Origin of the sequence: Psychrobacter cibarius (assembly GCF_904845955.1) — a bacterium.
GTDB lineage: Bacteria > Pseudomonadota > Gammaproteobacteria > Pseudomonadales > Moraxellaceae > Psychrobacter > Psychrobacter cibarius_B.
Genome location: NZ_CAJGYX010000005.1, coordinates 1 through 57671 on the forward strand (window position 1 = coordinate 1; position 57671 = coordinate 57671).

48 protein-coding genes, 1 tRNA gene, 1 pseudogene and 1 other annotated feature (1 of these 51 running past the window's edge) are annotated in these 57671 nt (G+C 43.5%); of the genes and pseudogenes, 29 read left to right on the forward strand and 21 right to left on the reverse strand.

The window, feature by feature from the left end; translation table 11 throughout:
* Positions 1-36: 36 nt before the first annotated feature.
* Positions 37-109 (reverse strand) — tRNA-Arg (locus JMV76_RS10355).
* A 134-nt stretch (positions 110-243) separates the two neighbouring features.
* Positions 244-1458 carry an IS256 family transposase gene (locus JMV76_RS10360; RefSeq protein WP_201502620.1) on the reverse strand — a complete coding sequence of 405 codons (1215 nt, stop codon included), beginning with the start codon at positions 1456-1458 and terminating at the stop codon, positions 244-246.
* 496 nt (positions 1459-1954) lie between these two features.
* On the opposite strand from JMV76_RS10360, the gene JMV76_RS10365 reads away from it, so the two are divergent.
* The 3 genes from JMV76_RS10365 (at position 1955) to JMV76_RS10375 (ending at position 6347) form a co-directional block, all read left to right on the forward strand.
* The gene (locus tag JMV76_RS10365) at positions 1955-2545 is read left to right on the forward strand and encodes a hypothetical protein (RefSeq protein WP_201502621.1); all 591 of its coding nucleotides are present in this window, start codon (positions 1955-1957) and stop codon (positions 2543-2545) included.
* 477 nt (positions 2546-3022) lie between these two features.
* Complete coding sequence (locus tag JMV76_RS10370) at positions 3023-5326, forward strand: TonB-dependent receptor (RefSeq protein ID WP_201502622.1); 2304 nt, start codon at positions 3023-3025, stop codon at positions 5324-5326.
* A gap of 88 nt (positions 5327-5414) precedes the next feature.
* Positions 5415-6347, forward strand: coding sequence for a sulfite exporter TauE/SafE family protein (locus JMV76_RS10375; protein ID WP_201502623.1), 933 nt, complete (start codon positions 5415-5417; stop codon positions 6345-6347).
* Between the two features lie 75 nt (positions 6348-6422).
* Here the strand turns inward: JMV76_RS10375 and JMV76_RS10380 are convergent, their stop codons facing one another.
* Together JMV76_RS10380 and JMV76_RS10385 are read right to left on the reverse strand one after the other, a co-directional pair.
* Positions 6423-7361 carry a response regulator gene (locus tag JMV76_RS10380; protein WP_201502624.1) on the reverse strand — a complete coding sequence of 313 codons (939 nt, stop codon included), beginning with the start codon at positions 7359-7361 and terminating at the stop codon, positions 6423-6425.
* Positions 7362-7394: 33 nt separating this feature from the next.
* Entirely contained in the window at positions 7395-9563 is a 2169-nt protein-coding gene (locus tag JMV76_RS10385; protein WP_227690306.1) for a PAS domain-containing sensor histidine kinase, read from the reverse strand.
* 17 nt (positions 9564-9580) lie between these two features.
* Here JMV76_RS10385 and JMV76_RS10390 point away from each other — a divergent pair.
* Positions 9581-10799, forward strand: a protein-coding gene (locus JMV76_RS10390) for an IS3 family transposase (protein WP_201502625.1) whose coding sequence is annotated in 2 segments (ribosomal slippage) — positions 9581-9861 and positions 9860-10799 — 1221 coding nt in all. Because the reading frame shifts where the segments join, the coding sequence is not laid out codon by codon here.
* Positions 9855-9971: a sequence feature (AL1L pseudoknot), on the forward strand. It overlaps the preceding gene by 117 nt.
* 10 nt (positions 10800-10809) lie before the next feature.
* Here the strand turns inward: JMV76_RS10390 and JMV76_RS10395 are convergent.
* A complete protein-coding gene (locus JMV76_RS10395; RefSeq protein ID WP_201502626.1) occupies positions 10810-11064 on the reverse strand; it encodes a hypothetical protein in 255 nt (84 codons plus the stop codon).
* Between the two features lie 631 nt (positions 11065-11695).
* Between JMV76_RS10395 and JMV76_RS10400 the strand changes: the two genes are divergently transcribed.
* Positions 11696-12085 carry a hypothetical protein gene (locus JMV76_RS10400; RefSeq protein ID WP_201502627.1) on the forward strand — a complete coding sequence of 130 codons (390 nt, stop codon included), beginning with the start codon at positions 11696-11698 and terminating at the stop codon, positions 12083-12085.
* A gap of 292 nt (positions 12086-12377) precedes the next feature.
* Positions 12378-14312, forward strand: a complete 1935-nt coding sequence (locus tag JMV76_RS10405; protein WP_201502628.1) for an oleate hydratase — start codon at positions 12378-12380, stop codon at positions 14310-14312.
* A gap of 141 nt (positions 14313-14453) precedes the next feature.
* Here JMV76_RS10405 and JMV76_RS10410 read toward each other — a convergent pair whose 3' ends face one another.
* Entirely contained in the window at positions 14454-15350 is an 897-nt protein-coding gene (locus tag JMV76_RS10410) for a LysR family transcriptional regulator (RefSeq protein WP_201502629.1), read from the reverse strand.
* Positions 15351-15528: 178 nt separating this feature from the next.
* On the opposite strand from JMV76_RS10410, the gene JMV76_RS10415 reads away from it, so the two are divergent.
* The gene (locus JMV76_RS10415) at positions 15529-16656 is read left to right on the forward strand and encodes an alkene reductase (RefSeq protein ID WP_265090298.1); all 1128 of its coding nucleotides are present in this window, start codon (positions 15529-15531) and stop codon (positions 16654-16656) included.
* Between the two features lie 78 nt (positions 16657-16734).
* Here the strand turns inward: JMV76_RS10415 and JMV76_RS10420 are convergent, their stop codons facing one another.
* Positions 16735-17136, reverse strand: coding sequence for a DUF1971 domain-containing protein (locus JMV76_RS10420; protein WP_193008691.1), 402 nt, complete (start codon positions 17134-17136; stop codon positions 16735-16737).
* Positions 17137-17461: 325 nt separating this feature from the next.
* On the opposite strand from JMV76_RS10420, the gene JMV76_RS10425 reads away from it, so the two are divergent.
* Positions 17462-18940: an MFS transporter gene (locus JMV76_RS10425; protein ID WP_060491594.1), complete on the forward strand. Its 1479-nt coding sequence runs from the start codon at positions 17462-17464 to the stop codon at positions 18938-18940.
* A 211-nt stretch (positions 18941-19151) separates the two neighbouring features.
* Here JMV76_RS10425 and JMV76_RS10430 read toward each other — a convergent pair whose 3' ends face one another.
* Together JMV76_RS10430 and JMV76_RS10435 are read right to left on the reverse strand one after the other, a co-directional pair.
* Complete coding sequence (locus JMV76_RS10430; RefSeq protein WP_201502631.1) at positions 19152-19811, reverse strand: response regulator; 660 nt, start codon at positions 19809-19811, stop codon at positions 19152-19154.
* A 74-nt stretch (positions 19812-19885) separates the two neighbouring features.
* Complete coding sequence (locus JMV76_RS10435) at positions 19886-21919, reverse strand: histidine kinase (protein ID WP_227690308.1); 2034 nt, start codon at positions 21917-21919, stop codon at positions 19886-19888.
* A 401-nt stretch (positions 21920-22320) separates the two neighbouring features.
* Here JMV76_RS10435 and JMV76_RS10440 point away from each other — a divergent pair, with 401 nt between their 5' ends.
* The 14 genes from JMV76_RS10440 to modA all read left to right on the forward strand — a co-directional run bounded on the left by JMV76_RS10440 (position 22321) and on the right by modA (position 38916).
* Positions 22321-23700, forward strand: coding sequence for a NarK family nitrate/nitrite MFS transporter (locus tag JMV76_RS10440; protein WP_201502633.1), 1380 nt, complete (start codon positions 22321-22323; stop codon positions 23698-23700).
* A 348-nt stretch (positions 23701-24048) separates the two neighbouring features.
* On the forward strand, positions 24049-27807 hold the full coding sequence (locus tag JMV76_RS10445; RefSeq protein WP_201502634.1) for a nitrate reductase subunit alpha: 3759 nt from the start codon (positions 24049-24051) through the stop codon (positions 27805-27807).
* Positions 27808-27899: 92 nt separating this feature from the next.
* Positions 27900-29438, forward strand: coding sequence for a nitrate reductase subunit beta (gene narH, locus JMV76_RS10450; RefSeq protein WP_201502635.1), 1539 nt, complete (start codon positions 27900-27902; stop codon positions 29436-29438).
* Between the two features lie 58 nt (positions 29439-29496).
* Positions 29497-30306 (forward strand): nitrate reductase molybdenum cofactor assembly chaperone, encoded by an 810-nt coding sequence (gene narJ, locus JMV76_RS10455; RefSeq protein WP_227690332.1) that lies wholly within the window; start codon positions 29497-29499, stop codon positions 30304-30306.
* A gap of 14 nt (positions 30307-30320) precedes the next feature.
* Positions 30321-31046 (forward strand): respiratory nitrate reductase subunit gamma, encoded by a 726-nt coding sequence (narI, locus tag JMV76_RS10460; RefSeq protein ID WP_201502637.1) that lies wholly within the window; start codon positions 30321-30323, stop codon positions 31044-31046.
* 298 nt (positions 31047-31344) lie between these two features.
* Positions 31345-32244, forward strand: a complete 900-nt coding sequence (locus tag JMV76_RS10465) for a peptidylprolyl isomerase (protein WP_374190059.1) — start codon at positions 31345-31347, stop codon at positions 32242-32244.
* Positions 32245-32388: 144 nt separating this feature from the next.
* Positions 32389-33684 carry a molybdopterin molybdotransferase MoeA gene (locus JMV76_RS10470; RefSeq protein WP_201502639.1) on the forward strand — a complete coding sequence of 432 codons (1296 nt, stop codon included), beginning with the start codon at positions 32389-32391 and terminating at the stop codon, positions 33682-33684.
* Positions 33685-34017: 333 nt separating this feature from the next.
* Positions 34018-35121 carry a GTP 3',8-cyclase MoaA gene (moaA, locus tag JMV76_RS10475; protein WP_201502640.1) on the forward strand — a complete coding sequence of 368 codons (1104 nt, stop codon included), beginning with the start codon at positions 34018-34020 and terminating at the stop codon, positions 35119-35121.
* 57 nt (positions 35122-35178) lie between these two features.
* Positions 35179-35709, forward strand: coding sequence for a molybdenum cofactor biosynthesis protein B (moaB, locus tag JMV76_RS10480; protein ID WP_201502641.1), 531 nt, complete (start codon positions 35179-35181; stop codon positions 35707-35709).
* A 3-nt stretch (positions 35710-35712) separates the two neighbouring features.
* The gene (gene mobA, locus JMV76_RS10485; RefSeq protein WP_201502642.1) at positions 35713-36483 is read left to right on the forward strand and encodes a molybdenum cofactor guanylyltransferase; all 771 of its coding nucleotides are present in this window, start codon (positions 35713-35715) and stop codon (positions 36481-36483) included.
* Between the two features lie 75 nt (positions 36484-36558).
* Positions 36559-37077, forward strand: coding sequence for a cyclic pyranopterin monophosphate synthase MoaC (gene moaC / locus JMV76_RS10490; protein ID WP_201502643.1), 519 nt, complete (start codon positions 36559-36561; stop codon positions 37075-37077).
* A 60-nt stretch (positions 37078-37137) separates the two neighbouring features.
* On the forward strand, positions 37138-37428 hold the full coding sequence (locus JMV76_RS10495) for a MoaD/ThiS family protein (protein WP_045455098.1): 291 nt from the start codon (positions 37138-37140) through the stop codon (positions 37426-37428).
* 56 nt (positions 37429-37484) lie between these two features.
* The gene (locus tag JMV76_RS10500; RefSeq protein WP_109589626.1) at positions 37485-37976 is read left to right on the forward strand and encodes a molybdenum cofactor biosynthesis protein MoaE; all 492 of its coding nucleotides are present in this window, start codon (positions 37485-37487) and stop codon (positions 37974-37976) included.
* Positions 37977-38070: 94 nt separating this feature from the next.
* Positions 38071-38916: a molybdate ABC transporter substrate-binding protein gene (gene modA, locus JMV76_RS10505; protein WP_201502644.1), complete on the forward strand. Its 846-nt coding sequence runs from the start codon at positions 38071-38073 to the stop codon at positions 38914-38916.
* Between the two features lie 23 nt (positions 38917-38939).
* On the opposite strand, the gene JMV76_RS10510 is transcribed toward modA, so the two are convergent.
* On the reverse strand, positions 38940-39419 hold the full coding sequence (locus JMV76_RS10510) for a hemerythrin domain-containing protein (protein WP_201502645.1): 480 nt from the start codon (positions 39417-39419) through the stop codon (positions 38940-38942).
* A 54-nt stretch (positions 39420-39473) separates the two neighbouring features.
* On the opposite strand from JMV76_RS10510, the gene JMV76_RS10515 reads away from it, so the two are divergent.
* The 7 genes from JMV76_RS10515 (at position 39474) to JMV76_RS10545 (ending at position 46105) form a co-directional block, all read left to right on the forward strand.
* Positions 39474-39911, forward strand: a complete 438-nt coding sequence (locus tag JMV76_RS10515) for a CopD family protein (protein ID WP_201502646.1) — start codon at positions 39474-39476, stop codon at positions 39909-39911.
* A 131-nt stretch (positions 39912-40042) separates the two neighbouring features.
* Positions 40043-41755, forward strand: a complete 1713-nt coding sequence (locus JMV76_RS10520) for a phosphoethanolamine transferase (RefSeq protein WP_201502647.1) — start codon at positions 40043-40045, stop codon at positions 41753-41755.
* 40 nt (positions 41756-41795) lie between these two features.
* Entirely contained in the window at positions 41796-42482 is a 687-nt protein-coding gene (locus JMV76_RS10525; protein WP_201502648.1) for a response regulator transcription factor, read from the forward strand.
* 72 nt (positions 42483-42554) lie between these two features.
* Entirely contained in the window at positions 42555-43901 is a 1347-nt protein-coding gene (locus JMV76_RS10530; protein ID WP_201502649.1) for a sensor histidine kinase, read from the forward strand.
* Positions 43902-44042: 141 nt separating this feature from the next.
* A complete protein-coding gene (locus JMV76_RS10535) occupies positions 44043-44516 on the forward strand; it encodes a diacylglycerol kinase (RefSeq protein WP_201502650.1) in 474 nt (157 codons plus the stop codon).
* A gap of 41 nt (positions 44517-44557) precedes the next feature.
* Complete coding sequence (locus tag JMV76_RS10540) at positions 44558-45304, forward strand: PAP2 family lipid A phosphatase (RefSeq protein ID WP_374190058.1); 747 nt, start codon at positions 44558-44560, stop codon at positions 45302-45304.
* 174 nt (positions 45305-45478) lie between these two features.
* Positions 45479-46105, forward strand: a complete 627-nt coding sequence (locus tag JMV76_RS10545) for a YceI family protein (protein WP_201502651.1) — start codon at positions 45479-45481, stop codon at positions 46103-46105.
* Between the two features lie 91 nt (positions 46106-46196).
* On the opposite strand, the gene JMV76_RS10550 is transcribed toward JMV76_RS10545, so the two are convergent.
* The 11 genes and pseudogenes from JMV76_RS10550 to betA all read right to left on the reverse strand — a co-directional run.
* Positions 46197-46610 (reverse strand): PaaI family thioesterase, encoded by a 414-nt coding sequence (locus tag JMV76_RS10550; protein WP_201502652.1) that lies wholly within the window; start codon positions 46608-46610, stop codon positions 46197-46199.
* A gap of 29 nt (positions 46611-46639) precedes the next feature.
* Positions 46640-47182, reverse strand: coding sequence for a DUF3124 domain-containing protein (locus JMV76_RS10555; protein WP_201502653.1), 543 nt, complete (start codon positions 47180-47182; stop codon positions 46640-46642).
* 43 nt (positions 47183-47225) lie between these two features.
* A complete protein-coding gene (locus tag JMV76_RS10560; RefSeq protein ID WP_201502654.1) occupies positions 47226-47927 on the reverse strand; it encodes a potassium channel family protein in 702 nt (233 codons plus the stop codon).
* Positions 47928-47983: 56 nt separating this feature from the next.
* Positions 47984-49744, reverse strand: a complete 1761-nt coding sequence (locus JMV76_RS10565) for a TrkH family potassium uptake protein (RefSeq protein ID WP_201502655.1) — start codon at positions 49742-49744, stop codon at positions 47984-47986.
* A 381-nt stretch (positions 49745-50125) separates the two neighbouring features.
* The gene (locus JMV76_RS10570) at positions 50126-51067 is read right to left on the reverse strand and encodes a DMT family transporter (protein ID WP_201502656.1); all 942 of its coding nucleotides are present in this window, start codon (positions 51065-51067) and stop codon (positions 50126-50128) included.
* Positions 51060-52256, reverse strand: a complete 1197-nt coding sequence (locus JMV76_RS10575) for a flavin monoamine oxidase family protein (protein WP_201502657.1) — start codon at positions 52254-52256, stop codon at positions 51060-51062. The genes JMV76_RS10570 and JMV76_RS10575 overlap by 8 nt, the downstream gene beginning before the upstream one ends.
* Positions 52257-52298: 42 nt before the next feature.
* Complete coding sequence (locus tag JMV76_RS10580) at positions 52299-52721, reverse strand: tetratricopeptide repeat protein (RefSeq protein WP_201502658.1); 423 nt, start codon at positions 52719-52721, stop codon at positions 52299-52301.
* A 200-nt stretch (positions 52722-52921) separates the two neighbouring features.
* Entirely contained in the window at positions 52922-53407 is a 486-nt protein-coding gene (locus JMV76_RS10585; protein ID WP_227690314.1) for a hypothetical protein, read from the reverse strand.
* Between the two features lie 163 nt (positions 53408-53570).
* On the reverse strand, positions 53571-54062 hold the full coding sequence (locus JMV76_RS10590; protein ID WP_045447188.1) for a M48 metallopeptidase family protein: 492 nt from the start codon (positions 54060-54062) through the stop codon (positions 53571-53573).
* 191 nt (positions 54063-54253) lie between these two features.
* Positions 54254-56299: a choline BCCT transporter BetT gene (betT, locus tag JMV76_RS10595; RefSeq protein ID WP_055125110.1), complete on the reverse strand. Its 2046-nt coding sequence runs from the start codon at positions 56297-56299 to the stop codon at positions 54254-54256.
* A 257-nt stretch (positions 56300-56556) separates the two neighbouring features.
* Positions 56557-57671: pseudogene (gene betA / locus JMV76_RS10600) on the reverse strand (choline dehydrogenase) (it continues 585 nt past the right edge of the window).

Below are 57671 nucleotides of genomic sequence, written 5' to 3' on the forward strand. Positions count from 1 at the left end.
TGAGGTCTTTTGATTACTTTTGACAATGTTTGATAGTGCGCCTACAGGGACTCGAACCCCGATCGATCGCTTAGGAGGCAACTGCTCTATCCTGTTGAGCTATAGGCGCATTTTGGAATAACATTGTAGGAAAAATCGCTCATAAAAGCAATCAACAAAATATAAAGATTTTATCATTACTTGCCATTACTCAAGGCGTCAGCGACATTCACGAGACCATCCCAAATTCTGTGTAACTGCCATTTAGATTAAATGCTTACTAATACGATCATCAAACATAATCATAAAGCGATTTAAAGCAGACGTCCAGTTACGAATGGGCATAGACCACTTTTTGGATGCCTGCTGAGTTGCTAAATAGACCACTTTAAATGCAGCCTGATCAGAGGGGAACACCTTACGCTTATTCACCGCCGTCCGAATCACACTGTTTAGCGACTCTATCGCATTGGTGGTATAAACCGCTTTTCTGATGTCTTTAGGGTAGCCAAAGAACACCGTTAAGCCCTCCCAGTTATTGCGCCAAGACTTAACCACGTGCGGGTATTTCTCGCCCCACACCTCATCAAAGTGCTCAAGATTGGCCTCTGCCATCTCAAGCGTATCAGCGCCATAGATGGCCTTTAAATCAGCCGCTACGGCCTTCTTATCCGTCCATGGTACAAACTTCATGGAGTAACGCACCATATGCACGATACACAGCTGAACCTGAGCGTTGGGATAAACGGTGTTGATAGCATCGGGGAAGCCCTTTAAGCCGTCGACACAAGCGATTAAGATGTCTTGTACTCCGCGGTCTTGTAGCTCAGTGAGAACGCCCAGCCAGAACTTAGCGCCCTCATTCTCTGATAACCACATACCAAGCAGCTCTTTTTTACCGTTAAGAGCAACACCTAGCGCTAGATAGATAGCCTTGTTGATGATCTGCTTGTCTTGACGTATCTTCACGACGATGCAGTCCAAATAGACGATAGGATAGATGCTGCTCAGTGGCCTGTTCTGCCATGCGGTGATGTCATCTAAGAGGTTATCCGTGACTCTTGAGACAAGAGAGCTTGATATATCAACGTCGTAGATGTCTTTGATGGTTTCGACAATTTCAGTGGTGGTTTGACCCTTGGCATAAAACATGATTATTTTATCATCAAGGCCACTGATACGGGTTTGATGCTTACGCACTAACGCAGGTTCAAAGTCACCATCACGGTCTCTTGGGGTGGAGATCTCAAGCGCGCCGCTATCACTGCGGACGGTCTTTCTAGTATGTCCGTTGCGCTTGTTTGGCTTATCCGCCTCTTCATGCTTGGGGTAGCCAAGATGGTCTTCCATCTCAGCTTCAAGGGCAGTGTCGATAAACGACTGCATGAGCTGCTTCTGGAAGTCTTTGATATCATCAAAGCTTTTCATGCTACCAGCCATTTGCTCGGCCAGTTTTTTAATGTCAGATTGAGTAGTCATTGCTTATTCTCCGGTTAGTGGATTATAAGCAGTTACACAGTTTTTAGGAAAGGCTCTCGCTAGCACCATCAACATTGGTCACGTAAAACAAAAAATCACACTCCGCATTACATTAGCCTATCTTTTCCGCTGGGTTTTATTAGCTCTTTCCCATTTGCTTGGTTATCGTCTAGCTACTTCAGTCATATAGTCTTCTCAGTACAAGATGAATATACGTACATCAAAGTATAATATGACAAATTAAAGTACGGCAAATAGCAGGCTGAGCAAACATGACGACGCTGTGACCGATTTCTCTAGAATGCCCGATATATCTCTATACAAGACTTGTAAAGAGCATACCCCTTGTCTTAGAATGGCATTGTTAATGATAATGTCTATTTTGTTATGTATTCTTTCTAAAATGCTTTAAACTGACGTTTCAAGTTAGCACACCTCCTTACTTATAAATGTTACCTATGCATCATCAGCATGCTGGTAATACGATGACCCTATCATGTCTACTAAGCGCCGTAAGCTTGTTTTACGATATTCATCACCGGTAACGATGTGGTTCGGCATGTTGGTCGCATGTTTTGCTTGGATCATGCACATCACGCTGTTGCTCACACCTCTATGGGATGATAATGCCCACTTAGGTCATGGTATCTGTGCAGAGCTTGCACCGATTGTATCGGCAGCTAAGCAGTATGAGCAAATACAGACTGATATTGCGCAAACGAATCACAACATACCCATTGATAGTGCCGCCCGTCATTTACTTCATCATAATGCATCCTTATCTTTAGCATCGCCTGCGACCGTTGAGCCAGTCATAACGGTGGACGCCGCACCTTCGCAGGAAGCTTTATATAGCAAAGATAAGGTTGAAAGCTCTGAATCTAACCCTGATACCGTAAAATACACTGGCTGTGACCTTTGCACTGCCATGTCTGCGGCACTATTGCCAGTCGCTTTTACACATACTGACTCGGCTTTGATTGAGCTGTCTACTGTCTCAGTTACGTTTTTGTATCGCTCACATACCTACTCTCCTAGTAATTTTTTACGACCCCTCGCACGCGCTCCTCCAGTCACACTCACATAACTATCTACATAATTATCCACATTTATAGTCCAATATTTTTAGGGCGTGTCCTCATTTTAAAAATGGTGATAAACATGAGATAAATTGCCGTCAAACAAGGAAAGTAGCGCAAATAATATCGAGATATTAATAAGCTATTTGATGATGTTTGGCAAAATTTAGCCATTTTTAGCCCATTTCGAAAGTAATCGATTGAATTGAGGACACGCCCTAGAGCATTAGTGACAATGCTCTCAATCAACGCGCTCATTTGACGCTCTGATTGAGGCACTTGTATGCGTTTGCCTAAAACATTGCGCTCAAAACTGTGCTCATAATATTGTGCTCATAATGCTATCTATTTATATCGGAAAATATTCAGTAAGTGCCTAGTCTAAGTCCATAAGTGGCTTAGCTTACCTTGGCTGACATTGCCTCTTGGTAAAAACTGAATAACCGATTTCATAAAATATTTTTGCGAATTTCTAGGAAAAAAAGATGTCATCTTCATCAATGAATGCTGTACCTATTTTAAAACTAAGTGTTTTAGCCTTGTCTTTATTGCATATCAGTAGCGCTTATGCGGATTCCACAACCGTAAAGGCGCACCTGCCTACTACTGATGATGAGCCACATATTCAATTGCCAGAAATCGTCGTTTATGCGACAGCAGCGGATAAGCGCTCTAGTACCAATGCACTTGGAACAGCCGCCACCCTTGATCAAAAATTTATTAGCAGCAAACAAGTGGCAAGCAGTGATACGGCCACTATACTGACAAAAATACCCGGTCTAAATGTCCAAAGTGCCGGTGGCATCTCAAACTTGCCCGTGATAAGAGGCTTGGCGGACAATCGTCTGCGTATCTTAGTGGATGGCGTTGACTCAATCGCCTCCTGTCCAAACAGTATGAACTCACCCCTGTCTTATATTGCGCCAAGCGCTATAGACAAGACCACCGTCTATGCAGGTGTGACGCCTGTGAGTGTCGGTGGTAATAGCATTGGCGGTACTATCGTTGTCGAAACAGCAGAGCCTATGTTTTCAACGGATAGCGACATATTAACCTCAGGTGAAATCGGCACATTTTATCGTAGTAATGGTGACGCTTATGGTGCCAATGTATCTACCACAGCAGCAAACGAGCAGCTTAGCCTCACCTATAAAGGCAGCTTTGCGCAGGCGGATAATTATAAAGCTGGTGGTGATTTTAAATCTTATACAGAGACAGGGAACGCTGGTAAAACCTTAGCGAAAGACGAAGTTGGTTCAACCGCCTATGAAAGCAAAAATCAGTCAGTAGATGTGGCTTATAAGAACGGCAATCATCTGCTACAAGGCACTTATCTGTGGCAAAACGTCCCAAAAGAGTTATATCCAAATCAGCGGATGGACATGCTCGACAATCAGCTTGACCGCATTAATTTGCGCTACAAAAGCGAGTTAAATTGGGGGCAGCTAGAAGCACAGGCCTATCATGAAGATGTCGATCACTATATGAACTTTGGGGAAGACAAACAGTTCGTGTACGGTAATGCCAAAGGTATGCCGATGTACACCAGTAGCGAGACCATCGGTGCCAATCTTAAAGGTATTATTGATTTAACCATCCAAGGCACGCTCAATATAGGTGCTGAATATCAAGACTACACGCTCGATGACACGTGGGCGGCATCTGGCGACGGTATGATGTCGCCAAATGACTTTCAAAATATAAACAATGGTCAACGTCAGCGCATCAGTATCTATGGCGAATGGGAAAAAGACATCTCGCCTGACTGGAGCACCCAGCTTGGCGCTCGCTATGAAAACGTACGTACCAGTGCTGATGAAGTACATGGCTATCAAATCGATGGTCAAAACAATATGACCAATCAGCTGCGAGATAGCGCTAACTTTAATGCCAGTGACCGCCGAACCACTGATAATAACGTTGATATTACTGCACTCGCACGCTACGACATTGATTCACAAAAAAATCTAGCCTTAGGTCTGTCGCACAAAGAACGCACGCCAAGCTTATATGAACGCTATACCTGGTCCACTTGGAAAATGGCGGCCATCATGAATAATACCGTTGGTGACGGCAATGGCTATTTTGGTGATCCTAATCTACGCCCAGAAAAATCCAACACCCTATCTGCCACCTTAGACTGGCGCGGTACTGATGATAGCTGGGGCGTCAAAGCCACTCCTTACTATTCAAAAATTGATGACTATGTCGATGCCGTACAGTGGAACCCCATGGCAAACACAGCAGCTAGCACTCAAACAGCGAATCAATATAATGTGCTGCGCTATACCAACCAAGATGCTGAGATATATGGCATAGATATCTCAGCCAATCGGCAGCTGGCAGCAAATGCTTGGGGGTACTGGAATATGGTAGGCTCCTTAAGCTATACCAAAGGGAAAAATAAAGACAGCGGCTCAGACTTATATAACATCATGCCATTCAATGGCAGTGTTGCCCTGAATCGGGAAAATAACGGTTGGACAAACCAAATCGAAGTGGTGGGCATCGCGGCTAAAAATGATATCTCAATCCCTCGTAACGAAATTAAAACGGCGGGTTATGGTCTCTTAAATCTCAGTACAGGCTATCAGTTTAAAGAGGTAGCGATTGAGGCTGGTATCGATAACGTATTCGATAAAAACTATGCCCTACCTCTAGGGGGCGCATACATGGGTCAAGGCAAAACCATGTCGATGAATGGCGAAATAGGTAGCGGTTCTAACTGGGGTACTGCCGTCCCTGGCGCGGGTCGATCATTGTATGTGGGTGTCAACTATAAGTTTTAGGTGTCATTAAGATAGGTCATTAACTGACTAACATAACGATTAAACCTTCAACGGATTTTATTTATCTTATATTTTAGGAAGCATCTTCATGACTATGGCACTATTAATTGCAGCATTCTTAATGGGATTTTTTGGTTCGCCGCATTGCTTAGGTATGTGTGGCGGTATCGTCACCGCATTCGGACTATCGATAAAAGAAACCAGTCCAGCAAAAAAACGCGGCCTCATTGCGACTTACCATTTGGGGCGCTTACTCAGTTATGCCCTATTGGGCTTAATTGCTGGAGTGATTGGCACTACGGTATTGACCCCTTTAATGGTTGGCAATAGCACACCTCGCATTCTACTAGGGTTGGTTTTGGTATTTGTAGGATTAACCATGCTAGGGTTGCCTTTTTTGAACAAGCTTGAACGTCTTGGTATGCATTTTTGGCAAGCTTTATCACCTTTGCGGCAGAAAGTCTTCCCCTTAAACACCTTTCCTCGAGCATTGACGGCAGGTTTATTATGGGGGTTTTTACCCTGTGGTCTCGTTTATGGCGCATTACTTATTGCGGTCGTCGGTCATGACCCGCTCACAGGTGCCGTATTAATGTTTGTCTTTGGTCTAGGAACCGTACCCATGCTCGTCGCCACGCACGGAACGGTCAACTGGATGCGCAATCAAATCGGGCGTTTGCGCCTAAGACAAGTGAATGGCGCAATCATGATGCTATCTGGCTTAGCCGTCATAGCGGTGCCGATGGTCATGGCCAATATGCATGGTGGACACGGGCAAATGAACCATGAGCAAATGAACCATGAGCAAATGAATCACGAGCAAATGAATCACGAGCAAATGAATCACGAGCAAATGAATCACGAGCAAATGAATCACGAGCAAATGAATCACGAGCAAATGAATCACGAGCAAATGAACCATGAGCAAATGAACCATGAGCAAATGAACCATGAGCAAATGAACCATGAGCAAATGAACCATGAGCAAATGAACCATGAGCAAATGAACCATGAGCAATAAAAACGTCTCTCATGTACATAGGAGGCAATGATATTTTAAACTATGGATAGGGCATTCTTAGCGTGCCCTATTTTTTTATCTACTAATGCGCCAACCTCTGAATTTAGCAAAAAAACCTTTTAGTCTTTCAGAAAAGTTAAAAGCCTCTGACTCCGGCACTTCTTCAACATGATGACGAGCTGCCAGTATCGGCTGCTGCACCAATCTTTCGTGATGATCAAAAGCCCGATCAAGACTGATACTCATGATAGAGAAGTTAGTCGGACGTGGTAGACAGCGATACACCTGACCCTTGTTAATTAAATCAATGACCATATGAGCGTCTTTGAACTCAGTCAGCATCAGAACCATCAGATCTGGCTGGATATTTTTTAAGGCATAAACGATGGGCGTAATATTTTCTTTATTGAGAGTCGAATCTGTAATCGTGACACCAAAGCGTTTTTTTTGTAATAACTTTGCGGCCTCTTCAAGGTTACTCGCCCAGCTCACGGTATAAGCGCTCTTAAAATGACTTTTTATTTGTTGATAGACGCTCTCATCATCGTCTAGTACCAATATATTGCGATTGCTAACCGTGCCACTATTAACACGGTTTTGAGTTGCATCATTTTCCATAATATTTTTTGTGATTTCTTGCGTTTGCTGAGCAATTTCTGTGGCTTTATTAACGATTTTTTTAAGTTCATCATTTTGCCATGGCTTAGTGATATAGCGATAAATTTCGCCCTCATTCACAGAATCCATTACGGCATTCAGATCCGCATAACCAGTTAACAAGATACGAATAGTATTTGGTGAAGCTGCTTTGATGTCACTCAATACTTCCGTACCTTGCTTATCTGGCATGCGTTGGTCGCTGATGACCACTTGTACCTCATTCTGGCTGACATATTCCATTAGCTCAGTGGCATCGGTAGTAATAAATACGTCATGTGACTGGCGAAAATGCATTTTTAAGCTGCGCAATATACGCGGCTCATCATCAATAAAAGCGATTTTTGGTTTTTGCATGACGCTCTCTTTAAATAAGTGGTTGGAAGTCTCTCAACTTTCAAATAAGGCTTGCGAAGGTTTCTTTTCATGAACGATAGACTGTATCGGTAGCATGAGGGTAAACGTCGTGCCCGCGCCAACGACTGAGCTAACCTCAATGCGTCCACTATGTTGTTCGATGATTTGTGCCGTAATAGCCAATCCTAACCCTGTGCCATCGCCTGCTTTTTTGGTGGTAAAAAATGGCTCAAAGATATGCGTTAAAATAGGCTCTGCGATACCGACACCATTATCTATAATACGTACAACGATATATTGCTGCGCCTCATCGACAGACGAGCTGACTAGCAGTGTTCCTTTATGATCTGGCGGCATGGCTTGCGCGGCATTATTAAATAAGTTTAGTAATACTTGGTTAATTTGTGAAGGATTACACTGAATCGGCGGCAGCTCCGCTAGATTGGTATTGATGTCTAAGGTTTTTAAATTATTGCGAGCCATAATCAATGAGGTATTGATGCAATCATTGATATCGACATCTTTTACTTTGGATTCGTCCAGTCGAGAAAAGTCGCGCAAGCTGACGACCAGTTCAGCAATTTGGTCGACGCCATAAAGTCCATCTTTGATTAAATCTGCCAAATCTTCACTGACTTCATCTTCTTTAATCTCTTCACAGCATTGTAAAGTCTCTTCTATCAGTATCTTGACTTGCTCTTGATTGATAGTTGGCGCTTTTAACGCCTGCAATAATTGATCGGTATGCTGTAGCAATTCATCAAAACGCACGAGATTATCACCGACCAGCTCCATATTACTACGCACATAGCCTAGCGGTGTGTTGACCTCATGAGCGACACCTGCCACCATTTGGCCCAGTGTGGCCATTTTTTCAGAGCGCACTAGATGCACTTGTGAGGCTTTTAATTCATCCATAGCTTGCTGCAAGTCTTGAGTACGAGCAGCGACTTGTTTTTCTAAATGAACATTGATTTCGGCGAGCGCGCCTTCATTTTCGACGACGCGGTCAATCAATTGATTGGTTTGCTCGCTGATGATTTGAATCTCACTAACATTTGAGTGCGGCAGTTTATGCGCGCTTAATTGTTGATATTTTTTTTGTTCAATCAACGCACCCATATCAGCTACTGCCTGCGCCATATGCTTTAGTGGCCGTGTAAAGTAGCGACGAAACACCCAAGCGGTCAATAACAAAATAGGAATAAAACCCAACAGCATGGCTTGAATCAGTTTATTGGACAGCGCATTTGCGACGCTCATCATGTCATCATTAGGCTTGACGATGACCATTTTCCAATAAGTAAAGGGCATACGAAATACGAAGGCGGTAGCGGGCTGCTGCAATACCAAATCATTAGGCACAGCAATGGTATCGATTAGATGACTGTCGACCAAATTAAACGTTTGGTCGATATTTAACAGTAATAATGCAGAGAGTAATTTGGACTCTTGCTCACTGATTTTATTTAAGTTGGTCGTACTTAAAATACTACGTGCCGCGAGCGTATAACGACTTTCATCTTTGGTAATGGCCTCATTGATAAGCGTCTGATTAATACTATCTAAGCTACTTGCAATAGGGGCAAAGTTAGGATTACTCTTGGCCAATTGATGCGCCGTTACCATTTCACCTTGAGGATTATCCTTAGTTGCTTTTGTGACCATCGACTGATCTGGAAAAGTCAAAAATCGATTGTCCAAGTCCACTAAGAATACATAACCGCCCAGCTTATCTTGCCATTTTTTCATCGCCTCATCGAGATTATCCAAGAGCAGATTAAAACTCACCACCCCATCAAAAGCCTGATTGCGACTGTCATACAATGCCTTGGCGCAAGTCATCATCGGCTGATTGCTTTGCGGATCGACATACGCACGACTCCAGACGCAGTGGTCATGACGTGCGTACATCGCAGGAATGTACCACCACTCTCGATAATAAGGATTCGGCGTTTGGCGCACTTGATTATACTGCTCTAACGGCTGCATGTTGCCTGCGTCATCCCGCGCCCACACAAACGACTGGCGCTCTCGGTTTTGAGCGTACATATTTGGATCAAACCACACGCCGCCGCCCACAATTCGTTGATCGGTTTGTTGCATGAGATTGCCAAAGGTTTCTCTATAAAGACCGTCTTCTTTTGGCAAGCCGCCCGCCATCGCACTTGAACCGCCCCGGGATTGTCGGAGACTCAACATTCTGAGAGAATACGACAATGAAAAGACAAACCTACACTCCTGAGATTAAAGAACGCGCCGTTCGCATGCTCATTGAAGCGGCAGGCGACTACCCCTCTACCTGGTCAGCGATTCAAGCCATCGCCCCTAAGATTGGCTGCACGCCTGAAACCCTGCGCTCATGGCATAAAAAGCACATCGATCAAACCATTCCTGCCTCAGTGCAAGCGCAAAGTGATAAAGAACGCATCAAAGAGCTTGAACGCGAGAATAAAGAACTTAAGCAAGCTAATGAAATCATCAGGAAGGCTGCGGCTTTTTCGCCCAGGCGGAGCTCGACCGCTGACTAAAATCATGATTCACTTCATCGACGACAATAAACACCTTTATGGGGTCGAGCTGATCTGTAGAGTCCTACCGATTGCCCCGTCAACTTATTATCGTGTTCAAGCCTTAAGCGACAACCCACACAAGCGTTCACTGCGCAGTCAGCATGACGCCTATTACATCGGTGAGATTAAACGTATTTGGCGGGACAGCAAGTGCCGTTACGGTGCGCGCAAAGTCTGGCAGCAGATGAAAGCTGACGGGTTAAAGGTTGCTCGGTGTACCGTAGAGCGTTTAATGAAGCAGTATGGTATGCAAGGTGTCTGGCGTGGCAAAAGCAAGATTACCACCAACAGCCGTGACGACCAAAAGCGCGCTGATGACCTAGTCAATCGTAACTTTAATGCACGTCAACCCAATCAGCTTTGGGTAGCTGACTTCACCTATATAAAAACAACTAGCGGCTGGGTATATACCGCTTTTATTATTGACGTGTTTGCCCGTAGTATTGTCGGTTGGAAAGTATCTAATCGCATGAATACCGATATGGTTATGGCTGCGCTAAATCAGGCGATAGCAGATAGGAACCATCCCAAAGATGTGATTCATCACAGCGATCGAGGGGTTCAGTACTTATCCATTCGCTATACTGACAAAATGTGTGACTCTGGTATCATCGCTTCTGTCGGCACGACTGGTGATTCATACGATAATGCACTGGCTGAAACGGTCAATGGACTCTATAAATCTGAGGTAATTGACTATTTAAAGGAGAACTGGACTGGTATCAATGATGTTGAACTGGCAACCCTTGAATGGGTGGATTGGTTTAATAAAATACGACTGCATAGCACGATTGGTTATGTGTCACCCTTTGAGTTTGAAAAGCGGTATTATGATAATTTAATCCTGTCAGGCATGGCTGCCTGACTCAAGTAAATCACTCTCCGATATAGTCGGGGCGGTTCACACTGGTTGCCTTTGCCAGTCCGTCGACATGGCTGATATTCGCCATAATGCTATTAATGGCTTCGTTACCCGTTTCAACCACTGTCTCTGAAGTCATCTCCAGTATACGAGGCTTAGCTTGAGTCTCAATAACCCAATACACCATTAGGATAATTAGTAAAAAAGCCAATGCTAAAATAATCAGCATGCGTGTGGAAATACTACCAAGCCGACCAGCAACACTCATAGATAAACCTTATATTGATGCGTCTACCATCATCAATGAATCACTTAATGAATAAAGACATCAGTGATACGCAACCACCATTTATAGTGGGCTTAAGGATACGATGCCATCATGACAATATAATGACAAAAGTTTTGTTTTCTTATCTGTTGACCAGCACCTTTTAATTAACAAAAATTAGCTTGCCGTTGGTAGATACAACCTTGTACTCATTTAGCGCTGCTCTCTTTTTATCATCAATAACATCATGCAGCTTATTGAGCGCATAGCTGTACTATCAGCCATTGCAAGGCACAAAAAAGCCACTTATTTTTTTAAGTGGCTTCTTCATATTCAAGTCAGTATCTAATTTTTCTATTAATGTCATCAATATCTCTATGATTATAGAGTCTGCCAAGTTTATCTTGTTCTATACTGTGAAATTTTATACATATGTTATATTAATAATACTAATATAGAGGGTGTGTTTGTATTTTATATAATATCGCGGATCACCGTCACTTATCACTGATTGCAATGCTTGTCTGTTGTACACTCAAAGCTTGATATCACTCGCTCATACAGCTATTCAACTAACCCTAAAGAAAGACGCTCACAAAGTCTTTCTCTTTTAAATATTAAAGGAAAAGCGATGCGTCCTTTGTTTTTTAGTACTTTGTGCTTAGCAAGCAGTCTTTCACTAATGGCTTGTAGTAGTCATCAACCAACCACGGCAAAAGAATCAACAGCGGTCATTACCAATACGACAAAAGAGAACGCTGACGAACAGCTAAGCTTGGAGCCATCCAGCACCGAAGAACCGTTATCAGCATTCACCGCTTTTGGTAATACAGAAAAAAGTTGGCGCACAGTAATTGATGGCAACCAACTCAGCATTGAAGCAGATTTCTTGAAACCAACGACCATCGTTGTCTCTCGTTCGACCTATGCCGAAGGTGTGGAATACGTGAGTACCGTTAGCGGCAAGCCTATTATCATGAATATAAATAGCCAGATTTGTACCGATGATAATGGCTATTAAAATGAATTTACGGTGACGTTAACTTATGATAATAAAAGCTATCAAGGTTGCGCCGTTGCTGGAGCGTATGAAACAGCGCCTACATAATTGCATAGAGGTGATTGTGGTTAGCAATCATCATAAATAGCCAGCCATTAGCCAATGGATAACGCATAATTTGGCAAATAAGTACTTATATTACTTTCAACCGATGTCATTATTGTTTAATAAAAATACCCTATAGTCTGTCTATAAACCCTTCATTTTAGTCAAATAACCTTTTATACCTGTCTTACTAAATAAGGATGAACCTATGAAAATTATAAAGACTCAAACCAATAATCCGGTAGACCACGACACATTTATCCATCAGCCTGATGCCAGTAAAACCCGTGTAGCAAACATACCAGGCAAACGCTTACCCTTCCCTGATCAAGTTGGTAATTATCAGCGCAATATTGGGACGCCCACTGACGCTTATCAGGACAGTAAGGTTTATATTGTTGGGGGCGGTATTGCAGGTTTGGCCAGTGCTTATTACTGCATCCGAGATGGCAAAGTATCCGCTGAAAACATTACTATTTTAGAGCATCTTGACGTGGCAGGTGGCTCCTTAGATGGTAGCGGCAATCCTGAGACGGGTTATATGGTGCGCGGCGGTCGTGAAATGGATTTCACTTACGAAAACTTTTGGGATTTATTCCAAGATATCCCTGCTCTTGAAATGCCTGCGCCTTATAGCACCTTGGATGAGTATCGCATAGCAAATGACACCGATCCCAATTACTCTATTGCACGCCTGATCCATAAGCAAGGTGAGATAAAAGACTTCAGTCAGCTGGGATTGAGTAAAGTCAATCAACTCGCTCTGATTCGTTTGCTATTAAAACCCAAGGAAGAGCTAGACGATATCACTATTGAAGAATATTTTGATGACAGCTTTTTGAGCAGCAACTTCTGGACATTTTGGCGAACCATGTTTGCTTTTGAAAACTGGCACAGCTTACTTGAGTTTAAGCTTTATACACATCGCTTTTTACATGCATTGGACGGTCTAAACGACATGTCTGCACTGGTATTCCCAAGATACAACCAATTTGATAGCTTTGTTAAGCCACTACAAAATTATTTAAAAGATAAAGGCGTGCAGTTTCAGTATGACACGCTCGTTACCAATTTAGACATTGAGTTTGAGCATGCTGATAAAGTAACAGGCACCAAAAAGGTCAAAGCCATCATCACGGAGAAAGCGAATGAGCAAACCACCATTCCTATGGGTAGCAATGATTACGTCATCGTGACGACTGGCTCCATGACCGAAGATACCCGCTGTGGTGATGATAATACTGCGCCGACGCTGGACTTCACAAAAGACAGTATGGGGCAATCGTCTGGTTGGAAAGTATGGAATAATCTGGCTAAGCAATCTGCCGTCTTTGGTCACCCAGAAAAATTTAATCAGCATGTGGATAAATCTGCTTGGATGTCGGCGACTTTGACCTGCCAGCCGTCTGCCTTTATTGATAAGCTCAAAACGCTGTCTGTCAACGATCCTTATACGGGTAAAACAGTGACCGGTGGCATCATTACGATTACGGATTCAAACTGGTTGATGAGCTTTACTTGTAACCGTCAACCGCATTTCCCTGATCAGCCAAAAGACACGCTAGTCGTATGGCTATATGCCTTGTTTATGGATAAAGAAGGCAATTATGTCAAAAGACCCATCCCAGAATGTACAGGCAAAGAGATCTTGAGCGAACTCTGTCATCACCTTGGTATCCTCGATGATATAGAGAATATCATGGCCAATACCATCGTCAGAACGGCTTATATGCCCTACATCACCTCGATGTTTATGCCTCGTGCTAAAGGCGATCGTCCTGAGATAGTCCCTGATGGTTGTGTCAATATGGGTCTAGTCGGTCAGTTCGTCGAGACACATAATGATGTGGTATTTACCATGGAGAGCTCTGTTCGTACTGCTCGTGTCGCAGTTTATGAGCTACTAAACGTGCAAAAACAAGTCCCCGATATTAACCCATTACAATACGATATCCGTCAATTACTAAAAGCCGCGAATACACTCAACGATGGTAAAGGTTTCATCGGCGAAGGTCTATTAACTAAGCTTCTTAAGGGTACTTATTACGAGCACATACTGCCAAAAGCCAATCAATCCACCAACGGCAATGACTCAATATTTACTCAGCAATGGGAAGCAATCAAAGGGCTTTGGCATAAGTAGGTCTGGCATCAGTAATGTTAGTTTTGATAAAAGCAGCTTTGATAAAAAGGGCTTTAGTACAACTAATGACGAAAAATAAAAACGATAACGCTCTAGGGCCTGCTCTCATTTTAAAAACGAAGATAGAAATGAGGACATGCTCTAGTCAGACTTGGATAACTGCTGTAACTGCTCAATCCGCCAACGGTGTATACCACTGTGACTGGTACGTGGATGCCATGCTGCTATCACCTTAAATGTGGGTGGCAGGGCTTCCACTTTGAGCTCTTTAACCCGACTGTTTGGCAATAAACGCGAGGGATAAAATGCAATCATATCGGTTGTATAGAGGATATCTGGCACTGCAGAAAAGCTAGGAACGGACATAACAATGTTTCGTTTAAGACCTTTTTCTGCAAACCACTGATCATGAGAACCACGTAAGTTAGCGCGTGAAGGTGACACCACCAGCTGCGAGTGTGCAGCAATTTGCGCCAGTGACAGCGGCTCTGTTGTAAAACTATTATCGCAACCAGTAATGCAAAAATGTTGTTCTTCAAGCAGCGTCACATAAGCCAAGTTATCAGGGATAAATTCTGGGAAAGTAATCAGCAGATCAAGCTCGCCTGCCGCAATAAGCTGATTGATATTGTCTGAGGCAAAATCACGTACGATTAACTTCAAATCAGGCGCGTCGCGGCGTGTTATATGAAACAACTGCGGTAATAATGCCTGCGTCGCATAGTCGGTCGCGCTAATCGTAAATACGCCTTTATAAGTCTGCGGCGAAAACATATCTGGCTCTAACAGTGCTTCTAACTGCTCTAATATACGACTAATGGGTTGCTGCATCGATAGCGCTTTGGGGGTTGCCACCATGCTATTGCCTTGACGAATAAACAAACGATCATCAAACAAATCACGCAGCTTACGTAATTGTTCGCTGATTGCCTGCTGTGTCAGCCCCATTTTGCGCGCGACTTGTGAGAGATTTTTTAGATCAAGCAACGCATGTAGCACTCGCAACTGCTTGATATCAAGTCGGTTAATTCCATTCATAATATGTACCATTTATAATTGTATCTTAAACAACAAAATCCTGTTTCCGATTGTATCCATAAAACTCTATGCTTGCCAACCTTACTTACGCAGTAATAAAGCATCAAAACAAGCTCAATGGTTTAAACAATAACCCAATCTATTTGTTTTAAAAGAGAGTTTTATGGAACCATCTAATATCGATACCAGCCCATTATTTGCATCTGTCACACTTGGACCATATACGTTAAAAAACCGTATTGTCATGCCACCGTTGACACGCTCTCGCAGCACGCAACCGGACAATATTCCTAATGAATTAATGGCAAGCTACTATACACAGCGCGCCTCTGCAGGTTTTATGGTCACTGAAGGCACGCAAATTGAGCCAAGGGGTCAAGGTTATGCGTGGACGCCAGGCATACATTCGCATGCCCAAATCGAAGGCTGGAAAAAGGTCACTGAATCGGTACACGCAGCAGGTGGTATCATTTTCGCTCAGCTTTGGCATGTGGGTCGCGTGTCTCATACCAGCTTACAACCACAAGGCGCTCAGCCAATTGCACCATCAGCTATCACTGCTGACAATGTAAAAGTATTTATCGAAACAGCACCAGGTGCAGGCGCGTTAGCCGATCCTAGTGAGCCACGCGCACTCAGTACTGATGAAGTTAGTGAACTGGTCGCTATGTATGCGGCAGCCGCGCGCAATGCATTGGAGGCAGGTTTTGATGGCGTCGAGCTGCATTGTGCCAATGGCTATTTGGTGAATCAGTTCATCTCTGAGCATAGCAACACACGTGATGATCAATATGGCGGTTCATTGACCAATCGCTTGCGTTTCTTAAAAGAAATCGTGGCTGCCGTCAGTGAGGTGGTTGGCGCTGATCGCTTAGGCGTACGTTTTGCACCGCTGTTTGCTAGCACAGATGAAACTCGCGTGTATTTAGGGCTAGTGGAATCAGATCCACATCATACGTGTATGGAAGCGATTAAAGTACTTGAACAAGCGGGTATCGCTTATTTATCGATTGCAGAAGCTGACTGGGACAATGCCCCTGATTTACCAGAGACTTTTTATCAAGCGGTCAGAGCGGAGTTTTCAGGACGTATTATCTATGCGGGTAAATACACGACGGAAAAATCGGTTCATATGCTAGCTAAAGGTTATGGCGACTTATTTGCTTTTGGTCGTCCCTTTATTGCTAATCCCGATTTACCTGAGCGCATCGCCAATCATTGGCCACTCAACGAGGCAGATCCTATCACGATGTATGGTGGCACCGAAATTGGCTATAATAACTATCCTTACTATCAAAACTCTTAATACAATAAGGCCATTCGTGGCCTTATTTTTTTGCTTATGAATAGGATGTTTTTAATAGCTGATTCATATATATAGCCCTTATGATTCATCCGACTGATCAAATAACTTTTCGATAGGCTTGCTGTGTATCTTTGAGCTATTGAACAGCGACTTATTACCAGTATCCGCTTCTGTCCAAAAATTAATATTGAATTGGGCATCATCACTTAATTCTACGCGGTGCCAATATTGAGGCGGACTGACCGCGAACTGCCCTGCTTTAATAACAATTGTTTTTTCAGGTTCAGTGGCGGCTTCATCAGCAAAGCCGTAAAAGGTAACCGTGCCTTGCATGACACAAATTTGGCCGTATACGCCCTCTGCTGTATTGTGATGAGTCAGCAAGGCTTTTGGGACTTTATCTTTAGTAAAAAAGTGGGTCGAACGCTTTATTTTCCAATGGCTGGGTATGACGGGGTTTGAGGCGACAGTATCACTCATGGTAACTCCTTGGCTAATTTGATGGGTGTATCCCAATCCTTTTTATTAACAGCGTACTTGTGAATAAAATTCTATTAATAAACAAGAAAAGCACGCACAGTAATGGTTATTATTACTATAGCGCATCATATTTTTAAATGTATTGCTATCCTCATATCATCTTAGTTAACCATCAATATATAGGATATTAAAGCCACTTTTTAATCCCCATTAAGTAGTATGTGAAATGACATTCATACTGCTTTCGCCTAATGGTTAGCGAGCTTACTTATTGCTACATTAACTCCATCTAAACTATCCAGTTCGACGGTGGAGAATACTTGTCATGCATGCAAAAGAGCTACTTGAGGTTGAACGCCGTGATATAAGAGCGCTTCACTATACGTGGATTGCTTTTTTTCTGACCTTTTACGTCTGGTTCAATATGGCGCCACTAGCCACTTCTATGCTAGAGGCCGAAAGCTACTTAACTTCTGAACACATCAAATTATTTCTCATTGCCAACGTTGCTTTGACCATTCCAGGGCGAGTGGTAGTCGGCATGGCATTGGATCGCTTCGGTCCGCGTCGCGTGTTTTCCATACTGATGGTCGTCATGGCGATACCGACATGGTTCTTCGCGTTTGGTAATTCCGCGATGCAGCTGTTCGTCGCTCGCCTATTTATGTCTATCGTGGGCGCAGGGTTCGTCGTTGGCATTCACATGACCGCCCTTTGGTTTAAGCCAAAAGACATTGGCTTTGCCGAAGGATTTTATGCCGGCTGGGGTAATTTTGGTTCAGCTGCCGCAGCGATTACCATTCCAACGGTTGCGCTACAGTTCTTTGGTGGTGATGACGGTTGGCGCTGGGCAATTGCATTATCTGGCTTACTGATGGCCGCTTACGGGGTAGCCTACTGGTTTTTAATCACCGATGGTCCTACACAAGATACCCATAAAAAAGCACGTAAGGCGGGTGCTTTAGAGGTATCGAGTTGGAGGGATCTATTATTATATTGCCTATTTATTATTCCTTTATATGGCGTATTAGGTGTATTGGTTTATCGTACCAAAAACATGGGATTCCTGAGCGAAACAGGCGCTTGGGGGTTTTATACTCTCATCGCTGTGGTGGTTATTTATCAAATTTACAAAGCCATCAGTGTCAATGTACCCATGCTCAAAGCGGGTATCCCTGAGGATGACAAATACCCCTTTACCTCTGTTGCCGCCCTAAATGTCACCTACTTTGCTAACTTTGGCGCAGAGCTGGCGGTCGTCTCTATGCTACCGATGTTCTTTGCCGCAACGTGGAAGCTCGACCCTACCGTCGCAGGGTTAGTCGCATCGACCTTTGCTTTTGTTAACTTATGGGCGCGACCACTTGGCGGCTATATCTCTGACAAGGTTGGCAATCGTCGCTTGGTGATGTTGGTATACATGTTCGGTATCGGTATCGGCTTTGGATTGATGGGATTGCTGAATGCAGAGTGGCCATTGTTTATCGCGGTCGTCTTTACGATTCTATGCTCAGTCTTTGTGCAAGGGGCAGAAGGTGCAACTTTTGGTATTATCCCCTCAATTAAGCGACGCTTAACGGGTCAAATTTCTGGTATGGCGGGGGCTTATGGCAACGTGGGCGCTGTGTTCTACCTATTTATATTTACCTTGGTCGAACCAAATCAGTTCTTTTTTATCATTGCGATAGGTGCATTTATTGCTTGGGTACTTTGTTTCTTCTGGTTAAAAGAGCCTGAAGATGCCTTTGGTGACGAATACAAAATGTCCTCGGTCGATCGTCAAATTGCCGCTGAAGAAGGCTAATTTGATTAGCTTATAAAATAAAAAAGCCACCCAGCATCACTGCTCGGTGGCTTTTTTTGACTGATATAGAGAGCTATCTAGACATGTCATAGGGATTATTCAGATGACCCATAATTTTTTATAAAAAGTAAAGCTTTCAAAAAGTAGCGATTTTAAAAAGTAATATTTTAAAAAAACAACTACTTTGATAAATAACCATTTTGACAAACGACTACTTTGATAAATGATTCACAGTCCATACTGCTGCCTCTACCCGTGTACGTAGTCCAGTTTTGTTCAAAATATGCTTAACATGCACTTTTACTGTGGATTCTGCAATATCCAGTTTGTTGGCGATCATTTTATTACTTAAGCCTTCCGCAATCATTTGAATCAATTGCAACTCTCTAGTGGTGAGATTGCCAGCGATATCTTCAATGCTTGGTGTACGTAACGTTTGTGCCAAGATTGAGGCCAAATTGAGACTAATAACCAGCTCACCGCGCAACACTTTTCTAATATCGACGATGATTAACTCAGGCTCCATGTCTTTTAGCAAATAACCATCCACCCCTAATTTCAATGCTTCTTGTACGTCTTCTCCGCTGTCAGAAACTGTAAATAGCAAGGTAGCCACGTCAATATTTCTGGCTTTGATTTCTCTTAAGGTTTCGATACCAGTCAACACTGGCATTTTATGATCTAGAATGACCAGATCAACTGGATTGTTTGCCAAAAAATCCAACGCTTCTTGTCCGTTATTCGCCTCACCAACGACGGTGACATCACTTTCGAGACTGAGCAGTTCTGCGACACCGCGGCGCAGCATAGGATGATCATCAACCAATAATAGACGAGCAGGAGAAGCAGACGTATAAACCTTAGTAGTCATAAAATACTCACAAATTGAAAAATGCTACAAAAAATACAATGCAGTGGTTAAGAGCGTTTACTAGGCCAATTCATTTAGTTTTGCTCAGCCATATAATCCGTAAAGAAACTGGGTACAAACCTGACGATGACACTGGTACCTGCGGGTACATTATTAGATATGATCAAATCACCGCCTAATTTATAGGCACGCTCTTTCATAATCATTAGACCATGATGCTGGGTCTGATTGACAGTCCCTGATATGCCAACGCCGTCATCATTGACCATCATCGCTACATAATTACTTTCATCATCATAAACCAAATCGATAGTGACGCTGTTAGCGTGGGCATGGCGACTGATATTCGACAGCGCCTCCCTTATAATTTGAATGAGATGCACTTGTTCGGTTGCCGTTAGATTCAAGGATAGGATTTGATTGTTGACCTTTATGTCAAACTGCCCTTTTACAGCAAACTCATCAGCCGCCTCATACAAAGCTTCATCAAAATTGCCGCTATCAATCGTCAAGCGAAAAGTCGTCAATAAGTCTCGCAGCTCATGATAAGCAGAGTTCAGACCCATTTTTATTTGACTGATATGCTGCCCAACCTTGATTTGACTTTGCTCATCAAATACCACCAGCCCACTGTCTTTATCAGTAGACAGTTGCAGATGTTTTTCGAGCACGCTGACTTGTATTTTTAGATAAGACAATGACTGTGCTAAAGAGTCATGCAATTCCCTAGCAATGGTCGAGCGCTCTTCAAGTAGAATAAGCTGATGGTCTTGCTGCCTTTGTCTGCGTAGCGATAAGGCGGTGCTGACGAGATTGGTCAGCACAACGATCAATTCATTGTTTTTAGCAATCAAATAACTACTATCTACCTCTACTACCTTGATACGTGTTGAATCTTCCTCGCTTTTTTTCTTATCTTCTGCATAAGCTTTATTGGTCATTAAGACAGATTTTGGTCTGACCTTTAGCTCACCAAACTCTATATCTTGATGAATAATCGGAAACGTTTTGGTATAAACGTCTTCTTTAATAGAGCAGCTGTCACAAGTGAGTTTGGTACATAGCTCCTTCATCCTATCATCGTGCAGGGCTATAGAGTTTTTATTGGTTAGAATATTGCTTTGAATACACAGCGTAAAATCTAAATATGGGAATATACACCCAAAGCCAGTAATCAATTCATCAAGCCGATGTAAGCTCACAGGACTACTGGTCAATTGCTTTGAGAAATCATAAAACAATGATAAGGCTTGGTTGGCTTTTACCAGATGCTGAGTCTTTGTCTGTACCTCACTCTCAAGTGAGCGCTGATACCTCTCAATGGTACTGGCCATACCGTTAAAAGAATTGCCAAGCGCTTCAAATTCTCTATAACCGCTGATAGACACTCTCGTATCATATTTGCCTTCTTTAAACGCCCGATTGGCTTTAATGAGTTGTTGAATAGGCGTTAGCACTGAGTTCTGTAATCTCCGTACGCCTATCAGCATGATAATCATGCTCAGTATCAGTGAGAGTATTTGTAGGTTTTGCTGCCATGTCTGACGCTGCTCATTTCGATCCTGTAACGCGCCAACAAAACGATTAACATCGTCAATATACTTGGTTGAATCACTATAAAAACCTTGCTTGTCTTGTGCCAACAATGCTGGTTTTAAATCACGAAACCATTGTGATTTTATCTGGCTCCATTGATCACTGATGACCTTATCTCTGTTGGCACTGGTCAGTTGATACGCTTGTAATTTGTTGAGACGACTCTCCATGTCTTCAACCAGTATGTCTATTTTTTCAGACTCACTTTTATTGGAGAAATCCAGTCTGTCTTGCTTTTCTACCTGCGGCGTATTGTCACTAGCTAAGCCATCTTGTTTGATATTTAGGCTTGAGCTAAAGGGATGGTTATCCGCAAAGTCAGTCGCGAGCTGAAAGCTAATGCGATACGTTGCCATGCGTATCGAGCCTGCGGTATTAATCGCCTCAGCATCAGACTTTGCTACCCAAGCGAGCGCACCACTGCCTATTGCTGACATCAAAAACAAAGTAGCAATGATCGTAATAGCAATCCAAGTATGAAGGAACAAAGACTGCCGTCGTAGATTAGACATGATTAATAGCGCTCCCATCGAACACTTTCTGCACAAAAGATTTGATATCTTAAAATTGAACGTCGCAAAGGCAAAAAATACACAGCATAAAAAATACTACAGCATACTTATCCGTCCATCGACAAGCAAAACCTTAGTGATAAACCTGCCCGTAATATACCCCTTTTAGTCATCAGTATACCACTATGTATGAATACTCTTCATCGGGATAACACAGTACCGTGAGTTATCATTTTTTGAAAGAGCAAGTAATTCATAGCGCTCATAAGCCAATACGGCGGCTCTTTGTCATCAATATTAACAAGAGTAAGCGCTACGGTTTATTGTAAGTTTAGACAGCCATTTGATGATAAAAAATACTGAATATAACTAGGCATAGCTGATACTAAGTGAGGAATAACATGGGCAATAATTACAACTTCAAAGGTGGTAAGCTCATCACTGACTGGCGACCTGAAGTAGAAGAGTTTTGGGAAGGAGGCGGCAAAAAAGTCGCTCGTAGAAATTTATGGATATCCATTCCATCGTTGCTATTGGCATTTGCAGTATGGATGGTATGGAGTGCCGTCATCGTCCGTCTGCCAGAGATTGGTTTTGATTTTGATGATGGACAGTTGTTTTGGCTCGCAGCGTTACCCGGACTATCAGGGGCAACGCTGCGAATTTTTTATTCTTTTATGGTGCCTATCTTTGGTGGGCGACGTTGGACAGCAATATCTACCTTATCCCTATTAATTCCAGCATTATGGATGGGCTTTGCGGTTCAGAACCCTGATACGCCATTTATGATATTTGCCATCATTGCCCTACTTTGTGGCTTCGGTGGTGGTAACTTTGCCTCCTCCATGTCCAATATCTCGTTCTTCTTTCCAAAAGCAGAACAGGGCACTGCTCTTGGGCTAAACGCGGGTTTGGGTAACCTTGGCGTGTCGGTGATGCAGTTCGTTGTACCGATGATTATATTGGTAGCAGCCTTTGGTAGCTTAGGCGGCGACCCACAAGTCTCTGCAAGCGGTCAGCTGTTTTATCTACAAAATGCAGGCTTTATTTGGGTACCCTTTATTCTGCTATTTTCAGCACTGGCATGGTTTGGCATGAACGATATTGCCACTGCTAAAGCTTCCTTTAAAGACCAATCCGTCATCTTTAAACGCAAACATAACTGGATCATGTGTATCCTATATATGGCAACCTTTGGCTCCTTCATTGGTTTTTCCGCCGCGTTTCCGATGCTGATTAAAAACTCATTTCCTGCCATTGATGCGCTTAAGTTTGCTTTCTTAGGTCCTTTAGTTGGTGCGCTATTTCGCCCCTTAGGTGGCTGGATATCTGATAAAACCAGTGGCGCAAAAGTGACTTGTTGGAATTATATTGTGATGGTATTGGCGGTAGTGGCGGTGATGTATTTCCTCCCTAGCGAGACTCATGAGGGCAGCTTTGTCGGATACTTCATCTCCTTTATGGTGCTGTTTATTACCACGGGTATCGGTAACGGCTCTACCTTTACCATGATTCCCGTTATCTTCAGAACCTTTCATGAACGCCTTGAACCTCAAAAAGCAGGTACAGAGGAGTTGTTTGTCGAGATACGTAAAGAATCAGCAGCAGTGGTTGGCTTCACGTCAGCGATAGCAGCCTATGGCGCATTCTTTGTCCCAAAAATGTTTGGTTCAGGGCTGGGTGTTGATGGTACTTTTATCGCTTTAATTGTCTTTTATATTCTCTGTATAGTGTTGACATGGTGGTATTACAGTCGCCCTAATGCTGAGATTCCTTGCTAAAGCAGCCTTGTATAAATCATCCTCTAAAAACAGATTTTTAAATTAAAAACATCTCTCTTTATAGTGCTACTTGCCAGCGTAAGTAGCACTTTTTTTATTTTTACCAATCCATATTTTGCTTATAAATAAGCCCAACTTATAAATACTTAACGATTTTTTAAGCAAATTTTATCATTTACCGCTACTACTAAGGTGGTAGTGCTCTGCTCATGTTAGCGGATAGCAAGAGGGCGATGGCTTACTTAAAATAATACCATCGAAAAACATTTACAGCTTGGGCAAAGGGTTGTTTTTACCACGCCATTCAGCTTTAGATACCCCATAGGCAATAATACAGAGGATAGCGAAATGAGCCATTTACTCGACCAATTCCGTTTTTTTAAACGTAAAAAGGGCGAATTCTCCGATGGGCATGGTGAGACGCGCGATGAGTCTCGTGACTGGGAGAATGTGTATCGTAGCCGTTGGCAGTATGACAAAGTCGTGCGTTCAACGCATGGGGTCAACTGTACGGGCTCTTGCTCATGGAAAATTTACGTAAAAAACGGCTTGGTCACATGGGAGACGCAGCAAACTGACTATCCTGAAACCCGTCCAGACTTACCGAACCACGAACCGCGTGGCTGTCCTCGTGGCGCAAGTTATAGCTGGTACATGTACTCAGCGAACCGTGTGAAATATCCTAAAGTACGTAAGCCGCTTCTAAAATTATGGCGTGAAGCCAAAGCGCATTATCCTGATCCAGTCGATGCGTGGGGCAGCATTGTCCAAGACCCTATCAAAGCAGAACAGTATAAATCCAAGCGCGGTTTAGGCGGTTTTATTCGCTCAACGTGGGCGGAAGTTAATGAAATCATCGCCGCTAGTAATGTCTATACCGCCAAAACTTTTGGTCCTGACCGTATCGTTGGTTTCTCTCCGATTCCTGCGATGTCGATGGTCAGTTACGCGGCAGGTAGTCGCTATTTATCACTTATCGGCGGTGTTTGCTTGTCCTTCTATGACTGGTATTGTGACCTGCCACCAGCGTCGCCAATGGTTTGGGGCGAGCAGACTGACGTGCCAGAATCAGCCGATTGGTACAACTCTGATTATATTATTGCATGGGGTTCAAACGTTCCGCAAACGCGTACACCAGACGCGCATTTCTTTACCGAAGTCCGTTATAAAGGCACCAAAACCGTCTCTATCACCCCTGACTATGCTGAGGTTTCTAAGTTAACTGACTTATGGCTAAACCCAAAACAAGGTACTGATGCGGCTGTTGCGCAAGCATTCTGTCATGTCATTATCAAAGAGTTTTATCTTAAGCAGCCAAGTGACTATTTCTTAGATTACGCCAAACGCTATACCGATTTACCAGTCCTTGTGATGCTAGAAGGTGCAGAAGGCGCACGCCGTGCTGGTCGCTATCTACGCGCTTCTGACTTAATCGATAATTTAGGTCAAGAAAACAATCCTGAATGGAAAACCATCGGTCTAAATAGTAATGGCAAGCTGGTTTCTCCACTCGGCTCGATTGGTTATCGTTGGGGCGAAAAAGGCAAATGGAACCTTGAGCAAAAAAATGGTACGACAGGCGCAGAAATTGACCTAACATTGACTTTGAAAGACAGTAATGAGACTTGCAAAGTCGGCTTTGATTACTTTGGTCATGTGGATCATCCGCATTTCACCTCAGTACCGGGCGAAGCAATACAGCAAAAAACCGTTCCTTGTAAAACAATTACCCTTGCCGATGGCAGCACCGCTATCGTTGCGACCGTCTTTGATCTAACCGTTGCCAACCTTGGGGTGGATAATGGTGTTGGCGGCGAGCATGTCACTGATGACTATGACGATGCAACCGTACCGGGCACGCCTGCTTGGCAAGAAGTCATCACCGGTTTGAGCCGTGAGCGCGTCATTCAAGTCGCGCGTGAGTTCGCAGAGAATGCCCATAAGACTCATGGTAAATCGATGATTATCATCGGCGCGGGTATGAACCACTGGTATCACCTAGACATGAACTATCGCGGCGTGATTAACATGCTCATGCTATGTGGCTGTATCGGTAAATCTGGCGGCGGCTGGGCACATTATGTTGGTCAAGAAAAACTGCGCCCTCAAACGGGCTGGTTGCCATTGGCCTTTGCGCTTGATTGGCATCGTCCACCGCGTCATATGAACGGCACGAGCTTCTTCTACAATCACAGCTCACAGTGGCGTCATGAGACGATTTCTGCCCATGAGATACTCTCGCCTCTCGTCGATAAAAAGTTTTTCCCTGAGCATATGCTTGATTACAACATTCAAGCAGAACGCGCAGGCTGGTTGCCTTCAGCGCCGCAATTAAACCGCAATCCACTGACCATCGCTGCTAAAGCCAAAGAAAGCGGCAAAGGCGTGGAAGAATATGTGGTCGATTCTCTAGAAGATGGCAGCTTACGCTTTGCTTGTGAATCACCTGATAACCCAGCCAACTTCCCGCGCAACATGTTTATCTGGCGCTCAAACCTATTGGGCTCATCAGGTAAAGGTCACGAATATATGCTGCATTATTTCTTGGGCACCAAAAATGGATTGCTCAATAAAGAAAATGCAGAAGGTCACCTGCAACCAAAAGAAGTCGATTGGGTGGAAAAAGGCCCGACTGGTAAATTAGACTTGGTTGTCACCCTAGATTTCCGTATGTCTTCTACCTGTTTGTATTCTGACATCGTACTACCGACTGCAACGTGGTACGAAAAAGATGACATGAATACTTCAGACATGCATCCATTTATTCCCCCATTAACCGCCGCGACTGACCCTGCGTGGGAATCTAAGACCGATTGGGAAATTTATAAAGGCATTGCCAAGAGCTTCTCTGAAGTATCAAAAGGTCATTTAGGTGTTGAAACTGACGTTGTCACCTTGCCAATGCAACATGACACCCCAGGTGAGTTGGCACAACCATTTGGTGGCACTGACTGGAAAACAGCGGGCGAAAAACCTGTACCGGGTAAAAACTGCCCGATGATTAAAGTGGTTGAGCGTGACTATCCGAGCACTAATAAAAAGTTCACTTCTATGGGTCCTGCCTTAGAAAAACTAGGCATCGGCTCAAAAGGCTTGAACTGGGATATGAAAACCGAAGTCAAACAGCTCGGTGATTTAAATCATAGAGTGACTGATGCCGGTATTTCTGAAGGTCGACCAAGTCTTAACACCGCTATCAATGCTTCTGAAATGATTTTGATGCTCGCACCTGAAACCAATGGTCATGTGGCGGTAAAAGGCTGGGCTGCACTCTCTGAGTTCACCGGTCGCGACCATACTCACCTTGCCAAATCTAGCGAGCACGAAAAAATCCGCTTTAAAGATATCGTCGCCCAACCACGCAAAATCATCTCAAGCCCGACTTGGTCAGGTATTGAGTCGGATCAGGTCAGTTATAACGCGGGTTATACCAACGTCCATGAGCTGATTCCATGGCGTACGATTACTGGTCGCCAGCAGTTTTATCAAGACCATCCTTGGATGCAGGCGTTTGGTGAGCAAATGCAGCAGTATCGTCCACCTATCGATACCAAGACCACTGAGCTGCTCAAAGACGCTAAGCCAAATGGCAATAAAGAGATTGTACTGAACTTCTTAACACCGCACCAAAAATGGGGCATCCACAGTACCTACTCTGAAAACTTGCTGATGCTGACCCTAAGTCGCGGTGGACCTTGTGTCTGGATGTCAGAAGTCGATGCGCAAAAAGCCGGCATCGTCGATAACGACTGGATTGAGCTGTTCAATGCTAATGGGGCCATCACTGCCCGTGCCATCGTCAGCCAAAGGGTGAAAGAAGGCATGACCATGATGTATCACGCCCAAGAGAAATTGGTTAACATTCCAGGCTCTGAGCAAACAGGCACGCGTGGCGGTATCCATAACTCGGTCACTCGGACGATTTTGAAACCGACACATATGATTGGCAGCTACGCCCAGCAGTCTTATGGCTTTAACTACTATGGCACCGTTGGTTGTAACCGTGATGAATTTGTCGTGATTCGTAAAATGTCAAAAATCGACTGGCTAGAAGATAAGCCAGATAACGAATTACCGCGCCCATTACCAACCAGCATTGAAGGGTAAAGCTGTTTCTTCTATCGAAAAGATATCCTGATTTCAGGATATCTAGAAAGAACATAAAGCTGCTTTTTTACTATTATTTGGAGCACAGATCCATGAAAATTCGTTCGCAAGTCGGCATGGTGCTTAACCTTGATAAATGTATCGGTTGTCACACCTGCTCAGTCACCTGTAAAAACGTCTGGACCAGCCGTGAAGGTATGGAGTATGCGTGGTTTAACAACGTTGAATCAAAACCCGGTATCGGCTACCCCAAAGAGTGGGAAAATCAAACCAAATGGAAAGGCGGTTGGATACGCAATGCCAATGGCACTATCAATCCGCGTATCGGCGGTAAATTCAGAGTACTCGCCAATATCTTTGCTAACCCTAACCTGCCTGAGATTGATGACTATTACGAGCCGTTTGATTTCGATTATCAACATTTACATACTGCGCCTATCAGCAACCATCAACCTATCGCCCGCCCGCGCTCAGCCATCACTGGCAAGCGTATGCAAAAGATTGAATGGGGTCCTAACTGGGAAGAAATCCTCGGCTCAGAGTTTGAAAAACGTCGCAAAGATAAGAACTTTGACAATATTCAAGCGGAAATTTATGGCGAGTACGAAAACACCTTTATGATGTATTTGCCACGTCTGTGCGAGCATTGCTTGAACCCAACTTGCGTCGCATCATGCCCAAGTGGCGCGATTTATAAGCGTGAAGAAGACGGCATTGTCTTGATTGACCAAGAAAAATGTCGCGGCTGGCGCATGTGTATCTCAGGCTGCCCGTATAAAAAGATTTACTACAACTGGAAGTCGGGGAAATCTGAAAAATGCATCTTCTGTTATCCACGTATTGAAGCCGGCTTGCCGACCGTTTGTTCAGAAACCTGTGTTGGTCGTATCCGCTACTTGGGCGTCTTGCTTTATGATGCTGACAAAATCGCTGAAGCAGCAAGCACACCTAACGAGCAAGACCTTTATCAAGCACAGTTAGACGTATTTTTAGATCAAAATGACACTGCTGTTATCGCCCAAGCATTAAAAGACGGTGTACCGCAATCGGTCATTGATTCAGCGCAGCGCTCACCAGTTTATAAGCTAGCGATGGATTGGAAGCTTGCGCTACCGCTACACCCTGAATACCGCACGCTACCGATGGTTTGGTATGTACCGCCATTATCACCGATTCAAAATGCTGCTGAAGCAGGCAAAGTCGGTATGGATGGTCTCATTCCAGATGTCGACAGCTTACGTATTCCTTTGCGTTATTTAGCAAACATGCTTACCGCAGGCGATGAAGAGCCAGTTCGTCTAGCATTGAAGCGCCTACTTGCTATGCGTAGCTACAAGCGTATGCAATTGGTTGAAAAACAAGAAGTCCAAAGTATCTTGGATGATGTGGGTTTGACCAAGCTGCAAGTGGAAGAGATGTACCGCTACTTGGCTATCGCCAACTACGAAGATCGCTTTGTAATTCCAACGGCGCATCGTGAAGAAGCATTGAGTGACGCTTTTGCTGAACGCAATGGTTGCGGATTCACCTTTGGCGAAGGCTGTTCAGGACATTCGGACAATAGCATGTTTGGACAACGCAAAACCAATCGCCGCGATTTCATCGATACTGTCCAAAAGTGGGAGTCATAAGATGCAAACTACTCAACTTAATAACAGCACTTCAGTGCATGAGCCAATTACTTCATCAATGGAGTCACCAACTATCGGTAACTCCGACTTGAAGCTACTCAAGGTCTTAAGCTTACTTATCGACTATCCAAGCAATGAGCTGTTTTTAGGCGATACGCTTGCCGATTGCACCGAAATTGTCGCCAAATCAACACTGATTAGTCCAGAAGTACGCACGCAAATCATCGACTTGATTGAAGATTTAATCGATACCGGCTCTCTTGAGGCGCAAGCGCGTTATGACGGTCTGTTTGAGCGCGGGCGTTCTTTATCACTATGGTTGTTTGAGCATGTACATGGCGAGTCGCGCGACCGTGGTCAAGCGATGGTCGATTTGATGGGTCAGTATCAAGAAGCAGGCTTTGAGATTAGTGTCAAAGAGCTGCCTGATTATCTGCCTTTGTATCTTGAATTTTTAGCGTATCAAGCAACCATTATCGAAGACGATATTCAAATTCGTATGGATATCGCTGATGTTAGCCATATCCTCGCTTTGCTTGCCGCCAGATTAGAAGGTCGCGGTAGCTTGTATAAAGGCTGCTTTAATGCGCTATTGCAAATCGCTGGTAAACCGCTCGATATCGTTGAAGAGTACCAAGAAAAAATCAGTAAAGAAAAGCGTGATGACAGCTTTGAGGCATTAGATAAAGAATGGGAAGAAGAAGTGGTGACGTTTTTGGATGCGCAACAAGAAGAGCGCTGCCCGTCACAAACAAGTACCCAAAATCTTGCAGCAAAAGCTGGTATAAAAAATGCCTCTGCTACAAATGCGGTCGATGCTCCAGTGCACTGGGTAGATTTTAAAACCAACCAACCGGTTAAATCATAATAAGGAGAAAGGACATGAATATCGCAGATCCTAGTGTGCAGTCTTTAGCCAACCTAAACTGGCTACAAATTTTCCTTTTTGGCGTTTATCCGTATGTGGCATTGACCATCGCTATTATTGGTTCTTGGGTACGTTTTGATTTATCTCAGTATTCATGGAAGACAGGCTCGACGCAAATGCTCAGAAGCAAAAACATGCGCCTTGCCAGCAACTTATTCCACGTTGGCATTATCGTGGTCTTGCTGGGTCATTTATTTGGCATGTTGACGCCGCATTTTCTTTATGACAGATTTATCAGCGCCGGACATAAGCAGATATTAGCGGTGGTCGTTGGGGGTATCGCAGGCGTGTTTTGTTGGTTTGGCTTGGTCATGCTCATGTGGCGACGCTTTACCGATGACCGTATCTCAAACACCTCATCGTTCTCAGACAAGCTGGTACTGATGCTGTTATTTATCCAGCTGAACTTAGGTCTGCTGTCCATCTTTACGTCAGTGAAGCATTTAGATGGCTATACCATGATGAATTTGGCAGGATGGGCACAGGACATCACAATCTTAAGACCTTTGCAGGCAGCAGCGCGCATTGAGCAAACTGACTTAATTTATCAGCTGCATATGGCGCTCGGCATCACCCTGATTGCGATATTTCCGTTTACACGGCTTATTCATATCATTAGTGCGCCAATTTGGTATTTCGGGCGTCGCTATCAAATTGTCAGACAAAAGAACTCTCAGTAAAGCTGTAGAGCAGTAGAGCAGTATCTAAATGGAACGGCATTTTTAACCCTATCCTCACCTAGATACTGCTCTTTACCCTACCTTTAACGATAAATCAACACGCCCTATATTTTAGAATTTCTATTACCAGAATCCTTAGTGGAGCAAAGCCATGACTGTCAGTACCTACAATCCAGCCGACCATGCGACCAACCAAAACGCTCATGTGCACAGTGGTAATCATCACAGCCATGATAATGATAATCACAGTCATGCCGATCACACTCCTACTGGTCGCGGTGATGATATTCTTAGAGTAATGCCAACCTTGTCTGATTTGCAAAAACCGCATTCTGACCAAGAGTTCATCGAAAAAGCGATGGCGGAAGAGCGCAGCAACCATAAAAACCTGATTGCCTCTAGCCGTGATGAGCTGCCTTCAGTGACGGTCAATGGGGTGATGATAGATAGAACGAATATCGCTCAAGAGCTGCAATATCATCCAGCAGAAAACAAAGAAGACGCCGTCTTTTTAGCGACGCAAGCGCTGGTTGTGCGCGAATTACTGAGATTGGCAGTTTTAGATGAGCCAAGCCTTGGTGAAGCAGCATGGGAAAACGACGAAGAGCAAGCTATCTCTACTTTAATAGACAAAAACGTTCAAGCAACGATGCCAGATATGGCAACTTGTGAGCGCTATTATAAGCAGAATATGACTGACTTTAAGACTGACCCCATTATGACCGTACGCCATATTTTATTGGCATGCCCGCCTGAAGATGGTGATGAGCGCTTAAAGCTCAAAAAGACCGCGTACGAGTTTATCGAACAAATCAAAAATAACGCCAATCCTGATGCAGAATTTATCCATTTAGCACGCCAGCATTCGGCTTGCCCTTCAAAAGAGCAAGGCGGCGAACTGGGTGTGATTAGCAAAGGTCAAACCGTACCAGAATTTGAAGGTGTATTATTTAAGCTCGATAAAGGACTTGCGCCAAGCCCTATCGAAAGCCGTTACGGTTTTCACATCGTTGAGGTGCTCAATAAAGAATCTGGGATACAGATGACTTATGAGCAAGTCAGCCCTGCGATCCATAACAAATTGAGCCAACAAGCCTTTCACCAATCATTATGCGATTACTTGTTTACCTTAGCGCATGAGGCTGATATCCAAGGTATCGAGATGACGCTTGAGCAAGAGAATATATTCCGCGGCTAAGCAGTCCACTGTCGGTCACTTAATTCTTATGTTATAAAGTAGCTGCTATGGTATAAAGGTTCTTGTGATACAGCACACTTTTTATGCTATGTGTCGTTCAATATCAATAACACAGTTCAATATTAATAAAATGAGTAGACGTTTATGATTACGGTTGCAGGACTTATCTCTGAAATACAGCAGCGCATAGAAGCTTATAATACTAACGACTATCCGCTACACAAAAGAGTGGTCGAAAGCTACGATTTATTAGACAGCCGTCATCATATATTGGCAGAAGATATTGTCTCGCCTTTTGCCATACCAAGACAAAATCTATCGGCGATGGATGGTTATGCGATCGCTAAAGACAGCATACTCTCAGCAGACAGCACGATTGATATCGTGGGTGAATCACAAGCGGGCAGTCCTTATAGTGGCGACATTTCAGCAGGACAAGGGGTGCGTATCTTTACCGGTGCTGTCGTTCCTGATAGCTGTGATACGGTCATCATGCAAGAAAATACCAACTTTGCCGCCATAAAAGACCGCATTGATAAATCGCAGCCTTATGCTATTACCCTCAGTCAAGACGCTAAGCATGATGACAATATCCGTAAACAAGGCGAAGAAATTGAAGCTGGTGAAGCGGTTTTATTAACAGGTAAACGCCTAAATCCTGCTGATATTAGCTTATTGGCTAATTTGGGCTTTGGTCAAGTGACGGTCTATCAGCCTTTAACCGTTGGTGTACTCGCAACAGGTGATGAACTGGTTGCCATTGGCAATGAGCTGACCAGTTTGGCGCAAATCTATAACTCGAACACGCCTACCCTAAAAAGCTTACTCGCTGATTTGCCGGTGACTATTCGTGATTATGGCATTATCCCTGATGATCTGGATAAAACCACCACCGCCGTAACCCAAGCCATGCAAGAGTGCGACGTCCTTATCTCTACCGCTGGCGTATCGGTCGGCGACTATGATTTTTTAACCACGGTTATTGAGCAGCTTGGGCAGATTAACCACTATAAAGTGGCGATGAAACCCGGTAAGCCATTTGTCTTTGGCGAGCTGACTAAAAATCTTGCCAAGCCAGTGCTATATTTTGGCTTGCCCGGCAATCCCTTATCGACCATCGTTGGTAGCCTACAATTTGTGATCCCAGCCTTGTGGCAAATGGTAGGCGCTGCGCCACAAGAGCGACCCATGCAATTAAGTCTCACTGCAACGCTTAAAAATGATGTCAAAAAATCAGCGGGACGGATGGATTTTCAAAGAGGCATATTGTCCCAAAACGAACTTGGTGATTTCCAAGTTGAAAGCTTTACTAAGCAACAATCACACCGTATCAAACAACTAAGCCATGCCAACTGCTTCATTGTACTAGCACAAGATTCTGGCAATGTAGCCGCTGGTGAAACCGTAAAAGTGCAGCCTTTCCCTTGGTTGCATCGCTGAATAATAGCTAAACAACAGCCAAATTATTGAATCATTAATAACGGTATAGCTAAAAAGCTGCATGGCGAATCAATGGTATAAAGCGTTACACAGTTAATCATTCTTATACTGTTGATTAGCCATGAATCATGAGAAACTGCTTGGGGCGTATGTTGATTTTAAAAATCACAACCAAGTAGCATCTACTACTTTAGTGGTAGTTTTTGGGTCACTTACGGTGAATGGTTATTTGCTAGCAAGCTGTCATAATCGTGTTTAAATAGAACTTCCCACTCACAACCTGAGGCAACGCCTAAAAGTACACACTATACTTAATATTAATGGTAATCATCTATGAACCATCTTGCCCCTACCCTAGGTAATGCGCAATTGTATTCGCCTGCCGCTGCACCCGTTATTTTTGATGGTGACTCATCATCGAAAGCTGCTAGCACGTCGACGTATTTTCCGGTCACGCTCTCTCAACCATTAACCGATGGTTTCGCACGACGTCTCACCTATTTGCGTCTATCGATTACTGATTTCTGTAATTTTCGCTGTGAATATTGTCTGCCAGATGGCTATCAAGGCAAACCACCACAAAACGAGCTTAGCGTTACTGAAATTGCTACCTTAGTCCGCGGATTTGCCGAAGTTGGCACTAAAAAAGTCAGGATTACGGGCGGTGAACCCTCTATACGCCGTGATGTGGTAGAAATTATTAAAACCATCAAAAACACCGAAGGCATTGAAACCGTTGCCATGACCAGTAATGGGTATAAACTTGGTAAGCACTTGCCCAGCTGGCAAGCCGCTGGGCTGAATCAGCTTAATATCAGTATGGACAGCTTTGATGCCGCAACCTTCCATAAAATGACTGGCTTTGATATGTTGCCGCAGCTCTTGGCTGACATGGATACTTTGCTTGCGACCACAGATATTAAGCTAAAAATAAACAGTATTTTAATGGCTGAAACCGCCTTTGAAAATTTGATGAATGCCATCAAATACATCAAAAACAGAGCGGTCACTTATCGCTTTATTGAATTTATGCAGACCAGTGATAATAGCGATTTATTTTTTGCGCAGCATGCACAGTCCGATATTATTACCAATTATTTACTAACAAATGGCTGGCAAACTCATATACGTGGCAGCAATGATGGTCCAGCGATAGAATATAGCCATCCTGATTATCAGGGGCGCATCGGCATGATTGCCCCTTACGCTGCCCATTTTTGTGACAGCTGCAATCGCTTACGGGTTAGCAGTCAAGGCAAGGTGCATTTGTGCTTGTTTGACCAAGGTAACTACGATATTCGTCAGCATCTAGCACACGATGATGTCACAGGACTCGTTAATACCCTGCACAGCTTTATGCCGATTAAACCTGAGCATCATCACCTTCACGAATCAAACAGCGGCATGATGAATAATTTGTCGATGATTGGTGGTTAACTTATTAATAATAAAAACTTTTATTTCCATAACAAGCGTATTTATTAAGGATTATTCATGAGTAAGCTGCAAGCACCCTTTACCCCGCTTAATATCGCCATCTTAACGGTTTCTGACAGTCGTACTCTTGCAGAGGATACCTCAGGGCAATATTTGGTTGACCAGCTGACCACAGCAGGACACCAACTTGCCGATCGTCAACTGATTATTGATGATATTTATAAAATCAGAGCCGTTATCAGTGGCTGGATTGCCGACCCAGATGTGCACGCTATTATTACCACTGGCGGTACTGGCTTTTATATCCGCGACAGTATGCCAGAGGCGGTCAGCGTATTATTTGATAAATCGGTCGATGGTTTTGGTGAGATGTTCCGCTTAATCTCAAAAGACGATATCGGCATGTCTACCATCCAATCTCGTGCTGTGGCTGGCATGGCAAATGGCACCGGTATTTTTTGCTTACCCGGCTCATCAGGCGCTTGCCGCACTGCGTGGGAAGGTATCTTACAAGAGCAGCTTGATAGCCGCACGCGTCCTTGTAATTTTGTCCCACATTTTATGCGCACCAATCCAGGTCATGATTAATTGATGATTGAAGTTGCGGATAGCTTAATCAAAGCAGATGGATTCAATCATTTAGCAGGTATCGTTATTTTGGCGGGCGGCGCATCCAAACGTATGGGATCGCCAAAAGCTGAGTTGATACTCCCGACAGGCGAGTGTTTGCTTGATTATCATGTTAGACAAGCGCTTGAATTAAGTGCGGCGATGATGAGCGATCTACCTATTATGATTGCGGATAATGGACGTGGTTTTAGCATCAATCCAGATTTGCTTAAGAAAAACCCACAATCGCCAGTCTTTCATATTAATGATTATCTATCTGCTAACAGTCTTTCTAACAAGATTCTGTCAAGCAATGATGATAAGCCGATTGAAACAGGTGGCGCGTTGGTAGCGATTGAAGCAGCGCTGCAATCATTAAAGAGTTTGGCAAGTTCAACCCCATTAACGAAAGAGGCAAACTGGCAGCAATCTTGGCTGCTGGTCATTAGCTGTGATAGCTTGATTCCTATCAGCGATTTATGGCAAAAACTGCAACATTATATGACGAAAAATCCTGATAAAGCTGTCATTTGTCTCTCCGATGAACATCACCTATACCCCTTGTTAGGTTTATATCGTTTAAGTATTGAGCCTGATTTAAAGGATTATATTGACGATGGACAGCGGCAAGTAATGAAGTTTATTCAGCCAATTGTGCAGCCCGTCCCTTTCGCAAAAGACTGGCAGTATCTAACCAATTTCAATACGCCTAAAGATTTTGAGCATGCCTGTTTAGCTTTAAATGACTTATAAACTAAACGACTTATAAAAAGGTTTATGGAGTGAAACTAGCTTTTAGAAAAACTGACCATTTGAGAGAAATGAAAAATGAATAGCGACCAAGTGAACAACAATAATAAAAACAATCAATCTGGCTTGTCCCATTTAGACAGCGACGGTGATATCACCATGGTCGATGTGAGTGGCAAAACAGCGAGCACCAGAGAAGCTTGTGCTTTCGGACAAGTGGTTTTTCCTGCAGACATTTATACGCAAATCAAAGCCGCTGACGGCATGACCAAAAAAGGTAGCATCACTCAGACTGCTCATATTGCCGGTATCATGGCAGCCAAACGCACCCACGACTTGATTCCACTTTGCCATCCTTTGCCCTTAGATAAAATCAGCTTAAGCTTTGCATACGATGATGCAAACCATAGCATTACTGTGACTGCCACGGTTAAAGTTACTCATAAAACTGGGGTAGAAATGGAAGCATTAACCGCCGTCAGTGTCGCTTGCTTGACCATTTATGACATGACCAAAGCCATCTCGCATGACATTGTGATTGATAATATTCATTTAATGAAAAAAACGGGCGGTAAGTCCGACTATCAACATGCTTAAATTGGCTTTATGCATATCATTTACAAAAAGCTTAGTAATGAATAAATAATGGAGATTTCTATGAGCACTTTAGTAGAAAGCAATACAAATTCTAAGCTAGACACCACGATGAATATTAACGTCTTATATTTCGCTAGCTTAGCTGATGAAGCCGATTGTCATGAAGAAACAATCACTGTGCCTCAGTCGACTTCATTGACCGAACTGTACGAACAACTACGCCAAAAACATCGCTTCAGTCGTCCGCAGTCGGAGCTACGCGTGGCTGTCAATGACTATTTTGCCAAGTGGACAGATGAGATTTATGAGGGTGATAGTGTGGTTTTTATCACCCCAGTGGCTGGCGGTTAAAACCACACTATCATTTGCATCACTAAGAATCTTAAAAACAATAAGAGAAAAGGTATATGACAGACAATGTACACGGTCAATCGATGAGCATTAAACGTACCATTGATGAGGCGTACCTCATCGCTGAACGTGATGGTTTTGCGCTGTTAGATACCGATATTGATGAAAATCGGCTTAAAAGCACCCTTGATAATGACAGTTGCGGCGCGTTTGTCTGCTTTGAAGGACGGGTACGCAATCATAATAATGCCAGTAGCGTCAATCGTTTGACCTATTATGGCTACGAAGATCTTGCCATCAATCAAGGTCGCGCCATTATCGAAGAAGCCAAAAAGCGCTTTGAGATTACCCATGCCATTGCCATTCATCGTATCGGTGCATTAGAGATTGGTGATGTCGCTATTTGGGTTGGCGTGGTTTCTGCCCATCGCTATCCTGCCTTTGATGCTTGTCGCTGGATATTGGATACTATTAAAGCCGACATTCCGGTTTGGAAGCAAGAATATTACCAAGATGATTCCTCTAAATGGCTTAGTAATAATGGGTAATAATGCGCTTCAAATGACTACTCAAAGCGATAGCTAACCTTTAGCAATAACAGTGAGCGACACTGGAGAGCAATAATAAGAAGGTTTTATAATAATGATTAAACTAATAACAATATCATCAGCTTGCTTAGCGTTAACGCTCACCGCTTGTAGCAAAGAGCAAACCGCTGAGCTTGTTCAATCGGACGCCAACAATGCCACTGAGCAAAGTCAAACACTGCGCATCGCAGCGGCTGCCAACTTATCAGATGTATTGCCTGAGATTATTGCGGGTTATAAAATGGATAAGAATTTGCCTGCACAAGCGATTGACGTGACTTATGCCTCTTCAGGTAAGTTATATGCGCAGATTACCTCTGGCGCACCTTACGATATATTTTTATCCGCCAATCAAGAATTTCCTGCCAAGCTTGCCAAAGAAAAACTAGATAACGCAAAATCTGCTGACGAAGCAACCCACGAGCCCTTTACTTATACCCAAGGTCAGCTGGCACTTTATAGTGTTAACAAATCCCTTAAAGGACTCAATACTACTACTTTAAATGCATTATTAATGTCGGAGTCTGATAGCAAAATCACCATTGCCAATCCAGAACTTGCTCCTTATGGCAAGTCGGCACAAGCCTATCTACAAACGCAAAATATCTTTGACACGCTCACTGAGCAAAGTCGCATTATTCAAGCTGAAAATATCGGGCAAGCGTTTCAATATGCGCACACTGGTAATGTCGATTATGGCTTTGTCGCTCAATCACAACTGACAGCGATTAAAGCCACGCCTGAGCAGTTCTATACGTTAGCGCCAGACACTTATCCCCCTATTTTGCAAGACGGGTTGGTGATTAGTGAGACTACTGCCGCGACAGATTTTTCAAACTATTTGCGCTCGCCTGCTGGACAACAGTATTTTTCTGACGCAGGATATCTCGCTATAGATTAAAAAAATTTTGATAAAAACGTGCTCTAGCGGTTCTCATCGGAGCGTTTGATACTGTCTGGACTGGCATCATAAATAGCCTCTAATTCTTCTGTTGTCAGATAGCGCTCAACGATAGGAAACAATTCTCGTTCTTCAAAACGAATATGATCGTATAGCAAGGTGGCGAGTTCTTTGACTTGTCCAACGGTGACGTGATTGCTTTGAGATTGCGGCAAATCTTGAACCTCTGCCATGAGTGCATGCAGGGACTTGTGCTGCGCATCAAGTGTATTTAGTATCGATGCCACCTCAGGTTTGGAGCTGCTATGAGGCTGTAAGGCATGAGCCATTAGATTGTCTTCAATCTGAAAATGCTGTTGCATCTCGTTAATATAAGACGTGATATTTAGCCAATGCTCGGCAATTGCGTTAGGTTCATCAGCACACTCTTTAGCATGGCGAGATAGATTTAGACCTAGATGATGTTGACGAGATAATGGTTGTAATTGTGCGGCGCGTTTCATGATTAAGTACCTCAGTTAATCGACATAAAGCCCTATGTCAGTGGCATTTAAGGATTGTTATCTATACTCATACTACACTTGTTAGGCTCTACTGTCTGGACAGGTGGTCATCTGATTTTGACCTTGGTGGTCTTACCAAAAGCGCTATCATCCCGAAATATTGATGGTCTGATGCAGTTTGAGCAGCTGTTTGAGAGGGTTGGGATGCCAGCTTTGGTGCTGCAAATAATCACTGGACTTTGGATGGCCTACCAGCTATTACCCAACATTGCTGCATGGTTTAAACTTGATAATGATTTTAGTATTCTTATTAGTCTCAAATTACTATTATTGCTAATGACTGTTTTGGTTGCCCTGCACGCTCGTTTCTATCGAATACCCAGATTGTCTATTCAGACCCTGAAAGGATTTTCAATCAATATCATATTGGTCACTTTATTTTCTGTCGCCTTTGTTGTCGTTGGCACGCTCTTTCGCACAGGTTTAAATTAGGATGTGTCATCGTTTAGGTTGTGGATATGTCCTAATATCTCATTGAATTTAACTACCTTAACATCTTCTTAACAGCGTACTTGTTACTGTAAGGCATTACACTCCTTACCATCCTGTTGAGAAGTACTTGTATGTCAATATCTCAAGCCGCCAAAATCGATGCGCCCAAAGCTAATAAAAAAAGCCGCTCCCTGAGCAAGCTATATGATCGTGAGATCAATCTCAATCATCTGATCATAGCCGTTGCTCTGTACTTAGTAGCGACGGCGAATATTGGCTTTTTTGAGCAAGTACTCAGCGTTTATCCATTGAGCACAAACACGGGCTTTATTTTTTCCATCACAGGCTTATTATTTGGGCTGATGTGGTTGGTGTTGTCACTGCTGTGTTATCGCTCAACGGCAAAAGTAGTGCTTATCATAATGGTGCTGATTGCAGCTATCTGTGGTTACTTTACCGACGCCTACGGGACGATATTTAATCGTGATATGCTCATTAACGGCTTACAAACCGATCAAGCAGAAACCATGGGATTGATGGCGCCCAGTCTATTTATTCGCCTGTTTTTACTAGGTATAGTGCCTGCTTTCATGATTGGTAACATTCGTCTAAAGCGATTGTCTTGGCAACAAGTAACCCTTCAAAAATCAGTCACCCTATTATTATCTATCGTATTGATAGCGGTGTGTCTGATGCCATTTGGTGACCAATACGCCAGCTTTTTTCGCCAGCACAAAATAGTCCGTAGTTATGTCAATCCTATTACCCCTGTTTACTCTGTTATCAAACTGGGTACTGATTATATCGCTGAAAGCCGTCGTCCCGATACGCTAATCCCTCATGCCACAGATGCAAAACGCAGCATTATTGTTAACACTAGCAACCGCGCTGTAAAACCTAAGTTGATGGTATTTGTAGTAGGAGAAACTGTTCGCGCTGACCATATTGGCTTAAACGGTTATGAGCGCAACACCACGCCTTTGCTTTCAAAACAATCAAACATCTACAGCTTTAAAGACGCCTCGTCATGCGGCACATCCACCGCCTATTCAGTACCCTGCATGTTTAGCTACGCCAATAGAAAAAATTATGACCCTGATAGCGCTAGCTATAATGAAAACGTGCTCGATACGCTACACAAGCAAAGCGTCAAGGTCGTTTGGCGAGACAATAATTCTAGCGCCAAAGGGGTGGCTGACCGCGTAACTTTTGAGGATTATAAAACAGCCGCGCTCAATCCAGACTGTGATATTGAGTGTCGAGACATAGGCATGCTTGATGGTTTCGATAAACTGGTTAAGTCAGGCAGCTCACAGAAAGAGACACCTAAAGACACACTTATTTTGCTGCATCAAATGGGCAATCATGGACCCGCCTATTTTAAGCGCTACCCTAAAGATTTTGCAGCATATAACCCTGTCTGTATGACCAATGAGCTATCAAAATGCGACAACCAATCGGTTATCAATGGTTATGACAATGCCATTCGTTATACAGATTATTTTTTAAATAGCGTGATCGATACCTTAAAACCCTATGAGCAAGATTATGAGGTGGTGATGGTATATATTAGTGATCATGGGGAAAGTTTGGGCGAAAACAATATTTACTTGCATGGTCTGCCATACGCTATTGCGCCAAATGCACAAAAGCATGTGCCAGTGATTATTTGGTCACCGACTGGCAACAGCATTGATAGCAGCACTATTGCTAAAAGTAGCTTAGCTAACATGATTGATAAGCCTGTATCCCATGATTTTATTACGCCAACCTTGCTTCAGTTTTTTGGTATCACCACTGACGAAACCAAAGCAGCACCCACCTTTTTTAAAGTGGCTAATTGAATTCTTTATCATCGCTCCGCCTTTTTAGGTAATAATACTCATGTACAAGATACTCATCATTGAAGACAATCCCGATATCGTCGCCAATATTTATGCTTTTTTTGAGCCGAAAGGCTTTGAGCTAGACAATGCCCATAATGGCATTAGTGGCTTAGCGCTCGCATCGAATAATCGATATGACGTCATCTTGTTAGATGTCATGCTGCCGGGTATGGATGGCACTAAACTGTGCAAAAAGCTCAGGGAAGAGCTGCATGACAAAACGCCAGTATTGATGCTGACCGCTCGCGATACGATTTTAGATAAAGTGGCAGGATTCGATAGTGGCGCTGACGATTATCTGGTTAAGCCTTTCTCATTGGTGGAATTAGAATCTCGTATTAAGGCTCTCATACGCCGACATAAGGATGATCATTTTGAGCATGGTTTAACCGTTGGCACGTTGTCTTTAAACCATAGTGAGCATACGATTACACGTGAAGGTAAGTCGCTAAAACTCACACCAACAGGCTTCAAAATACTACATACCTTGATGAGTGCGGCGCCGCGCGTGGTTAGCAAAACCGAGCTGGAAGAAAAGGTGTGGGGCGAAGACATACCAAGCAGTGATGCACTGCGTACTCACATGCATGGGGTCCGTGCGCAGGTAGATAAGCCGTTCGATAAAATCATGATAGTCACGTTGCCCGGTGTCGGTTATCAGATTATTGATCCAAATAAAGCCTAAAAAATCATCGTCTGATGTCCTTATTTGACTCTCACTGTCTTTCATATCGTCTTTCACAACGAAGTAAATACCATGTTTAATATCGACTCCATTGCCAATAAGTTTCGACTCTCCTACTTGTTATTTGCCCTATTGCTGTGTGCCACTTTCGTCAGTATTTTCATGTATGCAGAAGTCAGAATGGAGCAACAGCTGGTCAAAGCTCGCTTATTGCAACAGTTAGAGCTTAGCCAAGAAAAAGAAGGCGATCAGCCTATTTATAGCGCTGAACCGGGTATTAAAATTTATCGCTTCGATAACGCACCGAGCAATCTGCAAAAACTGGCCACCCAAACCGTACAAGAGATGCCCGTCACTGTCACCACTAACAATGGTCAATCGACGACAGAGTTACATTTTTTTAATTATAAAAAAGACACAGAAAACTATATTTTAACCTACCTAGAAAACACTGAAATGGTGATGGGGAATTACCCTGTTTTGGCTATATTTGAGCATTTAGAAGACATATTTGCCAACGCCCTAAAAGTAGCGGTCATTTTGAGCTTATTGATTGCAGCGATATTTTCATCGCTGTCCTCCAAGCAAATCATTAAGCCTTTATTAGACTTAAAGCAAGCCGTAGAAACAGATCATCGCAACTTGACGGAATTGACGCACCTGCCCTCCGAGGTTGGCGTGTTAGCACGCGCAATCGATGAAAAAAACCACAAACTTGAGCAGTACCTCAAACGCGAGCAGCTATTTACTGGTGATGTCAGTCACGAGCTGCGCACGCCTTTGACGATTATCATGGGGGCATCAGAAGTATTGTCCTCACAACTAGAAAACGACCCTCACTTGAGCGCATTTGCCACTCGTATCAGTACGACCGCCAAAGAAACCTCGGAGATTATCAGCGCCTTATTATTGCTGTCTCGTGCTCCTGAAAAACTGGATGCACCGCCAACGTCTATCAATGACATCGCGTTAAATGAAGTACAGCGCTTAAATTACTTGCTTCGCCATAAGTCAGTCACCTGTAAAATAGTCGCAGAACAGCTGTATGTCGCACACGTACGACCTGAACTGCTAAAAATGGCACTGGGTAATTTGATAAAAAATGCGTTTCAGTACACCGATGAGGGTGAGGTCATCATCACTATCGATGCTGAAAAAATCACCGTCACTGATACTGGTCTAGGTATTCCTGAGGTGATGATGCCGCTGCTATATGAGAGATTTGAGCGTCTAGAGCAGCATTATAAAGACATCTCATTGGATACAGAATCGTCATCAGCAGCTGACGCCCATTATCCAGCAGAAGGTACAGGCTTGGGACTCAGTATCGTACAGCGCATCATGACACATATGGGCTGGCAGCTTACTCATCAAGTCAATCCGTTAGGTGGCAGTACCTTTATCATCAATTATCATTAGAGCAGATTTCTATTTTAAAAAAGCTTAACGTTTTCTTAATGCCTGCCTGCTTATACTTAGGGCATGTTGGACATTCGACCATGGTTAAATGATTGAAATTTATCGCATACCTTGATATTAATAGACTGTGAAGCATTGGATATGAATAAAGCAAATCCTATTAATCTTGAAAACCAGTCGGCCAGTCGTGGGGTTTTAAGCTCAATAACAGGCAAAAAACAACTGCTACCTCATAGCTATGCCAGTGAGGCCAAGGGTAAAACAGGATTTCACCGCATTATAAAAGCCGCTGGTTACTCTCTGGATGGCTTCAAAGCAGCTTACAAATTTGAGGCGGCTTTTCGACAAGTATTTTGGCTCAACCTCATATTATTCACGGCTATTATATTGTGCCCTTTCACTATCAGCGTCAAAATGCTGCTGGTCGTCGCTTCTTTCTTATCATTAATTGTCGAACTCATTAACACTGGCATCGAAGCCTGTGTCGATCACACATCGACCGCCAAGCATCCACTGGCAAAGATAGCCAAAGATGTTGGCTCTGCGGCACAATTTTTGGCATTACTGCTGCTATTTATCTTGTGGATGATGGCATTATTGAGTGTTGTATTTTGAAAACATATTCAGCCAATGGAGTCTGGCTTAAACTCCTATGCTTGACCATCATAGCGACACTGTTGTTTGAGAACAGCCAATTAGACATTCATATTAGCGAGCTTTTTTACACTAATGGACACTGGCTACTAGAAAAAGGCACACAACCTTTTGCCTTTATTTTTTATGACTTGCCTAAATTGCTACTCATCTTGCTTGGCATTTATCTCATAGGCGTTCTAATTCTGAGACATAAACAGGATTCAGACATCAATCTAGCAATAGAAAATGCTAATTACGATAAACGGCTCACGCCTTTATCCACGCGCGAAATAAGTTATCTACTGCTTGTTTTAATTGCCGTTCCCAGTATGATTGCGCTACTCAAAGGTGTCACTCATGTCAGTTGCCCCAATCATTTAATACTGTTTGGTGGCGACTTGCCTTATCTAAATATTTGGCAAAATATAGTTGCTAATACGCCTGCCAAGTGCTTCCCAGCGGCTCATGCCAGTGCAGGATTTTCTCTATATGGCTTGGCATTTTTACCCACTCTACATCAGTATCGCTATAGAATATTTGAAATAGTCACGGTCGTAGGATGGACGATGGGACTGTATAAAATGCTGTTTGGTGATCATTTTTTTAGTCATACATTAGTATCGATGCTTATGTCATTGACCATAACCTGCGCACTTGCAACGCTATTTTTTAAATATCCAGTAGCGAATAAAGCCAACAGTATCAATGCTAATGGCAAAAAACCTGATGCGGCAAGCTTTCAAAAATCGTCGAAAACCCAATCTTAACTGTTGAATAATAGCCAAATTAACAATGATATTCTTATAAAAATAAAGCTACTAAGTATTTGATAAGTAATGTATAAATAGTTATGACTGTCTGACTTAATATTGAGTAACAGCATGGATTGCGCTCGTCGACGACGTTCTTTATTTATCAATAGCCCGCAAAGGAATGTAGCTATGAGCATCCTATCTTTTGTTCTACAAAGATCACCTATCTACCCTTTACTGACATTGGCATTGACACTGCCATTATTAATAATAAGCGCTGCACATAGCAGCCATGCCGCCAGTTATACCATCAATCCTGCTGGCACCCATGTGCGCTTTGCCATTGAACGCTTCCAATCCCCTGCCACTGCGGGCGGCTTTTATAATGTCCAAGGTCAACTGCAATATGACTCAAGTTTAAAAACTGGCAATATCTCCTTGGTCATTCCGATCAGCTCTCTAAATACGGGAAATAAAGCATTTAACCAGACTTTGATAGGCCCTAGCTTCTTTGATATGCAGCGCTTTCCATTGGCACGTTTTGATTCTAATAAATGGTATTTTAGCCAAGACAAATCACGCCCAATGGTCACAAAAGTAGACGGTCATCTAACGCTGCATGGCGAAACCCATCCTATTAGCTTAACAGCGACTAAGTTTGACTGTTATCTACACCCTACGCTCAAAAAAGATATTTGTGGTGGGGATTTTACGGCGATGATTGATCGCACCAAATGGAATATCAATAAATATGCGTGGTTTGGCGTCACTAAAAACCTTCATTTAAACATTCAGGTCGAGGCAACCAAACAGTAGCAGTCCATATCAGCATTAATTTTATGACATTAATTTTTATAGCACTGCTTTTTTAGGGCCTGTCCTCATTTTACAAATGGGCTAAAAATAGCTAAACGTGCTGAGGCGGTACGGAATACGTGCCAACTACGTGCGCCACCATGTCGCGAGAGCCTTCAGAATAAAGCGCAACCTCGCCAACGATTAGCGTGCGCCCAACTTTCATCAACGTACACTCAGCGATAATACGTGCTTCTGCTGAGGGTTTGCGCAGGAAGTTAATGGTCAAACTCGTCGTCACCGTTAAGGGCACAATACCTATTTTACCAAGTATCGCCACATAGAGAGCCACATCAGCGATGCTCATCAATACTGGTCCAGAGACCGTACCACCGGGACGCAATTCATTGATACCAATATCGTGTGATAAGGTCGAGCGATTGTCACCGACTGCCTCGATGACACATTTGGTTTGTGGAAATTCCAACGCCATAAAGGCGACAATTTCTTCTTTGCTTGCAGACATATCCCTTCCTTGGATTTTATTATCCTTAATCAATGCACCACTGGCGTACCTTCTGTACTAAATGCAAAGCCTTTATTGCTAAAATTACCGATCATCACCGCTTCAATGACTGGCTTGACCGTCTCGTCTATCCCTTCGACTTCGATGATAAAGTTGGCACCCGATCCGCCTTTATCCTCTTCTTTTTCGACGATATAATTGAGCGTGGCCATTGCTGGAAGCTCAATCGGTTTGGTTAAATAGGATTTTATAAAGGTTCCATCAGTGCCATAGTAGTCAATTTTATTGATATACAGTGATTTTTTTAGCGTGGTATTGCGTACACTCAAAGTCGCTGATAGCAAGACTTTACGATTGTCTCTATCGGTGTAGATGTCAGAATAAATGGGCACATAAAAGGTTTGTTTATAGGCAAACTGGCTACGATCAACCGCTGTTGTCATCTCCAGCTCTTGAATGGGGTCTTGATGTTTTTCTGAATACAACACGTTCGGGTCTTGCGGCGTCTGATCACAGCCTGACAACAATGCCATCGTCGCAAGCAACAAGACGGATATAGTGCGCTTACTCATAAGTTTCCCCTTTGCCTTTTCAGGTCACGGCTGTTGCAAATGTTTATTTGATTTTTACACCGACACTACGCAGAAACTCGTTGATATGCTTGTTAGCACCGTAGATGCCCAGTACGTCTTTATCTTGCAATACTTGCTCAGGCGCCGCCAAACCTTTAATACTAGGCTTACTTTGCGTACGACCAAAGCTGTCTTCATAATACTCATAGCGCAGGGTACTAAGCAATCGAATATTGAACTTTTGCTCCAACTGCAAGTCATCAACAGTCTGACCAATCAACGACTTGGGAATGCTAATCTCTACCATACTGAAATGATCACTCAGCTCAAACGAGTCGACGAAATAACGTAGCGACAACCGTTTGGCCCAGCGATTGGCCGCCTCTTTTTCAGGGTGGATAAGGTCGTCCACACCGATAGCTTGCAACACTTTTTCGTGCAGTGGATTGATACTACGGCTGATCAAACGTTTTGCTTTTAGGGTTTTAAATAATGCCGTCGCCATGACGTTTGCGCCTTGGTCTTCACCGATTGCGACAATAACGATATCGGTGTCGACAATCGGTAACCCATTGACGGTATATTCATCCGTGGCATCCATACAGATGGTATGAGAGATGACTTCCTTATACGCCTCAACCTTTTGCATGCTACTGTCAATGGCAATCACTTCGTGCCCCTGACGGGTCAACGCCATGCCTAGCGATGAGCCAAAGTTCCCTAACCCTACGATGATATATTTCATAACCTTATTAACCTTTTTCAGTATTTTTAATGATGAAATGGCTTATTTACGACCATTTAATTGATCGTGATTTCTTCCGTTGGATAGCGATAATTGCGCTGGCGTTTATTTTTAAGTAGGGCAATAAAGATGGTCAACATGCTGACGCGCCCAACAAACATAATGACTGACACCACCATTTTGCTAAAATCTGATAATTCTGTCGTCAAATTCAGACTTAATCCCACCGTGCTGTAAGCTGAAAAACACTCAAAAACTACCTTGATTAAATCAAGCTCTGGTTGATCATAGCTGATGAGCGTCACCCCCATACCGATGACCAATAAAGACAGCCACATAATAGAAAATGCACGGCGAATCGAGATGTCAGCAATCTGGCGCTTAAAGACCTCAACATTGGTCTGACCACGTGCCAAACTCAAAGTATTTAACAAGGCAATCGCAAACGTACTGGTTTTGATACCACCGCCCGTCGAGTTTGGCGAGGCACCAATCCACATCAAAAATATCGTCAACATAATCGTGGGAAACGCGAGTTCACCCATGTCGATGGTATTAAATCCTGCGGTTCGCGGCGTGGCAGCAGTAAACAGCCCTGTGACAAGCTTACCGAAAAAACTGCGATGGTCTGCCAGCACATTGTTATATTCAAATATCATCACACCGGTGAGACCTACCAACAATAAAGCGCCCGTTGTAATCAAGGTTATGCGGCTATTAATATTGAGCAACCACGGTCGATAAATATAACGCTGATCATGGCGATAGATCAGGCGCTCGGCACGATCACGCAAATAACGCAGCACATTGACCACAATGACAAAACCCATACCACCAAAGATAAAGGTCGTGGCGATAATCAGTTGTAATGGGTAATTAAAACGTAGCGCGTCATCATACATACCAGCGCTAAATGTAGAAAATCCAGCATTACAGAACGCAGAAATTGCATGGAAAACAGAGAAGAATAACTGCTCAGACCAATCCATATCTGGTATGTCATAAATACTGATATAAATGAGTGCCGCAGCCACTGCCTCAACGGCAAATGTCACATATAAGATGGATTTGAGGGTCGATACCACATCACCCATGCCGCGCATGTAGGACATCTCACTGATGCTCGCCTGCGTCTCATAACTGACACCGCCCTTAAAGAAATAACTAAAATACGTCACAAAGGTCAAAATACCCAAGCCGCCGATCTGTATCAGCCCCATGATAATGACTTGCCCAAAAGTTGTGAAATAAGTCGCCGTATCTACCACGATGAGACCAGTCACACAGACAGCACTGGTCGCGGTAAAGAGCGCATCAATGAAAGACAGCGGCTGCGTCGTTGCATTGGGCATCATCAGTAGCAATGCACCGACCAATACCAATGACAGGAAGCTTAAGATAAAAAACTGCGCAGGGTTTAAAAAGGTACGATTGAGATTAAAATCATGGTCAGATATTTCACGAATAAAGGTCACAAAGACGGCATTTTTGATGGCAACGAATCCATCAACAGCGACCGACATCCCAGAGCGCACCAAATCAGTGAAATGTGCTACCAATAGGATAACAATCGCGATACTGGTCAGTAAGTCAAAGACCGCGACTTTATTTAGGGTCAGCGGCTTTTTGCTATAGAGGTAACGCCCTGCCGTCACAACAAAGCCTAAAAAAATAATCGCCAGATAAAAAATATGGAAAACCTGTTGTAGCCACATCGGCAGCGTGAAACCACTGTCTAATAAAGCAATGGCTACACCGATAATACTAATGACAATCGTGACATTATTTAACAATCGATAACGCTTGGCTGCATGCATCGCCCTAATCCATGATAGGAATAACCACGATATTTATACTCCTTTTTTGTGTTACTCACAAAAACTGATTTGAGATAATCGTAACCAATTATGATGCCCTGTTGAACACTCATACCTAGCCATGCTGATTGCTAAAATGGCTGTAGATAAATTATAGATTAGCAGTAACGGCAATATTTACGTTCTAACGAGGTTTTGTGAGGTTGGATTAGATAAAAAATGATCACTGTGAGGGTTGCATAGTGGCATTTTTACATAGCGATATGGCTACATTTTTACATGGCTACATTTTTGGATAGTTGCAGTGCAAACATATGCTCTAGTAGGGTCATTAGTCTATAGGTTAGCGTATTTATGAGCGCTATATCCTAACGATCATCTTTACATACTTTCTGTCGATGTGGTCGCCATTTTCACCCCGCCCCATGTTACCAAACCAACGCCTAGTGCGATCAATGAAGCACCCAAAAACAACCCTTCTGGCGGCATCTCACCCTGCAAAAAAATAGCCACTGGCACACCGACAATTGCACCAACCGAGCCTAATAAACTTAATAAAACAGGACCGCCGGTTTTTTGTAATAAAAACAACAATAAGAATTGACCCGCAAATACGGCGGCTTGTATGCCAATCAAACCTAGCGGCAACCAGTCTAGCGGCATTTTGACTGAAAAATTAGGCAACACACTAAATGACAGCAGCAACAGCGACGCCGCGATTAGCATACCTGGCGCGAGTGCACTAGGCGACGCTTTATCAGGCCAGCGTAAGGTGCGATATATATTACCAATAGCCAATAATACTGGACCGCAAAGCGCGATCAAAATCCAAAAAGTACTGGCGTCTGGCGTCGAAAACTTACGCGCTGCCAATACTCCTGCGCCAAGAAGCGCCGCGGCCACACCCAAAGCGCGGACGATATTAAATCGCTCCATCCTCAGTGCCACTGCGCCAAGATAAGTCAGCAATGGTGGAAGCGAGATAATGAGCGCGACGAAACCTGCACCCACATGTGGAATAGCAGAAAACAGTAGTAAATTAGAACCTGCAACACTGATGAGCGCGGCCACAAAATAGTATTCAAAGCTACGCGCATTTAAGGGAGGTAATTCGTGCCGTATGAAGGCAACGATCAATAAAATAGCAGCAGCGCCCGTGATGGACCAAAAGAGAAATGCCAGTGGTGTAATACCTATCTCACCAGCATATTTTGCCAAATTGGTAGAAATACCAATCAGACCTCCTCCGCCTAACAAGCAAGCAAAAGGGATGAGCCATGTGCTGGTGTTGCGAGAAGCTTGCTGTTCTGAAGACTCACTCATCAACTATCCTATTGGATGGTGACGCTGATGACGATACCGCATCAGACAAACCTAAATCTAAACCTTGTACTGCCTTATGTGCTGCGTCAATAGCACCAGCAATATAACCGGGGAATGACTCTGACCATTCACTAGCGCTGCCCGTTAGGCAGTCTTGCCATACCCCTCTATTTGGCTTGGCGTTCGGTGCGACAGCATGTTGACCTGAGCCACTGGCATCAGCAGGCGTCGCGGTCAATGAATCTTGCGCCCAGTCTTTCAAATATTCAGCCGTTGGCGTCTCTGCCTGTGCGCCAAATAAACGTACCAACTGCGCGCGGCAATGGGCTTTTAGCTCTGTTTCTGAGACGCTTTGACGGACGTGAGCAGGAACACCAAAGAAGCCAAACAATGCACCTTCGCCCTCTACCAATGAAGCATCATGAATCTCAGTAAGTGGCCCTATTGCACTTCGCGCTGACCCTGATAATCCTTGATTGCGCCAAAAGGGTGAATCATAAACCGCCACATATTTGGCATGTGGCGCCATCCATGTCGCGGTCTCTTGCCATTCTGTTATCAACGGCTGTGGTAAAGCAGGTTCAAACTTGATGTTACTCGCCGCCAAACGAGGCGGTAGCGCAAGGAGCACATGTTGCGCGTGATAAGTAGTTATTTGACCAGCTGTCATCTGTTCAGCGCTGTATTCGCTCTCTATGTAGATATAGTGATCAGTCTTGATTACACGTTTTACAATTTGCCCCGTGATAATGCGCGTAGGATTTAAACGCGCATACAGAGCATCAATGAGCGATGCCATACCACCGACGAGGCGCATAGACGGTGGCGAGCTTTGATAGCCTTGGGTACGGATAGGCAGCTCATTGGCAGCACGTTCAACCATCATGTCGCCGTCCTCGAACTGCGCAAAACGTGGTAAATTCAACGTTTCAATAAGACTGCTCAACTGCGGCTGATACTCTGGCCAAAACCACGATGGCCCTAAATCAAAGCCATCGTTTGATTTTTCATGATCGACACTTTGACTACTAGCATTCTGATCTACTGATGATTTCGCAACAGCGATGCGCCCGCCCAATCTATCACGCGCCTCAAGCAATATATAATCGATGCCTCGTTGCTCTAATAAAAATGCTGCATATAAGCCACTCAAACCACCACCGATGATTGCAATAGGTAGGTTTTGCATAACAAATCATTCCTGCTTAATTGAAGCTATTCAGTATTGAGATTATTCAGCCAACAACTTGGTAAGCAGCTCGTCTATCTCAACCTTAAACTCTTTATCTTCAATCTTATTAGCCGTAATTTTAGCATTCTGTAGATTTAGAATAGCCGCATCCTTTTCACCCATTTCGATCTGTAGAACCGCCATAGAAAAGGCAATCGATGACATGTGGTCTTTTGAATTGATCGCAGTCGCTTTGGCTAAGGCCTTATCATAAATAACTAAGGCTTCGTCTAAATCTGCAGTAAAGTCAGCCAATGTTTCCCACTGTTCTGGATGGTCTTTATCAGTATTTTCATTATCGTTACAAATGGCTTCTAATTCAGCATAAAACCCATCAAACGCTGCTTGATTGCCTATACGATCAGCTTCCAATAACTCTTCAGCTAAAGTATAAATTGCTTTATAAATTTTGGTATTAATCATTGCTCATAACCTTTTATGAATTAGGATCTATGGTACTTGTTTTTCAGCCAAGAGTACTTGGCGAATATTACTTGGTAAACAGTGCTTAGCTGGGATTATAACGCAATTCCACTAGCCAAAATGACTGACACAAAAAAAGGATGCGATAGTCGATATCGCACCCTTTTTATTCATCAAACTACTAATTATTTTTTATCTGCCTAAAAGCTCATTATCTTGGTGGTTTGATCGACCATTAGCGCCCCGATATCAGCAGGATCAGCAGCACTCACGCCGTCAATCAGAGCCGATTGGTCAATACCCTTACCCGGTAGATAAAGCGCACAAACCTCAACCTTGGTGTTGGTATTTTTCATAACCATTTGCATCAAACCCTGTGGGCTCATATTTTTAGGCGGTTGTGCTGTGGTCACACTTTTGGGTGCGTCACGGAGCGCCATATCACCGGCTGGACCGCAGAGCAATACTCGAGTATTGGCACCTTGCAGCGCGGATTGCATAGTTAGCACCATCGACATGAGCTGCACTTGAGCATCGTCTGATGTCACATTAATCAACATCGATGGCGTCGGTTTTTTATTCTCTGGAATGACGTCACTCTTTTGTGACATGGCATTGGTCGCTGTACAGCCAACCATCAGTGAGGCGGCGCTTATAGCAAGTGCAGTAGCAACTATCCGTTTCATCATCTTCTCCATTTATCAACAATCATTAAAATCATCGTCATTAAACTATACACTAAAATATATTAATAAAATATATAATATTATTTATGATAAGAAAGTTATGATAAGAAATACAATCTGTGGCGTGTCCTCATTTTGAGAAGAAAAGAATACAGCACTGCGATCAACTCAGTTCGCGCCAGTGCAACCACAACCGCGTATCAAGCTCAAACTGATGATACTCAGGCTCCATATGACAGCATAATTGATAAAACGCTTTGTTGTGCTCATGCTCTTTAAAATGCGCCAACTCATGCACAACAATCATGCGCAAAAACTCAGGCGGCGCTTCTTGAAACAAGCTGGCTACCGTGATGCTGTTATGAGATTTTAGCTTACTGCCCTGTATGCGGGACTGGGTGGTATGAATACCTAGCGCATGTTTGAGGACCGTTAATTTACTGCTATAGCTAACATTCGATAGCTGTCCCACTTTGCGCATATATTGGTTCTTTATCTCATTGATATACTGATAAAGCGCCTTATCACTTTTTATTTGGTGCTGAGTGGGATACTTTTTTTCTAGATATGCGCCTAATTTACCATCGCTAATCAGCAATGCCGCTTGGGTCTGAACTTGCTCAGAATAATGAGCGATGTACTTTAATGTGGTCACAAACTTATCCTTTGCTGATATTTCGAAACTGATAATCCGAAACGTATCTTTATATATTTTACCCTATATCTACTGATTTTATTTTTCATAAAACAAACCCCACAAGCTGCATTCAACTTATGGGGTTATTTCTTACCATATTTTTACTTAAGTGTTTTTACTTAAATATTTAGGACGTGTTGATAAATTAATTAACGCTCTAAATGTAGATACTGCAAATGGCGCTCGTACTGATTTAAGATATCGACCAACACTTGCTCTTTGGAGTAACCTACCAAGTCATACTCTTGTGAGCCTTCACTCAAGAACACTTCGGCACGATAATAGTACTCTGCATTCTTAGTTGACGTGCTCAAAGTAAAATTAGGACGCTCAGCTTTGATCAAATTCACTTCATAAATAAAGTCGTCTTCATCGCCATGTCCAACTCGCAATTTTAGACCATCTATTTGACCACTACTCTCATCCATGCCTTCATCTATATCTTGTCCGATATGTTCAGGGTTACGGATGTCCAAAGAGGTTTTTAGACCGCCTGCCGCAAATTCTTTTTCAACTTCCGTCATGGCAGGTCTAACCACGTTTTGTAAAAAGCGTTCAACTTGTGCATGTCTAGGGAAACTGACAATACGTTGCAAGCGTGCTTTCCAGCTCTTACCACTATCCAGCACATTAGCCGTACCAATCGTACTAGCCTTACGTTTATTGCCTTCTTCTTTTAATGACCTCCACATCGACACCATATAGAGTACAAGAATGAGCGAGAATGGCAAACCAGCAATCACAGATACTGACTGCAATGAGGCAAAGCCACCAGCAAATAATAGTCCTAAAGTGATAAGACCCGTTGCTGCTGCCCAAAACAGACGCAACCAAACAGGAGCGTCAGTGTCATTGGTCATGCCGCGTGAGCTCAAATTCGCTAATACTAACGCGCCTGAGTCCGCTGAGGTCACAAAGAATACTAAACCAATGACCACACCAGCGAATGATAAAACGTCACTGTAAGGAAAATACTCAAACAAGGCAAACATACCCATGGCGGCGTCATTAACAGCGATTTCACCAAGCTCAGTTGCCCCATTAGCAACCAAGTCTATCGCCGAATTACCAAAGATAGAGAACCAGGCAAAAATGAAACCAAGCGGAATAAACATCACGCCAAAGACAAACTCACGTAAGGTACGACCACGGCTAATACGCGCGATAAATAGACCAACAAACGGTGCCCAAGCGACCCACCATGCCCAGAAAAATATCGTCCAGCCTGACTTCCAATCAGCACCAGCAGTACCGTCATAGGCATATACATCAAAAGTTTTAAAGAGAATGGTTTGGAAATATTGACCAATATTTTGGGTAAAGGTATTCAGCAAATACACTGTATTACCCATCACCAATATGGCGATTAATAGCAATATCGACGATAGCATATTAAATTCAGATAAACGGCGTACGCCCTTTTCCACACCTGTCATCGCCGAAATAGCCGCAGCAGCAACGACACCTACAATAATAAGCGTCTGTACTGTTTTGCTCGATTCGATACCGAAGACATGAGTCAGTCCAGCATTGGCTTGCAATACTCCAATACCCAAACTGGTGGCGATACCCATCAAGGTACAAACAACACCAAAGGTATCAATACCATCACCAAGCCAGCCTTTGATCAAGCGCTCACCAAAGATAGGCGTCAGTGGTGAACGTAGCGCCAATGGCATGTTTTTACGATATGCAAAGTACGCCAATGCCATACCGATTAGTGCATAAATACCCCAACCATGTAGACCCCAATGTAAAAAAGTTTGCGCAAGTGCTTCACGCATAGCTTCTGCACTGGCAGGCTCCAGCCCCGTATGCGGCGTTAAATAATGCATCAATGGCTCAGAGGCGCCAAAAAATAATAAATCAATGCCGATACCTGCAGAGAACAGCATCGCGGCCCATGCTAGGAAAGGAAACTGGGCTTTTTCGTGATCTTGCCCAAGCTTGATGTCGCCGTATTTAGAAAAACCAACAAATAGTGCAAATATACTATAAGCGGCAACCACCAGCATGTAATACCAGCCAAAACTCTCTGATACCCATGCCATGCTTGAGCTTAATAATGTCTCACTATAATCTGGAAACGCAATCGTCCAGATAATTAATAAAATAGAAATAATAGCTGAACCTAAAAAAACCGTCTTGTTTAGAGTCAGGGGTTTCGTCGCATCTTTTGATGGCGAGCTGTACATAAAAGACCTCAATAGGTAAATTAAACAGGGTCTGATATTGATTTGTCCGTCATAACTTGATGACTGTATGACGCACAAAGCAGTACCAATAAATGAAAACTGCAATGTAAATAAAAATTTAAATGACAATCAAAGGCAGCCACAACAGTATTAAAAATACTTAATACATTAGTTCTGATGAAAAAGACCTTTGCGTGGAAAGGTCTTCTTATTGGAATTGCTTATATATTTCATTGCCTAATAGCTCATATAGCTCTTTAGACAGTAGAGCGGTAAGCGCGCATCGGCTCAGTTCTAAGCGGTGCACCATTGGCAACGTAATAATCTACGGTCGAGCGTGGTAGCTGCTTACCACGCATCTTATCGACGATTTTTTCTGCCAGCATAATGGTGGTGGCGTTTAGATTGCCACTGATGATATTTGGCATAATCGACGCATCAACGACGCGCAAGCCATCGATGCCGTGTACGAGTCCTTCGCCATTGACGACCGAATCATTACCTTCACCCATCGCACAAGTACACGACGGATGGTAAGCCGTTTCGCTATGATTACGGACATATTCATCTAGCTGCGCATCGGTCACCAAGTCATCGGTTGGTGCAATCGATCGACCACGATAAGGATCAAGTGCTGGCTGATGCATAATCTCACGGGTGATGCGCATTGCCGCACGGAACTCGTGCCAGTCTTGGTCGTGAGACATATAGTTAAACAAGATGCTCGGATGCGCGCTTGGGTCTTTTGAGGTCAGCTTGACGCGACCACGACTTGACGAGCGCAATGAGCCCACATGCGCTTGGAAACTGTGCGACTTCACGGCACTACGACCATCGTAGCGCACTGCTAATGGCAAGAAATGGTACTGAATATTAGGATGGGTAAACTTCTCATCGGTACGAATGAAGCCGCCCCCTTCAAACTGATTGAGGCGCCCAGTCCTGTGCCATTGAACAACCATTCGGCACCAATGGCTGGCTTATTCCACCATTTATTGGCAGGCGCAATCGACACTGGCAGCTTACATTCGTACTGCATATACAGCTCTAAATGGTCTTGTAGATTATTACCAACACCCGGTAAATCTAAAATCTCATTGACACCCAAATCTTTGAGCCATTGACCAGGACCAATACCAGAGCGCTGCAATAATTGCGGTGATGCAATCGCACCAGAGGAGACAATCACTTCACGAGACGCGTAAAAATTCTTGGTTTGACTTTGATGGGCGACTTTAACGCCAACAGCGCGCTTGCCATCGAACAAAATCACGTCAGTCAATGCACCCGTTAAAATGGTGATATTGCTACGCGGTTTGGCGCGGTCAAGATAACCGCGAGCTGTTGAGGCGCGGCGACCATTAGGCGTGAC

What these genes read in the sequence shown, in the direction of transcription:
- JMV76_RS10360 (WP_201502620.1), bottom strand. Translation starts at nt 1,458, where the DNA reads ATGACTACTCAATCTGACATTAAAAAACTGGCCGAGCAAATGGCTGGT.
- JMV76_RS10365 (WP_201502621.1), top strand. Translation starts at nt 1,955, where the DNA reads ATGTCTACTAAGCGCCGTAAGCTTGTTTTACGATATTCATCACCGGTA.
- JMV76_RS10370 (WP_201502622.1), top strand. Translation starts at nt 3,023, where the DNA reads ATGTCATCTTCATCAATGAATGCTGTACCTATTTTAAAACTAAGTGTT.
- JMV76_RS10375 (WP_201502623.1), top strand. Translation starts at nt 5,415, where the DNA reads ATGACTATGGCACTATTAATTGCAGCATTCTTAATGGGATTTTTTGGT.
- JMV76_RS10380 (WP_201502624.1), bottom strand. Translation starts at nt 7,361, where the DNA reads ATGCAAAAACCAAAAATCGCTTTTATTGATGATGAGCCGCGTATATTG.
- JMV76_RS10385 (WP_227690306.1), bottom strand. Translation starts at nt 9,563, where the DNA reads ATGTTGAGTCTCCGACAATCCCGGGGCGGTTCAAGTGCGATGGCGGGC.
- JMV76_RS10395 (WP_201502626.1), bottom strand. Translation starts at nt 11,064, where the DNA reads ATGAGTGTTGCTGGTCGGCTTGGTAGTATTTCCACACGCATGCTGATT.
- JMV76_RS10400 (WP_201502627.1), top strand. Translation starts at nt 11,696, where the DNA reads ATGCGTCCTTTGTTTTTTAGTACTTTGTGCTTAGCAAGCAGTCTTTCA.
- JMV76_RS10405 (WP_201502628.1), top strand. Translation starts at nt 12,378, where the DNA reads ATGAAAATTATAAAGACTCAAACCAATAATCCGGTAGACCACGACACA.
- JMV76_RS10410 (WP_201502629.1), bottom strand. Translation starts at nt 15,350, where the DNA reads ATGAATGGAATTAACCGACTTGATATCAAGCAGTTGCGAGTGCTACAT.
- JMV76_RS10420 (WP_193008691.1), bottom strand. Translation starts at nt 17,136, where the DNA reads ATGAGTGATACTGTCGCCTCAAACCCCGTCATACCCAGCCATTGGAAA.
- JMV76_RS10425 (WP_060491594.1), top strand. Translation starts at nt 17,462, where the DNA reads ATGCATGCAAAAGAGCTACTTGAGGTTGAACGCCGTGATATAAGAGCG.
- JMV76_RS10430 (WP_201502631.1), bottom strand. Translation starts at nt 19,811, where the DNA reads ATGACTACTAAGGTTTATACGTCTGCTTCTCCTGCTCGTCTATTATTG.
- JMV76_RS10435 (WP_227690308.1), bottom strand. Translation starts at nt 21,919, where the DNA reads ATGTCTAATCTACGACGGCAGTCTTTGTTCCTTCATACTTGGATTGCT.
- JMV76_RS10440 (WP_201502633.1), top strand. Translation starts at nt 22,321, where the DNA reads ATGGGCAATAATTACAACTTCAAAGGTGGTAAGCTCATCACTGACTGG.
- JMV76_RS10445 (WP_201502634.1), top strand. Translation starts at nt 24,049, where the DNA reads ATGAGCCATTTACTCGACCAATTCCGTTTTTTTAAACGTAAAAAGGGC.
- narH (WP_201502635.1), top strand. Translation starts at nt 27,900, where the DNA reads ATGAAAATTCGTTCGCAAGTCGGCATGGTGCTTAACCTTGATAAATGT.
- narJ (WP_227690332.1), top strand. Translation starts at nt 29,497, where the DNA reads ATGGAGTCACCAACTATCGGTAACTCCGACTTGAAGCTACTCAAGGTC.
- narI (WP_201502637.1), top strand. Translation starts at nt 30,321, where the DNA reads ATGAATATCGCAGATCCTAGTGTGCAGTCTTTAGCCAACCTAAACTGG.
- JMV76_RS10465 (WP_374190059.1), top strand. Translation starts at nt 31,345, where the DNA reads ATGCCAACCTTGTCTGATTTGCAAAAACCGCATTCTGACCAAGAGTTC.
- JMV76_RS10470 (WP_201502639.1), top strand. Translation starts at nt 32,389, where the DNA reads ATGATTACGGTTGCAGGACTTATCTCTGAAATACAGCAGCGCATAGAA.
- moaA (WP_201502640.1), top strand. Translation starts at nt 34,018, where the DNA reads ATGAACCATCTTGCCCCTACCCTAGGTAATGCGCAATTGTATTCGCCT.
- moaB (WP_201502641.1), top strand. Translation starts at nt 35,179, where the DNA reads ATGAGTAAGCTGCAAGCACCCTTTACCCCGCTTAATATCGCCATCTTA.
- mobA (WP_201502642.1), top strand. Translation starts at nt 35,713, where the DNA reads ATGATTGAAGTTGCGGATAGCTTAATCAAAGCAGATGGATTCAATCAT.
- moaC (WP_201502643.1), top strand. Translation starts at nt 36,559, where the DNA reads ATGAATAGCGACCAAGTGAACAACAATAATAAAAACAATCAATCTGGC.
- JMV76_RS10495 (WP_045455098.1), top strand. Translation starts at nt 37,138, where the DNA reads ATGAGCACTTTAGTAGAAAGCAATACAAATTCTAAGCTAGACACCACG.
- JMV76_RS10500 (WP_109589626.1), top strand. Translation starts at nt 37,485, where the DNA reads ATGACAGACAATGTACACGGTCAATCGATGAGCATTAAACGTACCATT.
- modA (WP_201502644.1), top strand. Translation starts at nt 38,071, where the DNA reads ATGATTAAACTAATAACAATATCATCAGCTTGCTTAGCGTTAACGCTC.
- JMV76_RS10510 (WP_201502645.1), bottom strand. Translation starts at nt 39,419, where the DNA reads ATGAAACGCGCCGCACAATTACAACCATTATCTCGTCAACATCATCTA.
- JMV76_RS10520 (WP_201502647.1), top strand. Translation starts at nt 40,043, where the DNA reads ATGTCAATATCTCAAGCCGCCAAAATCGATGCGCCCAAAGCTAATAAA.
- JMV76_RS10525 (WP_201502648.1), top strand. Translation starts at nt 41,796, where the DNA reads ATGTACAAGATACTCATCATTGAAGACAATCCCGATATCGTCGCCAAT.
- JMV76_RS10530 (WP_201502649.1), top strand. Translation starts at nt 42,555, where the DNA reads ATGTTTAATATCGACTCCATTGCCAATAAGTTTCGACTCTCCTACTTG.
- JMV76_RS10535 (WP_201502650.1), top strand. Translation starts at nt 44,043, where the DNA reads ATGAATAAAGCAAATCCTATTAATCTTGAAAACCAGTCGGCCAGTCGT.
- JMV76_RS10545 (WP_201502651.1), top strand. Translation starts at nt 45,479, where the DNA reads ATGAGCATCCTATCTTTTGTTCTACAAAGATCACCTATCTACCCTTTA.
- JMV76_RS10550 (WP_201502652.1), bottom strand. Translation starts at nt 46,610, where the DNA reads ATGTCTGCAAGCAAAGAAGAAATTGTCGCCTTTATGGCGTTGGAATTT.
- JMV76_RS10555 (WP_201502653.1), bottom strand. Translation starts at nt 47,182, where the DNA reads ATGAGTAAGCGCACTATATCCGTCTTGTTGCTTGCGACGATGGCATTG.
- JMV76_RS10560 (WP_201502654.1), bottom strand. Translation starts at nt 47,927, where the DNA reads ATGAAATATATCATCGTAGGGTTAGGGAACTTTGGCTCATCGCTAGGC.
- JMV76_RS10565 (WP_201502655.1), bottom strand. Translation starts at nt 49,744, where the DNA reads ATGCATGCAGCCAAGCGTTATCGATTGTTAAATAATGTCACGATTGTC.
- JMV76_RS10570 (WP_201502656.1), bottom strand. Translation starts at nt 51,067, where the DNA reads ATGAGTGAGTCTTCAGAACAGCAAGCTTCTCGCAACACCAGCACATGG.
- JMV76_RS10575 (WP_201502657.1), bottom strand. Translation starts at nt 52,256, where the DNA reads ATGCAAAACCTACCTATTGCAATCATCGGTGGTGGTTTGAGTGGCTTA.
- JMV76_RS10580 (WP_201502658.1), bottom strand. Translation starts at nt 52,721, where the DNA reads ATGATTAATACCAAAATTTATAAAGCAATTTATACTTTAGCTGAAGAG.
- JMV76_RS10585 (WP_227690314.1), bottom strand. Translation starts at nt 53,407, where the DNA reads ATGAAACGGATAGTTGCTACTGCACTTGCTATAAGCGCCGCCTCACTG.
- betT (WP_055125110.1), bottom strand. Translation starts at nt 56,299, where the DNA reads ATGTACAGCTCGCCATCAAAAGATGCGACGAAACCCCTGACTCTAAAC.